The sequence below is a fragment of the Paucibacter sp. XJ19-41 genome, assembly GCF_028462495.1.
Lineage (GTDB): Bacteria > Pseudomonadota > Gammaproteobacteria > Burkholderiales > Burkholderiaceae_C > Roseateles_E.
The window spans coordinates 1-56,899 of the sequence record NZ_JAQOWX010000015.1; the positions used below are offsets into that span (position 1 = coordinate 1).

Annotated in this window: 48 protein-coding genes and 1 pseudogene (1 of these 49 cut by a window edge); 24 read left to right on the forward strand and 25 right to left on the reverse strand. The window is 67.2% G+C overall.

The window, feature by feature from the left end; genetic code table 11:
- Positions 1–782: NmrA family NAD(P)-binding protein (locus PO768_RS05830; protein ID WP_272645295.1), on the forward strand; the 782-nt coding region annotated here is incomplete at its 5' end.
- A gap of 11 nt (positions 783–793) precedes the next feature.
- Here the strand turns inward: PO768_RS05830 and PO768_RS05835 are convergent.
- The 6 genes from PO768_RS05835 to PO768_RS05860 are packed head-to-tail and all read right to left on the reverse strand — an operon-like array spanning position 794 to position 7,983.
- Entirely contained in the window at positions 794–2,587 is a 1,794-nt protein-coding gene (locus PO768_RS05835; protein WP_272645296.1) for an MFS transporter, read from the reverse strand.
- Complete coding sequence (gene nagA / locus PO768_RS05840; protein WP_272645297.1) at positions 2,584–3,711, reverse strand: N-acetylglucosamine-6-phosphate deacetylase; 1,128 nt, start codon at positions 3,709–3,711, stop codon at positions 2,584–2,586. The genes PO768_RS05835 and nagA overlap by 4 nt, the downstream gene beginning before the upstream one ends.
- Positions 3,708–4,481, reverse strand: coding sequence for a DeoR family transcriptional regulator (locus PO768_RS05845; RefSeq protein WP_442953184.1), 774 nt, complete (start codon positions 4,479–4,481; stop codon positions 3,708–3,710). Before PO768_RS05845 ends, nagA begins: the two co-directional genes overlap by 4 nt.
- Before the next feature lie 48 nt (positions 4,482–4,529).
- Positions 4,530–5,873 carry a D-tagatose-bisphosphate aldolase, class II, non-catalytic subunit gene (locus PO768_RS05850; RefSeq protein ID WP_272645298.1) on the reverse strand — a complete coding sequence of 448 codons (1,344 nt, stop codon included), beginning with the start codon at positions 5,871–5,873 and terminating at the stop codon, positions 4,530–4,532.
- A gap of 36 nt (positions 5,874–5,909) precedes the next feature.
- Positions 5,910–6,845, reverse strand: coding sequence for an ROK family protein (locus tag PO768_RS05855; protein WP_272645299.1), 936 nt, complete (start codon positions 6,843–6,845; stop codon positions 5,910–5,912).
- The gene (locus tag PO768_RS05860; RefSeq protein WP_272645300.1) at positions 6,829–7,983 is read right to left on the reverse strand and encodes an SIS domain-containing protein; all 1,155 of its coding nucleotides are present in this window, start codon (positions 7,981–7,983) and stop codon (positions 6,829–6,831) included. The genes PO768_RS05855 and PO768_RS05860 overlap by 17 nt, the downstream gene beginning before the upstream one ends.
- Positions 7,984–8,367: 384 nt before the next feature.
- Between PO768_RS05860 and PO768_RS05865 the strand changes: the two genes are divergently transcribed.
- From PO768_RS05865 to PO768_RS05885, 5 genes are all read left to right on the forward strand, one after another.
- On the forward strand, positions 8,368–11,721 hold the full coding sequence (locus PO768_RS05865) for a TIM-barrel domain-containing protein (RefSeq protein WP_272645301.1): 3,354 nt from the start codon (positions 8,368–8,370) through the stop codon (positions 11,719–11,721).
- Between the two features lie 137 nt (positions 11,722–11,858).
- Positions 11,859–14,831, forward strand: coding sequence for a TonB-dependent receptor domain-containing protein (locus tag PO768_RS05870; protein WP_272645302.1), 2,973 nt, complete (start codon positions 11,859–11,861; stop codon positions 14,829–14,831).
- 14 nt (positions 14,832–14,845) lie between these two features.
- On the forward strand, positions 14,846–16,201 hold the full coding sequence (locus PO768_RS05875) for a DUF3472 domain-containing protein (protein ID WP_272645303.1): 1,356 nt from the start codon (positions 14,846–14,848) through the stop codon (positions 16,199–16,201).
- Between the two features lie 8 nt (positions 16,202–16,209).
- Complete coding sequence (locus PO768_RS05880; RefSeq protein WP_272645304.1) at positions 16,210–16,788, forward strand: PEP-CTERM sorting domain-containing protein; 579 nt, start codon at positions 16,210–16,212, stop codon at positions 16,786–16,788.
- 8 nt (positions 16,789–16,796) lie between these two features.
- Positions 16,797–18,149, forward strand: a complete 1,353-nt coding sequence (locus PO768_RS05885) for a Gfo/Idh/MocA family protein (RefSeq protein WP_272645305.1) — start codon at positions 16,797–16,799, stop codon at positions 18,147–18,149.
- Here PO768_RS05885 and PO768_RS05890 read toward each other — a convergent pair.
- Positions 18,143–18,976 (reverse strand): phosphatase PAP2 family protein, encoded by an 834-nt coding sequence (locus tag PO768_RS05890; RefSeq protein WP_272645306.1) that lies wholly within the window; start codon positions 18,974–18,976, stop codon positions 18,143–18,145. The genes PO768_RS05885 and PO768_RS05890 overlap by 7 nt on opposite strands.
- Positions 18,977–19,142: 166 nt before the next feature.
- On the opposite strand from PO768_RS05890, the gene PO768_RS05895 reads away from it, so the two are divergent.
- Together PO768_RS05895 and PO768_RS05900 are read left to right on the forward strand one after the other, a co-directional pair.
- Positions 19,143–19,595, forward strand: a complete 453-nt coding sequence (locus tag PO768_RS05895; RefSeq protein ID WP_272645307.1) for a DUF4148 domain-containing protein — start codon at positions 19,143–19,145, stop codon at positions 19,593–19,595.
- A gap of 154 nt (positions 19,596–19,749) precedes the next feature.
- Complete coding sequence (locus tag PO768_RS05900; protein WP_272645308.1) at positions 19,750–19,998, forward strand: hypothetical protein; 249 nt, start codon at positions 19,750–19,752, stop codon at positions 19,996–19,998.
- 53 nt (positions 19,999–20,051) lie between these two features.
- On the opposite strand, the gene PO768_RS05905 is transcribed toward PO768_RS05900, so the two are convergent.
- Both PO768_RS05905 and PO768_RS05910 read right to left on the reverse strand, forming a co-directional pair.
- Positions 20,052–20,837 (reverse strand): aldolase, encoded by a 786-nt coding sequence (locus tag PO768_RS05905; RefSeq protein WP_272645309.1) that lies wholly within the window; start codon positions 20,835–20,837, stop codon positions 20,052–20,054.
- Between the two features lie 17 nt (positions 20,838–20,854).
- Complete coding sequence (locus tag PO768_RS05910) at positions 20,855–21,559, reverse strand: haloacid dehalogenase type II (protein WP_272645310.1); 705 nt, start codon at positions 21,557–21,559, stop codon at positions 20,855–20,857.
- A 104-nt stretch (positions 21,560–21,663) separates the two neighbouring features.
- Between PO768_RS05910 and PO768_RS05915 the strand changes: the two genes are divergently transcribed.
- The 3 genes from PO768_RS05915 (at position 21,664) to PO768_RS05925 (ending at position 23,583) form a co-directional block, all read left to right on the forward strand.
- On the forward strand, positions 21,664–22,509 hold the full coding sequence (locus PO768_RS05915) for a LysR substrate-binding domain-containing protein (RefSeq protein WP_272645311.1): 846 nt from the start codon (positions 21,664–21,666) through the stop codon (positions 22,507–22,509).
- A gap of 136 nt (positions 22,510–22,645) precedes the next feature.
- Positions 22,646–23,035, forward strand: a complete 390-nt coding sequence (locus PO768_RS05920; RefSeq protein WP_272645312.1) for a DUF4148 domain-containing protein — start codon at positions 22,646–22,648, stop codon at positions 23,033–23,035.
- 299 nt (positions 23,036–23,334) lie between these two features.
- Positions 23,335–23,583: a hypothetical protein gene (locus tag PO768_RS05925; RefSeq protein WP_272645313.1), complete on the forward strand. Its 249-nt coding sequence runs from the start codon at positions 23,335–23,337 to the stop codon at positions 23,581–23,583.
- A 72-nt stretch (positions 23,584–23,655) separates the two neighbouring features.
- Here the strand turns inward: PO768_RS05925 and PO768_RS05930 are convergent, their stop codons facing one another.
- The gene (locus PO768_RS05930; protein WP_272645314.1) at positions 23,656–24,036 is read right to left on the reverse strand and encodes a hypothetical protein; all 381 of its coding nucleotides are present in this window, start codon (positions 24,034–24,036) and stop codon (positions 23,656–23,658) included.
- A gap of 786 nt (positions 24,037–24,822) precedes the next feature.
- On the opposite strand from PO768_RS05930, the gene PO768_RS05935 reads away from it, so the two are divergent.
- Both PO768_RS05935 and PO768_RS05940 read left to right on the forward strand, forming a co-directional pair.
- Positions 24,823–25,203 carry a DUF4148 domain-containing protein gene (locus PO768_RS05935; RefSeq protein ID WP_272645315.1) on the forward strand — a complete coding sequence of 127 codons (381 nt, stop codon included), beginning with the start codon at positions 24,823–24,825 and terminating at the stop codon, positions 25,201–25,203.
- Positions 25,204–25,454: 251 nt separating this feature from the next.
- Positions 25,455–25,733, forward strand: coding sequence for a hypothetical protein (locus tag PO768_RS05940; RefSeq protein ID WP_272645316.1), 279 nt, complete (start codon positions 25,455–25,457; stop codon positions 25,731–25,733).
- Between the two features lie 61 nt (positions 25,734–25,794).
- Here PO768_RS05940 and PO768_RS05945 read toward each other — a convergent pair whose 3' ends face one another.
- Positions 25,795–26,685 (reverse strand): LysR family transcriptional regulator, encoded by an 891-nt coding sequence (locus PO768_RS05945; RefSeq protein WP_272645317.1) that lies wholly within the window; start codon positions 26,683–26,685, stop codon positions 25,795–25,797.
- A gap of 42 nt (positions 26,686–26,727) precedes the next feature.
- A complete protein-coding gene (locus tag PO768_RS05950) occupies positions 26,728–27,738 on the reverse strand; it encodes a cyclase family protein (RefSeq protein WP_272645318.1) in 1,011 nt (336 codons plus the stop codon).
- A gap of 239 nt (positions 27,739–27,977) precedes the next feature.
- On the opposite strand from PO768_RS05950, the gene PO768_RS05955 reads away from it, so the two are divergent.
- The 3 genes from PO768_RS05955 to PO768_RS05965 are packed head-to-tail and all read left to right on the forward strand — an operon-like array spanning position 27,978 to position 31,061.
- Positions 27,978–28,712, forward strand: coding sequence for an AraC family transcriptional regulator (locus PO768_RS05955; RefSeq protein ID WP_272645319.1), 735 nt, complete (start codon positions 27,978–27,980; stop codon positions 28,710–28,712).
- Positions 28,709–29,866, forward strand: a complete 1,158-nt coding sequence (locus tag PO768_RS05960) for a hypothetical protein (RefSeq protein WP_272645320.1) — start codon at positions 28,709–28,711, stop codon at positions 29,864–29,866. The genes PO768_RS05955 and PO768_RS05960 overlap by 4 nt, the downstream gene beginning before the upstream one ends.
- Before the next feature lie 34 nt (positions 29,867–29,900).
- The gene (locus PO768_RS05965) at positions 29,901–31,061 is read left to right on the forward strand and encodes a M23 family metallopeptidase (RefSeq protein WP_272645321.1); all 1,161 of its coding nucleotides are present in this window, start codon (positions 29,901–29,903) and stop codon (positions 31,059–31,061) included.
- 48 nt (positions 31,062–31,109) lie between these two features.
- Here PO768_RS05965 and PO768_RS05970 read toward each other — a convergent pair whose 3' ends face one another.
- Together PO768_RS05970 and PO768_RS05975 are read right to left on the reverse strand one after the other, a co-directional pair.
- A complete protein-coding gene (locus PO768_RS05970; RefSeq protein WP_272645322.1) occupies positions 31,110–31,493 on the reverse strand; it encodes a hypothetical protein in 384 nt (127 codons plus the stop codon).
- A 25-nt stretch (positions 31,494–31,518) separates the two neighbouring features.
- Entirely contained in the window at positions 31,519–32,157 is a 639-nt protein-coding gene (locus PO768_RS05975) for a transcriptional regulator (protein WP_272645323.1), read from the reverse strand.
- Between the two features lie 138 nt (positions 32,158–32,295).
- Between PO768_RS05975 and PO768_RS05980 the strand changes: the two genes are divergently transcribed.
- Positions 32,296–33,240 (forward strand): nuclease-related domain-containing protein, encoded by a 945-nt coding sequence (locus tag PO768_RS05980; protein WP_272645324.1) that lies wholly within the window; start codon positions 32,296–32,298, stop codon positions 33,238–33,240.
- A gap of 5 nt (positions 33,241–33,245) precedes the next feature.
- On the opposite strand, the gene PO768_RS05985 is transcribed toward PO768_RS05980, so the two are convergent.
- The 7 genes and pseudogenes from PO768_RS05985 to dnaA form a co-directional block, all read right to left on the reverse strand.
- The gene (locus PO768_RS05985) at positions 33,246–34,769 is read right to left on the reverse strand and encodes a class I SAM-dependent DNA methyltransferase (protein ID WP_272645325.1); all 1,524 of its coding nucleotides are present in this window, start codon (positions 34,767–34,769) and stop codon (positions 33,246–33,248) included.
- A gap of 367 nt (positions 34,770–35,136) precedes the next feature.
- Positions 35,137–37,119 carry an RNA-binding domain-containing protein gene (locus tag PO768_RS05990; RefSeq protein ID WP_272645348.1) on the reverse strand — a complete coding sequence of 661 codons (1,983 nt, stop codon included), beginning with the start codon at positions 37,117–37,119 and terminating at the stop codon, positions 35,137–35,139.
- 2 nt (positions 37,120–37,121) lie between these two features.
- The gene (locus tag PO768_RS05995) at positions 37,122–38,693 is read right to left on the reverse strand and encodes a restriction endonuclease subunit S (RefSeq protein ID WP_272645326.1); all 1,572 of its coding nucleotides are present in this window, start codon (positions 38,691–38,693) and stop codon (positions 37,122–37,124) included.
- Entirely contained in the window at positions 38,690–41,470 is a 2,781-nt protein-coding gene (locus PO768_RS06000) for a type I restriction endonuclease subunit R (RefSeq protein WP_272645327.1), read from the reverse strand. The genes PO768_RS05995 and PO768_RS06000 overlap by 4 nt, the downstream gene beginning before the upstream one ends.
- Before the next feature lie 48 nt (positions 41,471–41,518).
- A pseudogene (gyrB, locus tag PO768_RS06005) lies at positions 41,519–43,978 on the reverse strand (DNA topoisomerase (ATP-hydrolyzing) subunit B); the annotation flags it as partial.
- 188 nt (positions 43,979–44,166) lie between these two features.
- Complete coding sequence (gene dnaN / locus PO768_RS06010) at positions 44,167–45,291, reverse strand: DNA polymerase III subunit beta (RefSeq protein ID WP_272645328.1); 1,125 nt, start codon at positions 45,289–45,291, stop codon at positions 44,167–44,169.
- Between the two features lie 100 nt (positions 45,292–45,391).
- A complete protein-coding gene (dnaA, locus tag PO768_RS06015; RefSeq protein WP_269839524.1) occupies positions 45,392–46,870 on the reverse strand; it encodes a chromosomal replication initiator protein DnaA in 1,479 nt (492 codons plus the stop codon).
- 455 nt (positions 46,871–47,325) lie between these two features.
- On the opposite strand from dnaA, the gene rpmH reads away from it, so the two are divergent.
- The 7 genes from rpmH to PO768_RS06050 all read left to right on the forward strand — a co-directional run bounded on the left by rpmH (position 47,326) and on the right by PO768_RS06050 (position 54,750).
- On the forward strand, positions 47,326–47,460 hold the full coding sequence (rpmH, locus tag PO768_RS06020; protein WP_054021782.1) for a 50S ribosomal protein L34: 135 nt from the start codon (positions 47,326–47,328) through the stop codon (positions 47,458–47,460).
- 16 nt (positions 47,461–47,476) lie between these two features.
- A complete protein-coding gene (locus PO768_RS06025) occupies positions 47,477–47,986 on the forward strand; it encodes a ribonuclease P protein component (protein ID WP_336297750.1) in 510 nt (169 codons plus the stop codon).
- Between the two features lie 5 nt (positions 47,987–47,991).
- Positions 47,992–48,306 (forward strand): membrane protein insertion efficiency factor YidD, encoded by a 315-nt coding sequence (gene yidD, locus PO768_RS06030; protein WP_272645329.1) that lies wholly within the window; start codon positions 47,992–47,994, stop codon positions 48,304–48,306.
- Positions 48,303–49,961, forward strand: coding sequence for a membrane protein insertase YidC (yidC, locus tag PO768_RS06035; protein ID WP_272645330.1), 1,659 nt, complete (start codon positions 48,303–48,305; stop codon positions 49,959–49,961). The genes yidD and yidC overlap by 4 nt, the downstream gene beginning before the upstream one ends.
- 273 nt (positions 49,962–50,234) lie before the next feature.
- A complete protein-coding gene (mnmE, locus tag PO768_RS06040) occupies positions 50,235–51,611 on the forward strand; it encodes a tRNA uridine-5-carboxymethylaminomethyl(34) synthesis GTPase MnmE (protein WP_272645331.1) in 1,377 nt (458 codons plus the stop codon).
- A gap of 196 nt (positions 51,612–51,807) precedes the next feature.
- Positions 51,808–53,019, forward strand: coding sequence for a tyrosine-type recombinase/integrase (locus tag PO768_RS06045; protein WP_272645332.1), 1,212 nt, complete (start codon positions 51,808–51,810; stop codon positions 53,017–53,019).
- A gap of 66 nt (positions 53,020–53,085) precedes the next feature.
- Positions 53,086–54,750, forward strand: coding sequence for an ATP-binding protein (locus tag PO768_RS06050; RefSeq protein ID WP_272645333.1), 1,665 nt, complete (start codon positions 53,086–53,088; stop codon positions 54,748–54,750).
- 278 nt (positions 54,751–55,028) lie between these two features.
- Here PO768_RS06050 and PO768_RS06055 read toward each other — a convergent pair whose 3' ends face one another.
- The 4 genes in view from PO768_RS06055 to PO768_RS06070 are tightly spaced (at most 16 nt apart) and all read right to left on the reverse strand, a layout consistent with a single transcriptional unit that may run on beyond the window.
- On the reverse strand, positions 55,029–55,391 hold the full coding sequence (locus PO768_RS06055) for a DUF2237 family protein (protein ID WP_272645334.1): 363 nt from the start codon (positions 55,389–55,391) through the stop codon (positions 55,029–55,031).
- Positions 55,391–55,624: a DUF2805 domain-containing protein gene (locus PO768_RS06060; RefSeq protein ID WP_137944920.1), complete on the reverse strand. Its 234-nt coding sequence runs from the start codon at positions 55,622–55,624 to the stop codon at positions 55,391–55,393. Before PO768_RS06060 ends, PO768_RS06055 begins: the two co-directional genes overlap by 1 nt.
- Before the next feature lie 13 nt (positions 55,625–55,637).
- A complete protein-coding gene (locus PO768_RS06065; RefSeq protein ID WP_272645335.1) occupies positions 55,638–56,183 on the reverse strand; it encodes an adenine phosphoribosyltransferase in 546 nt (181 codons plus the stop codon).
- Between the two features lie 16 nt (positions 56,184–56,199).
- Positions 56,200–56,899, reverse strand: partial view of a GGDEF domain-containing protein gene (locus PO768_RS06070; protein WP_272645336.1) — the 3' end only. Its footprint extends 794 nt past the window's final position; 700 of the gene's 1,494 nt are visible here — the last part of the coding sequence; its start codon lies beyond the right edge, outside the window — the gene reads right to left on this strand; its stop codon occupies positions 56,200–56,202.

Sequence of the window (56,899 nt, forward strand, 5' to 3'; positions counted from 1 at the left end):
GCCGTTCGGCCGAGGGCCTGGCGGCGCTGGCTGCGGCCGGCGCCGAGCCGCAGATCGGCCGGCTGCAGGATGCGGCCTATCTGCGCGCGGCCTTCGAGGGCGCCGATGCCGCCTATGTGATGCTGCCGCATGAGCTGGACCGGCCCGGCTTCCTGCAGCGCCAGCGCGAGGATGCCGAGGCGATCGCGGCGGCGCTGCACGGCGCCGGCGTGCCCCATGTGGTGGCGCTGAGCAGCCTGGGCGCCGAGCAGACCGAGGGCACTGGGGTGATCCTGGGCTTGCATGCGCTGGAGCTCAGCCTCGGCGGGCTGCCCGGCCTGCGCCTGCTGCGCCCCGGCGCCTTCTTCGAGAACCTGCTGGAACAGCTGCCGGGCCTGAGCGCCGGCGCCCCGCTGGTCGATGCGCTGCGTCCCGATCTGGCCGTGCCCATGCTTGCCACCCGTGACATCGGCGACGCGGCCGCCGCGGCCCTGCTGGCGCGCGACTGGCAGGGCCTGTCGGTGCAGGAGCTGCTGGGCCCTTGCGACCTCAGCGGCGAGCAGCTGGCGTGCCAGCTGGCCCTGCAGCTGGGCCGCCCGGCACTGGTCTACCAGCAGCTGCCCTACGAGGTGATGGCGGCCGAGCTGCACGAGGCCGGGCTGGCGGCCGACGCCGCAGCGCTGATGATGGACATGGCCCGCGCGCTCAACGAAGGTCGCATCCGCTCGCTGCAGGGCCGCAACGATGGCAACAGCACGCCGACCGGGTTCGCGCAGTTTCTGCGCGAGAAGCTGGCGCCCTGAGGACGTCTCGCTCAGCGCCGGCGCGCGAAAGAGGCCTCGATCTCTTCCAGGCTCTTGCCCTTGGTTTCGGGCAGCAGCAGGGCCGCAGCGAGAAAGTACACCGCGCTGCAGCCGGCCCAGAAATAGAACATCGCCGCATAGCCATGGTGGCCGACAGTGGGCAGGAAGACGGCGGCGATCACGGTGGAAACGAACTGGTTGATCAGCAGCGCGATGCTCATGCCGTTGGAGCGGATGCGGGTCGGCATCAGCTCGGACAGCGCCAGCCAGACGCAGACGCCGGGGCCGACCGCGAAGAAGGCCACGAAGGCCAGGATGCAGCCCGCGACCAGCCAGCCATGGGTGGTGCCGGGCACCGGGCCGAGCCGTGCCTGGTCGATCCGCAGCGGCGCTCGGGCGGCGTCCGCCGGGTCGGCGAAGGGGTTCAGGTGCAGGCGGCGGAAGAAGCCGCCGATCACGCCGTCGGCTTGTACCGTGTCGGCCCGGCTGATGCGCAGCAAGACGGGCGCGCCGCCATCGTTGCGCAGGGTCTGCACATTGCTGAAGGCGCCGTAGGAGTAGGACAGGGTCAGCTGCTGGCTGCCGTCCATCGCCGTGCCGCCGCGCAGCGCGGCCCAGGCCTCGGCGTCCAGGCGCAGCTCCAGCGCATCGCCGGCAACCCGGGCCTGCAGCGGCGCGCCGACATCCTGGCGGCCGCGCTCGGAGCTCTGGAACAGCAGGCCCGCGGCCACCAGGGACAGCATGATGCCGCCGCTGCCCAGCATCAGCAGGAACTTGCGGCCCCTGCGGTCGACCAGGAACACGGCCAGCAGTGTCATCGCGGCGTTCAGCAGCTTGATCGCGACATCGGCCCAGTTCGCGGCCGAGCCCGGCAGGCCGGCCTGGTTCAGGATGTTGACCGCGTAGGCCAGGATGGAGTTGATGCCGGTGGCCTGGGTGCAGGCCAGGATCAGGCAGGCCAGCAGGAAGGGCACCAGGTAGCGGCGGCTCAGCAGGCTGTCGCGCGGGGCGGCGCCGTCCGGGCCGGTGGCCGGGGTCTGCTGCATCTCGCGCAGCGCGGCCTCGGCCTGCTGCGTATCAAGCCCGCGCCGCAGCGCCGCTTCGGCCTCGGCGACGCGCCCGCGCCGCAGCAGCAGCCAGCGCGGCGACTCGCTCAGCAGCAGGCCGCCGGCGGTGAACACCAGGCCGGGGGTCAGGCACATCCAGAAGATGCTGCGCCAGGCATGGTCCTTGGCCGCGTAGAGGGCCTCGGGCTGCAGGCTGGCTGCGGCGGCCTCGACCGCCTGGGTCTGGTACAGGCCGATCAGCGCGGCCACCACCAGGCCGATGGTCAGCAGCAGCTGGAACATCGCGGTGCCGCGGCCGCGCATGGCCGGGCTCAGGCATTCGGCCAGGTAGAGCGGCACGACCACGCCGATCAGCCCGCCGCTGATGCCCTGCAGCAGCCGGCCCAGCAGCAGCGGCGTGTAGCCCTCGGCCAGCGCGATCACCGGGATGCTCAGCGTGAACAGGGCTCCGCTCAGCACCATGGCCCAGCGGCGGCCGATCGCATCGGCCAGCGCGCCAGCGAACAGCGAGGACAGCACGCTGCCCAGCAGCACCGCCGCGACGATGAAGCCCAGCTGCTGGGTGCTGAGCTTCCAGGCCTGCGAGGCGGTGGCCTCCAGGTACGGCAGGGCGCCGGCGATGATGCCCAGGTCGATGCCGTAGAGCAGCCCGCCCATGCCGGCGATGAAGAGCAGGTAGCGCGTGTACCAGCTTGGGCGTGCGGGCGCGGCTGCGGCCGTCAGGGCGGGAGCATTCATGTGGCGGGGTTCCTTGCAGAAAAGGACAGCGGAGTCAGTGGAATCGCCTGGCCCTCGACGAAGACCTGCTGCAGCTGCAGCGCCTCGTCCAGCACCACCAGATCGGCCCAGGCGCCGGGCCTCAGCCGGCCACGGTCGGCGAGGCCCAGGTAGTCGGCCGGGAACTGCGAGAGCCGGCGCGAGGCGTCGTCCAGGTCCAGCCCCAGCTCGACCAGATTGCGCAGCGCCTGGTCCATGGTCAGCGCGCTGCCGGCCAGCGAGCCGCCGGCCAGACGCACGCAGCCCAGGCATTTGTAGACCCGCTGCGGGCCCAGCGCGTACTCGCCGTCGGGCATGCCGGTGGCGGCGGTCGCGTCGGTGATGCAGAAGAGCTTGGGGATGGCACGCAGCGCCACTCGCATCGCGCCCGGGTGCACATGCTGCAGGTCGGGGATCAGCTCGGCGTACTCGGCATGGGCCAGGGCCGCGCCGACGATGCCGGGCTCGTAATGGTTCAGCGCAGTCATGCCGTTGAACAGATGGGTGAAGCCGGCCGCGCCGGCCCTCAGTGCCGCCACGCCGTCCTCGTAGCTGCCGGCGCTGTGGCCCAGCTGCACGCGAATGTCCATCGCCGCCAGCAGAGGGATCAGGGCCAGGTGGCCCTCGATCTCGGGCGCCAGGGTCAGCACCTTGATCGGCGCCAGCGCATGGAACTGCTGCACCTTGGCCAGGGTGGCCTGCAGCACCAGCGGCGGTTGGGCACCGAGACGCTTGTGGCTCAGGAAAGGCCCTTCCAGATGCACACCCAGCAGTCGGGCGCCGTCCGGCGCGCGTTCGGCGATGGCCGGGGCCAGGCCACGCAGCGCGCGCAGGATCTCGGGCTCATGGGCCGTCATCGTCGTGCCCAGCATCGCGGTCGTGCCATGGCGGGCATGGGCGCGCGCGACGGTCACGGCGGCCGAGCCGCCCTGCATGATGTCGACGCCGGCGGCGCCATGCACATGCAGATCGATGAAGCCCGGCAGGATGTAGCGCTGCGCCGGCGCACCGGCGTCGGCCTCCAGGTGCTGGATGCGCGCGTCGTGCCGCAGCCGGCCGGTGACCCAGCCCTCGGGTGTCAGGATCCGGCCGGCCAGCTCGTTCATGGTGCTCCGGCGATGATCAGTTCGATGCCCAGGCGCTGTAAGCCGTCGCGGTATTCGGCGCTGATGCCGGCGTCGGTGATCACGGTATGCACCTTGTCCAGCAGCGCGATGCGGTGCAGGCTGACGCGGCCGAACTTGGAGGCATCGGCCAGCACGATGACCTTCTTGGCCCGCTCCACCATGCGGTGGTTCAGGCTGGCCTCGGCCTCATGGTGGGTGGTCAGGCCGAACTGCAGGTCCAGGCCGTCGACGCCAAGGAAGAGCTTGTCGAAGTTGTAGGCGTTCAGGCAGGCTTCGGCCTGCGCCCCCTGGATCGACAGGGCCTGCTTGCGCAGCAGGCCGCCGGTCAGCATCAGCTCCACGCCCTCGGCGCGCGACAGCTCCCAAGCGATATTCAGGCCGTTGGTCATCACGGTGACGCCGCGCGCGTCGCGCAGGTGGCGGGCCAGCGGCATCGTCGTGCTGCCGGAGTCGAGGATGATGTTGTCGCCGGGCTGGACCAGGCGGGACGCGCAGGCGCCGATGTCTTCCTTGAGCAGGGCATTCAGGCCGTCCTTGGCCTGGATGTCCTGCTCGGCCGGCGGGGTGCGGGTCAGTACCGCGCCACCATGGTTGCGCGTCGCCAGGCCCTGGCTCTCCAGGGTGGCCAGGTCGGCGCGTATGGTCACCGAGGACACACCCAGCTGGGCCACCAGATCGGCCACCTGCACCGATCCGTTCTTGACCAGGATCTGCAGAATTTGTTCGCGTCGCTGGCTGGTGTTTCGCATGACGGGCTCCGTTCTTTCTTTCGCTTGCTCGGGATTGATAGCGAAAGCTTAACGGTACGAAAGAACTGCGGAAGAATCACTTTCGATTTGCGGCGCCTGATTGCGACTGCAGGCGCGTGCATAGCGGGCCAGCACCAGGCCTACCTTGTGCTGGGCCAGCGCGGTGGCACACAGCGCCAGCCGGCCCAGCAGCACATCCTCGACCTGCTCGGGCAGGTACTGGCTGATCAGCGGCAGCGGCAGGGCGATGCCGTCCAGGTTGGCGATCAGGCGCTGCAGGGCCTGCTGCACCGCCGGCTCGCCCCAGTAGTAGCGGCTGCGGTCGCTGAAGGCGTAGCGGCGCGCCAGGCGCTGCTGGGCCGGGCTGCCGTCGTAATGCTTGCGCCAGTGGCGCGGCTGCTCCAGCATGCTGTGCTCCAGCACCTCGACCAGATTCGAACCCTGCTCGGCCGGCAGCAGTTCGCGCTCGATCGAGGCCAGCGCGAACCAGGCCTCGCGCAGCGCATGGGTAGCGCCCGGGCCGACCTTCAGGATCGCGAAATGGTCGCGCACCAGCGCATGCAGCGCGGCCTCGGTCTGGTAGTCGGTCGAATGGGCCTCGAACACCAGGCCGGGCCGCAGGTCCTGCGCCTCGACAAAGGCCGACAGCTCGGCTGCGGCGGCCGGCTCGTAATGCTGGACCTGGCTGTGGTCGAAATCGACACCGGGCTGCACCACCAGCGCGATCACCCGCTGCCAGGCCGCGCGCAGCGCCGGGGTCGCTTCGAAGGCCCGGGCATGCACCGCCAGGGTCGCGCGAGCGGCCTCGGGCCGGGTCACCGCGACGCCGTCCTGCAGCGAGGCCTCGCCGCCGGGAATCGGCACCTCGGTGCCGATCACATAGAGCGGCGCCGGCAGGCCGGCCGCGGCGGCGGCAGCCTCGGATACTTCGGCCAGCTCGGCCGAGCGCTGCGCCACCGTGGCGTCGGGCAGGCGCTGCGGGTCATCGGCGCAGGCCATGCTGCAGTCCAGGTGGATCTTTTGGAAGCCGGCGCTGACATAGCTGCGTATCAGCTCGCGGGCATGGGCCATCGCCTCGGCGGCGGGCAGATCCTGCCAGGCATTGGGGCCCAGATGGTCGCCGCCCAGCACCAGGCGCTCGGCCGCAAAGCCCTGGCGATGGGCCAGTGCCAGCACATAGTCGCGGAACTGCGGCGGCGTCATGCCCGTATAGCCGCCGAACTGGTCCACCTGGTTGGAGGTGGCCTCGATCAGCAGCGGCGTCTCATAGCGCTGGGCCACCTGCATCGCGGCCAGCAGCACCTGCTCATTGCTGCAGCAGACGCTGTAGAGGCCGACCGCTTGGCCTCGGCCGTGATGTTCTTGCAGAAGGGTTTGCAGCAGGGAAGCCATCGGATCGGTCCGGAAAAGAAGGGGGAAGGAAGCGGGTCAGTCCGTGCCGAGCTGGCGCACCAGCAGGGCCGCGCCGCGCGCGCCGCCAGCGTCGCCGAACCGCGGTGGCAGGATGGGTGGCACCTGGGCGCCCTTGAACAGATGGCGGCCCACGGCAGCGGGCAGCTCGGCATAGAGGTGGTCCAGCTTGGACAGGCCGCCGCCCAGCACGATGGCATGGGGGTCCAGGGCCAGCACCAGGCTCGCCAGGCCGTGGCCCAGCAGGTCCAGATGCACGGCCAGGCAACGCTGGGCACCGACCTCGCCGGCAGCGGCGCGCGCCGCGATCGCGGCGACGTCCAGCGCCGGGCCGCCGAGCTGGCGGTACAGCAGGGCCAGGCCGGGACCGGAGACATAGCGTTCCAGGCAGCCCTGCAGCCCGCAGGGGCAGTCCAGCAGCGGCAGGCGGTGGCGCGCCAGCAGGCCGGCCGGCAGGCTCCAATGCCCCCATTCGCCGGCCAGGCCGTTATAGCCGCGGATCAGCCGGCCGCCGACGCAATAGCCACCGCCGGCCCCGGTGCCGAGGATGGCGCCGAACATGCTGGCCCGGCCCTCGGCCGCGCCACCCTGGGCCTCGGAGAGCGCGAAGCACTGGCAGTCATTGCCCAGCACTACCGGCCGGGCCAGCCGCTGCTGCAGCGCCGGCAACAGGCGCCGGCCGTTCAGCGCCGGCACATTGGAGCTGAGCTGCTCGCCGTTGCGTGGGTCGGTGACGCCGGGCATGCCCAGGCCCACCGGGGCCGGCGCGCCGCCGAGCTGACGGTCGGCCTCCAGCACCAGCCCGTAGACGGCGTCCAGGAAGGCCTCATAGTCGCGGCCGGGCGTATCGATGCGCTGGCGGTGGCGGATCGCCAGTGCCGCATCGCAGCTCACCAGCTCGATCTTGCTGCCGCCGATGTCGATGCCGTGGAAGAACTCAGGCTTGCTGCTCATGGCGATAGATCGTGACGCCCTGCACCACGCGGTTGACCGTGCCGTCGGGAAAGGGGTTGTCCGGGGTCAGGCCCAGCGCGGCCGACCTGTGTAGCGCGAACAGCTGGGCCAGCAGCAGCGGCAGCGGCGCGGCCCAGGCGTCGGGCAGGTCCAGCGCCGGCGCATCCAAGGTCTCGCCCGGGCCGACGGCCAGCACCCGGCCGGCCACCTGATCACGGCGCAGCTCGTCCAGCAGGTCCTGCTCGTAGCGCCGCGCAGTCGCGTCGCCGCTGCGCAGCAGCAGCACCAGGGTCTGCGGGTTCAGCGCCGACTTCGGGCCATGGCGGAAGCCCAGCGGCGTATTGGCCAGTGCCAGCGCGCGGCCGCTGGTCAGCTCCAGCACCTTCAGCGCGGCCTCCTTGGCCAGCGCTTCCAGCGGGCCGCTGCCCAGGTAGACGATGCGCTCGAAGGGTTCGCGGGCCAGCTCGGCGGCAACCGGGCCCCAGGCGGCCAGCGCGCCAGCGGCCGCCTCGGCCAGCTGTTCGATGCGTTGCAGCCGCTGGGCCCAGGGCGCTTCGCCCAGCGCGGCCAGCGCCGCCAGCAGCATGCTGCTGAAGCTGCTGGTCATCGCGAAACCGCGGTCGCAGCTGCCTGCCGGCATCAGCAGGTTCAAGGTGTCGGCGCGGCCCTCGCTGTCCCGCATCAGGCCGCCTGCGGCATTGCAGGTGATGTTCAGGAAGCGGGCGCCGGGAACGCGCTGGCGCAGCAGCTCCACGGCGGCCAGGCTCTCCGGGCTGCTGCCGCTGCGCGCGAAGGACACCAGCAGGGTGGGCCGTGCGGGGTCCAGGTAGAGGGTCGGATGGGTCAGCAGGCTGGTGCTGGGGATGGCCTGGATCTGGGCCGGCCAGGCAGCGTTCAACGCCTCGGCGGCGATCTCGCCGACATAGGCCGAGCTGCCGGCACCGGTCAGTATCACGCGGTGCCCGGGCCGGCTCAGCCAGTCGTCCAGGAAGGTGTCGATCCGGGTCTGCTGCTCTTGCACCTGCCGGGCCCGGGCCAGCCACAGCTGGGGCTGGTGCCGGATTTCCTCGGCGGGGTGCTGGCCGCCGAGCCGGCACCAGGCCTCGTGATCGTCGAGATGAAGGTGGTGCTGAGTCATTACAGGAACTGAAGTCTGCGGCAACGATAACTTTTAACTTTCGAAGTGTCAAACAAAGAAAGAAAATAGGAAGATAAATCGAAAGAAATGTGCGAAATGAGTGCTCGGAGTAGCGTGCAATTGGCTCTTTGCCAACGAAAGATTCGATTTCCATACGGCTTGTATTGCCGCTGTACATTGAAAAGAAAGAAAATCCGCGAAAACTCATTGATTCGAAAGATTGTTCGCCACTGATTGCTAGGGAATTTCCCTTGCATTGTCACTTTTTCTTAGCAATTCACTTTCGATTTCGTTGACTCATTTCGATTGTCTGCATAGAGTTTGCGCAAATGATTTCGAACGGGCTTTCGATGCCCCGTCGATCCGGCCACAAGGACTAGAGGAATGGACGCTGGGAATTTGCGCAAGACCGGAGCCCGTATCGCGGCCCTGCTGCTGGCTGGCCTGCCGCTGGCGGCGCTGGCCGCGCCGGTGGGCAATCTGCGCGAGATCAAGCCGCTGCCGGCCGAGGCCGGCCAGGGCAGCCGCTGGGAGCTGCAGACCGATGCCCGGGTCAAGCTGCAGATCAGCCTGCTGCGCCCCGACCTGCTGCGCATCTGGGCCGGCAGGGGCCTGAGCCTAGAGGGCGCTGGTGACCAGGCCGCGCCCATCGTGCTGCCGCAGTCCTATGAGGCTGTGCCCTTCACGCTGGACGAGCGACCCGACCATCTGCTGCTGAAGACCCACTCGCTGGCGCTGCGCATCTACCGCAAGCCGCTGCGCTTCGAGCTGGACCGGATCGACGGTGCCGGCCCGGCCCAGGCGCTGTGGCGTGAGCTGCAGCCGCTGGACCTGGCGCCCGAGCGCAGCGTGCAGACGCTGAGCAGCGACGCGGCCGAGCGCTTCTTCGGCGGCGGCCAGCAGAACGGCCGCTACGAGTTCAAGGGCCGGCAGCTGGAGGTGTCCTATTCCGGCGGCTGGGAGGAGGGCCACCGGCCCAGCCCGGCGCCCTTTCTGATGAGCTCGCGCGGCTGGGGCATGTTGCGCAACACCTGGAGCGATGGCAGCTACGACCTGCGGCAGCCCGAGCAGCTGGCGCTTGAGCACAAGGAGGGGCGCTTCGATGCCTATTACTTCGTCGGCACCAGCCTGCGCGAGGTGCTGGCCCGCTATACCGAGCTGACCGGCCGCGCCCGCCTGCTGCCGCGCTGGGCGCTCGAGTACGGCGACGCCGACTGCTACAACGACGGCGACAACATCAAGAAGCCAGGCACCGTGCCCAAGGGCTGGAGCGACGGTCCGAGCGGCAAGACGCCCGACGTGATCGAGTCGGTGGCCAAGAAATACCGCGAGCACGACATGCCCGGCGGCTGGATCCTGCCCAACGACGGCTATGGCTGTGGCTATACCGAGCTGCCCGCAGTGGTGCGGGGCCTGCGCGAGCAGGGCTTCCGCACCGGGCTGTGGACCGAGAACGGTGTCGACAAGATCGCCTGGGAGGTCGGCCAGGCCGGCAGCCGGGCGCAGAAGCTGGACGTGGCCTGGACCGGCAAGGGCTACCAGTTCGCGATGGACGCGAACAAATCGGCCTATGACGGCATCCTGAACAACGCCGACGCCCGCCCCTTTCTGTGGACCGTGATGGGCTGGGCCGGCATCCAGCGCTATGCGGTGACCTGGACCGGCGACCAGAGCGCCAGCTGGGACTACATCCGCTGGCATGTGCCGACCCTGATCGGCTCCGGCCTGTCCGGCCAGGCCTATGCGACCGGCGATGTGGATGCGATCTTCGGCGGCAGCGCCGAGACCTACACCCGCGACCTGCAGTGGAAGAGCTTCACGCCGGTGCTGATGGGCATGTCCGGCTGGGCCGCAGCGGCGCGCAAGCATCCCTGGTGGTTCGACGAGCCCTACCGCAGCATCAACCGCCGCTACCTGAAGCTGAAGCTGCGCCTGACGCCCTATATGTATGGACTCACGCGCGAGGCCGAGCAAAGCGGCGCGCCGCCGGTGCGCGGCCTGATGTGGGACTACGCCCATGACCCGCAGGCCCATACCGAGGCGCACAAATACCAGTTCCTGCTCGGCCGCGAACTGCTGGTGGCGCCCGTCTACCGCAGCCAGGCCGCCAGCCAGGGCTGGCGCCAGGGCATCCATCTGCCGCATCTGCCCGATGGGGGCCGCTGGATCGACTACTGGGACGGCCGCCAGCTGAGCGCCGGCGCGGCCGGCCGCCAGATCGACCTGCAGGTGAGCCTGGACAAGCTGCCGGTGTTCGTGCGCGCCGGCGCCATCCTGCCGATGTACCCGGAGATGCTGTACGACGGCCACAAGCCCAAGGACGAGCTGACCCTGGACCTCTACCCGCATGGCGAGTCGAGCTACGCGCTCTACGAGGACGATGGCGAGACCCGCCAGTACGCTGCAGGAAAGTTCAGCGAGCAGTTGATCCGCATGGCAGCGCCCGGCGCGGCCGGCGGCGAGCTGCGCGTGGCGATCAGCGCCGTCGTCGGCAGCTATGCCGGCCAGGAGCCGCAGCGCCGCTACGCGCTGCGCCTGCTGAGCCGCCAGCGGCCGGAGCGCGTCGCGCTGCAGGGTCAGGCCTTGCCCGAGTTGCGTGAGCGTGCCGCCTTCGACGCGGCCGCTCAGGGCTGGTTCTTTGATCCGGCGGACCGCCTGGGTACGGTGCATGTGAAGACTGCCACGCTGGACATCCGTCAGCCGCTGGACTTTGCGCTGCGCCTGCCGGCCGCCGCCGCACCCGAGGACGAGTTTCCCGCCGCGCCGGCGGTGGGTCGCGAGCTGCCGGCCGATGCGCTGAGCGTGGTCAACCGCCCGACCGAGGAGCCCGGCCATCCGCTGGAGCAGGCCTTCGACGCCCTGCCCGAGACCTGGTTCCGCAGCACCCGCAACCAGGCCCTGAAGCATGGCGCGCATGAATGGACCCTGGGCTTCGGCGAGCGCCGCCTGATCGACGGCATCGAGATCGCGCCGCGCACCGACCAGCATTGGAAGCATGGCCAGGTGCGCGACTACGAGGTCTATATGGCCGACAGCAATGGCGACTGGGGCGCGCCCATCCACAAGGGCCGGCTGGCGCTGCAGCAGGAGCCGCAGCAGATTTCCTTTGAGCCCACGGCCGGCCGCCTGCTGCGCTTTCGCGTGCTGAGCACCCACAACCCGGATGGCCAGGCGCCGGCCGACAAGGCGGCGCAGGGCACGGCCCGCGCGCTGGACGCCAGCCTGCCGGCCGAGGTCGGGCCCGTCACTCTGTCGCGCTTCCGCGTGCTGGAGCATCGCAGCGCCGAGCGCCCGGAGCTGCTGCGCTATCTGTCGGACCTCGCCGCCGTGCCCCGCAGCGTGGCGCGCGACCAGGCGCCGGGCGCCCAGGCCCCGATGCGCATGAACGGCCTGCTGTTCCGCAAGGGCCTGGGCGTCGGCGCGAGCAGCCGCATCGAGCTGGCGCTGGAGGGCGACTGGCGCCTGCTGCGCGCCGACCTGGGCGTCGACGACAGCTGCCGCGCCCATGGCGGGCTGCAGTTCCAGGTCTGGGGTGATGGCCGCCTGCTGTATGACAGCGGGCTGGTCAAGGCACCGGGCGTGGTCAAGCCCGAGATCGATGTGCGCGGCCTGCGCCGGCTGAGCCTGCGCACCCTGGGCGCCATCGGTGCCAGACCCGCCGCCGTCTGCGGCAACTGGGCCAATGCCGCCCTGCTGGGCATGGAGGGGGACAGCGCCGCCTTCTCGAACACACCCTAGCCCACCTTCACCCCCGCACTGCTTCACCGACCGCACGCCGCCGGGCGTGCCGGCGGAGCGCTGCCCGCCTGCCCCCGTCATCAGATCGCAAGGCCGAGACAAGCCAAGCAAGCTCCAACCGATAAGGAAACACGACGATGCTGAACCGAAACCAGACCCTCCGCCCCCATGCCCGGGCCCGCGCCATCGCCACCCTGTTGTGCGCCGGGCCCTTGATGGCGGTCGCCCAGACCGAGGCCAGGACCGAACCGGCGCAGATCGAACGCGTGGAGGTGACCGGCTCCAGCATCCGCCGCGTCAATGCCGAGACCGCCTCGCCGGTGCAGGTAATCAGCGCCAAGCAGATCGAGAACATGGGCGCGCGCACCCTGCTGCAGGTACTGGACAATCTGCCGGCGGCCCGCCCGGGGCAGCAGGACTTCCGCTCGATGTTCACCGGCTCGGACGGCGCCTCGCAGGCCAATCTGCGCGGCCTGGGCGCGCATGGCACGCTGGTGCTGCTGAACGGCCGCCGCCTGTCCTTCTACGGCGCGCCCGAAGGCTTCCAGCGCCAGTTCGTCAATATCGATTCGATCCCTGCCGCCGCGATCGAGCGCATGGAGGTGCTGACCGACGGGGCCTCGGCGATCTACGGCTCCGATGCGGTGGCCGGCGTGATCAATGTGATCACCAAGAAGAGCTTCCAGGGCCTGCAGCTGAGCGCCAGCACCGACTGGTCGGACCAAGTCAGCAGTTTCGGCGAGAAGCAGGCTAGCCTGCTCTATGGCTTCGGCGACCTGGACCGCGACCGCTTCAGCCTCTACGGCTCGCTGAACGTCTACAAGCGCGACCGCATCGCGCTGGCCGACACCTATGACAAGCGCCCCGATCACTTCTATGTGAACCGCCCCACCTTTCTCTCGGACTTCCGCATCGGCAGCGGCAGCGAGCCGGGTGTCGTCAACCCCGGCACCTTTTTCGCCTTCGACCCGACCAAGGGCAATGCGCGCTCGCAGGAACCGGCGCCGGGCTGCAAGAACACCTTGCAGCAGGCCGCTGGCCAGCGCTGTATCTGGAACTCGCTACCCAACGCGCTCGACACCGGCCCCACGTCCGAGCGTGCGACGCTCTACCTGAACGGCCGCGCCAAGTTCAGCGACACCTTGGAGGGCTTCAGCGAGCTGGCCTACACCCGTATCGAGCTGCAGGGCCGCAACGGCCCGGCCGCCCTGAACAGTGGCAGCACCACCAGCTGGTACTCGCGCAACACCGGCACCACGCTGAACACCTTCACCCAGCCCTTTCTGGGCCCCAACAACATCTACAACAAGGCCAGCCCCGAGCTGCGCGCCAAGATGGGTGGCGTGGTGGGTCTGAACTACCTGTTGCCGGACGCGATCGGCCATTTCGGCCAGCGCAATACCGACAACAGCTACCGCTGGCTGGCAGGCTTGCGCGGCGCCATCGGCAGCTGGGACTTCGAGACCGCGTTGGCGGTGGCGGGCAGCGAGTCGACCCTGTACCAGACCGTCAATGTCAACCGCAAGGGTTTCGAGAAGGCCTTCGGCCCCTTCACCACCGACGCCGCCGGCCGCCTGCTGATGGCCGACAAGCCGGCCTATGAGTTCGGTGTGATCAGCGAGAAGAATGCCGCGCTGCTGCGCGAGGCCTACCCGACCTTCGACATCCAGTCCAGCACCCGGTTGATCACCTATGACGCCAAGGTCGAGGGTACGGTCTACACGCTGCCGGCCGGCGAGGTGCGCACCGCCTTCGGCATCAACCTGATGCGCGAGAGCTTCAAGACTCCCGGCAACACCGACGCAGCCAATGGCCTGATCACCCAGCAGGGTGGCTCCTGGTTCGATGGCGAGCGCACCGTCGGCGCGCTGTTCGGCGAGGCCATCGTGCCGCTGGCCAAGGACCTGGAGCTCAATGCCGCGCTGCGCCTGGACAAGTACCCGAACTTCGACGCCAACCTGGCGCCCAAGCTTGGACTGAAGTACAAGCCCATGCCAGAGTTGCTGCTGCGCGGCACCTATTCCGAGGGCTTCCGCGCGCCCGGCCTGGCCGAGTCCGGCAATGGCGGCGTCTATGCCCAGCACGGCGGCCTGCGCGACAAGGTGCGCTGCGACCAGACCAATGCGATCGCCAACCTGCTGCTGAAGTCGGTCAGCGCCACCGACAAGGAGCTGGGCAAGCAGCTCTTGAACTCCAACTGCAGCACCACGATCGGCGGCCTGACCCCGCCCAACAAGGCCCTCAAGCCCGAGAAGGCCAAGATCGCGACCTTGGGAATGGTGCTGCAGCCGACCAAGGATCTGGACGTTTCGTTGGACTATTGGTTTGTCTACCGCCGCGACGAGATCCAGCGCGGTGACTTCAATATGCTGTACGACGCCATGGTCGAGCAGTACGGGCCCGCGCTCGTTGGCGCGCCCGGCGCGACCCGTGTGCCGATCTCCGATGCCGACCGCGGCAATGCCGCCGCCGCCGCCGCGATGTGCCAGAACCCGGCCAATGCCGCCGCCTGCGCCGCCGGCCTGCCCGGCTACACGGTGGGCAATCTGGCCGGCCTGGTGAACAGCTATAGCAACCGCGGTCGCACCCTGATCGACGGCTTCGACATCGATGCGCGGGGCCGCGTCGCGCTGGGCGACTACGGCCGTCTGAACCTGGGCGCGGCCGCTACCATCGCGCGGCGCAACAAGGCTGACTACAGCGGTACCGGCTTCGAATACGAGTACGTCGGCTACTACAACAACCCGCGCCTGCGCGCCACCCTGAGCGCCGACTGGGCCTACCAGAACTACAACGCCGGCCTGTTCCTGAACTACAGCGGCAGCAGCAAATGGGCCTATGACAACACCGACAAGGACAACGCGCCCGGCACCTGCAAGGGCGCCCACCTGACTCTGCCTGAGAAGCTGTGCAAGGGTCAGCCCGCCCACTACACGGTCAATCTGAGCCTGGGCTGGAGCCCGGTGAAGGACATGCGCCTGGGCCTGACGGTCAAGAACCTGTTCGACCGCAAGCCCTACTACGACCCCTATGGCTGGGAGGGCTACAACCACGGCCTGAACCTGTTCGGCCGGGTCTACAGCCTGTCGGCCAGCTACAAGTTCAACTGACGCGAGGGACAGCCATGATCACCAGACTCCCTGCCATGACCGCGCTGCTGGCGACGGCCGCCCTGCTCGCCGCCTGCGGCGGCGGTGCCGAAGCGGAACCGATGTCGCTGGCCCAGGCCGCCGGCCCGAGCTCGCGGACGCTCGCGGCCGCCAAGGGCGACACCGCGACAAGCCCGAAGCTGCAGCCGGCCCGTGTCGAGCTGGCCGGCAATGCCTTCATCACGAAGGCTGCCGCCGACGCTCCCGAGTGGATCTCCTACGACGAGGGACTGAAGGACTGGAGCGATCCGCGCACGGTCATCAGCAGCTATGTGCGGGTGGCCCAGCCGGGCCGCTTCAATATCGCGCTGAAAGGCCTGGTGCCGGCCGGTGGCATCAGCACCGTCAAGGTCACGGCGCTCGGCAAGAGCTTCACGCTGCGCATGACGCCGACCTCGGCCGTGGCGACCGGGCTGGCCGTGATCGACGTGCCGAACGCCGGCTACCTGAAGATCGATCTGCAAGGTCTCACGCGCAGCGGCCCCGAGTTCGCGCAGCTGCAGGCCATCGAGCTCAGCGGTACGGCGGCCAGCGGCCTGCAGTATGCCAACCAGGCGGCCGACTCCGGCTACTACTGGTCGCGTCGCGGCCCCTCGGTCCATATGAGCTACACGGCGCCGGCCAATGTCGAGTACTTCTACAACGAGCTGACGATTCCGGTCGGCGAGGACAGTGTCGGCTCCTTCTTCATGGCCAACGGCTTCGGTGAAGGCTATATGGGCATCCAGGTCAAGGAGCGCGAGCGCTGGGTGCTGTTCTCGGTCTGGGATCCGGCCGTCGGCAAGACGACGCTGGTCAAGAAGGGCCCCGAGGTTGTCACCAATGACTTTGGCGGCGAGGGCACGGGCGGCCAGAGCCGGCTGACCTACGACTGGCGTGCCGGCACGACCTACCCCTTCATCACCCGCGTGCGACCCGACGGCCAGGGCGGCAGCCTCTACTCGGCCTGGTTCTATGCCGTCGAGGAGCAGCGCTGGCGTTTCATCGCGACCTGGCTGCGGCCGAACACCCATACCTGGCTGGTGCGTCCGCATTCCTTCCTCGAGAACTTCATCGATACCAAGGGCTATCAGGGCCGCAAGCTGCTGATGGGCCAGCAGTGGGCGGTGAACAATGCCGGCGTCTGGACCGAGCTCAATCGCGGCCGCTTCACCGTCGATGCGACCGGCGCGGCCAGGCAGCGGCTCGACTTTGCCGGCGGTCTCGATGCCAGCGGCCGCTTCTATCTGCGCAACGGCGGTTTCTTCGACGAGACCGTGGCCGCCAACCAAAACTTCATACGCCCGCTGACCGGCCAACAGCCGGCGGTGGACCTCAACACCCTGCCATGAGAACAGCCATGCCCCGTTTCCTGTTGAAGTCCCTGGCCGCGGTCCTGTGCCTGGGCCTCGGTGCCGGCGCCCATGCCGCGACACGCGATATTCCCCTCAGCAGCATCGCCAGCAGCGGTCTGCTCGGCGCGGCTGGCAATACCGTGCTGAGCTTCCAGCTCGGCGCCGGCGCCCATGTGACCGCAATGCGCTGGGAACTCGACATCGAGGCCTTTGCGCCGAGCTGGCTGTCCGAGCTCCGCCTTGCTGTCAGCGGCAGCGATATCACCACCGGCGGCCTGCTGTTCGCGCCGGGCGAGGGCCGCGACGCCGCCGGCACGCTGCGGGCCGCGGGTGAGCTCGACCTGCTGGAGTCAGGGCTCGACTTCCATCTCGGCACCGACGGCATCCTGCGCCTCGAGTTTCACGAGGCTGCAGGCGATGGCCTGCAGCCCGATGGCATCTGGCGCTCGGGCCGCCTGAGCTTTGACAGCGCCGCCGCGCCGGTACCCGAGCCGGCCAGCCTAACGATGATGGTGGCCGGCGGCCTCCTGATCGCTGCAGCCCGGCGCCGCCGCCTGCGCCACACTCCCACCTCGAACCCATGAACCGAACCATGCTCCGTCGACAATTTTTGCTCTCTTCCGCCGCCGCCCTCGCGGCGAGTGGCATCTCTTCCCTTGCACACGCCGCCGCACGTCCGCGCCTGCGCCTGGCGATGATAGGCACCGGCATGCGGGGTCAGGTCTTGCTGCGCGAGCTGCTGCGCCGCGAGGATGTGGACCTGGTGGCGCTGTGCGATATCGAGCCCATCATGCTCACGCGCGCGCTGGCCATGGTCGAGGGCGCCGGCCAGCCCGCGCCCAGGACCTATGGCGAGAGCGGTGACACCCAGGCCTGGCGCCGGCTGCTGGAGCTGCCGGGCCTGGACGGCGTGATCATCGCCACACCCTGGGAATGGCATGCCGAGATGGCTATCGCCGCGATGCAGGCCAAGGTGGCGGTGGGCTGCGAGGTGGTGGCCGGCGTCACGCTGCAGGACCACTGGGATGTGCTGAACACCCAGCTGAAGACCGGCACGCCCTATATGCTGCTGGAGAACGTCTGCTACCGGCGCGACGTGATGGCGGCGCTGCAGATGGTGCGTGCCGGCCTGTTCGGCGAGCTGGTGCATCTGCAGGGCGGCTACCAGCATGATCTGCGCGCGGTCAAGTTCAACAGCGGCGACCCGGCCAGGCCCTATGGCGGCGGCGTCGAGTTCGGTGCCAAGGGCTGGAGCGAGGCGCGCTGGCGCACCGAGCACTCGGTGCAGCGCAATGGCGAACTCTATCCCAGCCACGGCATCGGGCCGCTGGCCATGTATGCCAATATCCATCGCGGCAACCGCTTCACCCGCATCAATGCCTTCGCCAGCAAGGCCCGGGGCCTGCAGGACTATGTGCAGACCCAGGGCGGTGCCAAGCACCCGAATGCGGCCGTCAGGTTCAAGCTGGGCGATATCGTCACGACCACGCTGGCCTGCGAGAACGGCGAGACCATGATCCTGCAGCACGACACCTCGCTGCCGCGCCCTTACTCGCTGGGCTTCCGGGTGCAGGGCACCAAGGGCCTGTGGATGGATCTGAACCAGTCCATCCATATCGAAGGCCGCAGCAAGCCGCATGAGTGGGAGGCCTTCAAAAGCTACCAGGACCGCTACGACCATCCGCTGTGGAAGAAGTACGAGGGCGCGGCGGCCGGTGCCGGCCATGGCGGCATGGACTTCTTCGTGATCCACGCCTTTGTCGAGGCGCTGAAGGCCGATGCCCCGATGCCCATCGACATCTATGACGCGGTGGCCTGGAGCGCGATCACGCCGCTGTCCGAGCAGTCGATCGCGCAGAGCTTCCAGACCCTGGACTTCCCCGACTTCAGCGGCGGGCTGTGGAAGACGCGCAAGCCTATCTTTGGCTTCGACGAGCGCTACTGAAGGCGCTGGGTGCCGCCACGCCGGTAATAGCGCCCTAGCTCCACGCTGACGATGCAGACGCTGAGCCAGGCCAGGCCGGAGGCGAAGCCGGCGGCCACATCGGTGGCGAAGTGCACCTGCAGAAAGACGCGGCTGCAGCCGACCGTGAAGGCCAGGGCGGCGGCCGCCAGCACGGCCGGCAGATGCCAGACCGCCGGCAGGCTGCGCAGCGCCAGATAGGCCAGCATGCCGTAGGCGACCACGGCGCCCGAGCTGTGGCCGCTGGGGAAGCTCCAGCCCAGCTCGCTGACCAGGCCGTGGTCGTGCACCGGGCGGGCGCGCTCGAAAATGCGCTTGAGCAGCGGATTCAGCAGCCCGTTGCCGCCCAGCGCCAGCACCCAGCCCAGCGCCAGCGCATGGCGGCGCTTGAGGAGCAGCAGCAGCGTGACGACCACGCCCAGCAGGCTCAGGTTCAGTACATCGCCGAAACGGGTGAAGCCAGCGAAGACGCGCAGCGTCGCGGCGTCGACATGCTGGCGTATCGAGGCCGTCAGCGCCTCGTCGGCCAGCGCCAGCGTGCCGCCACGGCCCAGGTGTTCGGCGATCTCGGCGAACAGCCCGGCGCCGCCCAGCAGCAGGCCGAAGCCGGCCAGTGCGTTCAGCAGCACGAAGCCGCTGGGCGGCAGCGCGCTGCGGGCGCGCGGCAGCAGATGGCGGTCCAGCGACCACCACAGCGCCGCCGTGGCGAGCAGCAGCAGCATCAGCAGGGCCAGAAAGACCGGCAGGGCCTGAGCGCCCGTCTGGGTGGCCAGGGTGACGAGGGGGTGGTCCAGCGGCGTGGCGGTCATCGGTGCGGATCGGCAGAGAAGCGCCGCATCATGCCGGAATCAGCAACAGTGCATTGAAGCCAGCCTGGTTTTTCCGGAGCGCCCGAAGTTTCACAGTAGAGCCCATGGACACGGCGGGTGCCGGGTCCAAGCAAAACCCCCGAAGCTGAAACCCAAGGACCCCATCATGAACAAGCTGACCCTGATTGCCCTGTCCACCCTGCTGAGCGCCGGCGCCGCGATGGCCGACGGCCTGAGCCGCGATGAGGTGGTGGCCGAGCTGGTGCGTGCCCGCAATGCCGGCGAACTGACGGCGCTTCAAAGCGAGAGCTATGGCGGCTACGGCCTGAAGGTCGCGGCGAGCAGCCTCAGCCGCGAGGCGGTGACCGCCGAGCTGCGGCGCGCCCAGCAATCCGGCGAGCTGGCCCGCCAGGAGGCCGAGCGCTATGGCCCCTCGGTCGCGCCGATCGCCTCGACCAAGACGCGCGCCCAGGTGCTGGCCGAACTGCAGGCCGCCCGTGACAGCGGCGAGCTGGCCCTGCTGAATAGCAACAACCCGGGTTACACCGAGCTGCTGCAACTGGGTCAGCGCAAGGCCGCTACCGAGCTGATGGCCGGCCAGCCTGGCATCGCGCGCTGAGGGGCAGGGCCGGCGACTCCCGGGCCGCCGGCCCGCTCGTCGCGGGAATTTGCAGCTCATCCGCTGCGGCCGGCAGCCCATCGCGAGGCCATGGCAAGCCCGGCCGGCATTGCCGACACTGCAATCACTGACACAGCCACCCCAGGAGCCCACCATGAACACCCGCCGCCACCTTCAGTCTCTCGCCGTCCTCGCCACCGCAGCCGTCGCCGTTCTCGGCGCCGCGATGCTGGCCACCCACGCGCCCAGGACCGAGATCGTGCAGCTGGAGCGCGTGGTGATCGTTGGCAAGCGCGCCGAGGCGCCGGTCGTCGCGCAACTGCCGCGCGTCGTGATCACCGGCCGCAGCACGGCGGCCGAGCAGCTGGCCGAGGCCAGCCTGCTGAAGGCGAAGATGGTCTGAGCGCTGGCTTCGCTGCTGTCACCGGGCCCGCCTTGTGCGGGCCTTTTTCATTGCTAGGCCTCGAAGGGATGACCCTCGGCCCGCAGCCGGCGCAGGCCGCTGTCCAGATGGGCGCGCGCGCTTTGCGCATCGCCCTCGCGCATTTGCTCATAGGTGCGCTGCGCGATCGCCGGCGGCACCGGCTTGAGCGCCCGCCCGCTGCTCATCGCCTTGAGCTGGACCTCTGCCGCGCGCTCCAGATAGTAGAGATCGTCCCAGGCTTCAGCGATGCTGGGGCCGCCCACCATCACGCCATGGTTCTTCAGGAACAGGATGTCGGCCGTACCCATGGCTGCGGCGATGCGGTCGCCCTCGGAGGCGTCGAGCGCCAGGCCGTTGTAGTGTTCGTCTACCGCCGTGCGGCCGTAGAACTTCAGCGCGGTCTGGCCGGCCCAGAGCAGCGGTGGGCCCTCCAGCATGGCCAGCGCGGTGGCGTTGGGCATGTGCGTGTGGAAGGCGGCGCGCAGGCGCGGCTGGGCGCGGTGCAGCCGCGCGTGAATGTAGAAGGCCGTGGCCTCGGGCTGGCCCTGGCCGGCGACGACATGGCCGTCGACATGGCAGACCAGCAGCCGCGAGGCGGTGATCTCGGCGAAGGCGTAGCCGTAGGGGTTGACCAGGAAGAGCTCGTCGTGGCCGGGCAGCAGGGCCGAGAAATGGTTGCAGATGCCTTCCTCCAGCCCGTGCCGGGCGGCCAGCTGGAAGCAGGCGGCCAGCTCGATGCGGGCCTGGCGGATCGCGTCGGTTTCTTCCAGCGCGAGGTGCACAGCGGACGCGCCGCCAATCGTGATCGTATGAGCCATGGCTTGATGCCTCCCGCTCACCAGTCTAGCGAGGCGAACAGCGCTGGCACTTCGTCCAGCCGCGTCAGGGTCGCGTCGGGGCGGTAGTCGGGCAGCGGCCGGCGGCCGGTGCCGCGATCGATCCAGACGCAGCGAAAGCCGATATCGCGCGCCGCCGCGTGGTCCAGATGCGGGCTGGCGCAGATGTGGACCACCTCGTCCTTGCTGACGCCCAGCGCCTCATGTGCATGCTCGAACAGCCGGGGCGCCGGCTTGTAGGCACCCGCCTGCTGGGCCGTGATCACGCGGTCGATATGGCCGCCCAGCTGGGCCACATTGCCGGCAATGATGTCGTCGTCGGTGTTCGAGACGATGCAAAGCCGGTAGCCGGCCTGCTTGAGCCGGGCCAGCGTGTCCACCACCTCGGGAAAGGGCGGCATGCGCGAGATGCGCTCGGTCAGCACGCGGATGTCGCCGTCATCGACCGGCAGACCCAGCTCCTGCAGCGCCAGGCGCAAGCCCTGGCCGGCCACCTCGCGGAAGCTGCGGTGCGGCGGCGTCTGCTCCAGCGCATGTTCGTGGCGGTCATAGACCTCGATCAAGGTAGCCGGCTCGATATGGCCGGCCTGCTTGCGCGCCAGCAGCTCGCGCACGGCGGCCTGCAGGCCCTCGTCCCACTGGATCAACGTGCCGTAGCAGTCGAAGGTCAGCCAGCGCGGCCGCGAAGTGGTGTGAAGAGACATCGGGAGTCCTGGGTCGTTGAAGAATGGAGCGAAGCCTAGCCAGCGCCGTCGATATTTGGAAATTGGATTTGTAGTGGATGCAAATTTGAATATCTAATGTCTTCATGCTTGATCTGGAACTGCTTCACACCCTGGTCTGTGTCGTTGACGAGCGCAGCTTCACGCGCGCCGGCGAGCGGGTGCACCGCACCCAGTCCACCGTCAGCCAGCAGATCCGCAAGCTGGAGGAACGGCTGGGCCATGCCCTGCTGCTGCGCGACCGCAGCGGCAGCCAGGTGACGCCGACCGAGCAGGGCGAGCTGCTGGCCACCTATGCGCGGCGCCTGCTGGCGCTGGCCCAGGAGGCGGAAGAAGCGCTGGGCAGCAAGGGCAGCGCGCTGCTGAGCCTGCGCATCGGCGTGCCCGAGGATTTCGACGCGCGGCGCATCTCCAGCCTGCTGTCGGGCTTTGTCGCGCGGCAGCCGGGCTTGCGACTGGAAACCATCAGCGGCATGAGCAGCGAACTGCAGCGCCGGCTGGCCGGCGGCGAACTGGACATCGCGCTGGTCAAGCGGGTGCCCGGCGAGGGAGGGCTCTGCGTGGCGGCCTGGCCCGAGACCCTGGTCTGGGCCGGTGCCGGCCAGGTCTTGCCGGCCGACGAACCGATCCCGCTGGCGCTGTTTCCGCAGGGCTGTGTTTACCGGCAGCGTGCGCTGGCGGGCCTGGACCAGGCGCGGCGGCGCTGGCGCATCGCCTTCGGCAGCCACAGCCTCAGCGGCATCCAGGCGGCGCTGTCCTCGGGTCTGGGTATCTCGGTGCTGCCCACCACGGCGCTGCTGCCCGAGCACCGCCTCTGCGAGGGCCTGCCCGCGCTGCCGCCCACCGAGCTGGCCCTGCTCAGCGCGAGCACCTCGCCCAGCACCGTGCAGCGCCAGCTGCTGGACACCCTGTGCGAGGCACTTCGATCATGAAGGAAATAGCAATAGTGCGTTGAAGCGGCGCTGGTTTTTCTCTTGGAGCACAAGCTTCACAGTTGAGCCCATGGACACGGCACGCAAACAAGCCGGGTCCGAGAACCCAACGAAGCTGAACTGAAAGGACTCCATCATGAACAAGATCACTGCCATCGCCCTGACTTCCCTGCTGGCCGCCGGTGCCGCCATGGCCGATGGCGCCATCACCCGCGAGTCGCTGCGCCAGAGCCAGACTGCCGTGCAGAGCAGCACCACCCGCAGCGCCGTGATCGCTGAGTTCCAGCGCGCCCGCCAGGCTGGTGAGCTGAATGCGCTGTACCGCGAAGTCGATCTGAGCCCGGCCTCGACCGCCTCGACCACCACCCGCGCCGCCGTGCTGGCCGAGTTGCGGGCGGCCCGAGCCTCGGGCGAGCTCGCGGTGCTGAACAGCAACAACCCCAGCTATGCGCAGCTGGCCGTACTGAGTGGTGGCAAGAGCGCTGGCGGCGAGCTGCTGGCCGGCCAGCCTGCCACGGCCCGCTGACGACCGGGCGCTCCCTGGCGGGCGCCCACAAACTCAATACAAGACGACGACCGTTGACCCCGGTCTGCCAAGGGTCAGCTTCGTCTGGTGGTGCGTTGTTGTATCTACCGCCTGCCAGGCTTCGCCCGGTGGCCCGCACAGGCCATCGGGCTTTTTTACGTCCGCAGCGTCTCCATTTCGTCGCCAGCATTTGCATCTCGTCCGGCCGGGCCGCCGACTCGTCGCCAGATCGTGGCGGCGCCTGCCGCCAAGTCAGACACTGCAATCACTGACACAGCAACACGCACAAGGAACACACCATGAACACCGCCACCAAGTCTTTCGCACTCTTCGCCATCGCAGCCGTCGCCGTTGTGGGTGCTGCGATGTTGCAGAGCCCGGCCAAGCCGGCCGCCAGCGAGATCGTGCAGCTGGAGCGTGTGGTGATCGTGGGCAAGCGTGCCGAGGCCGCGGTGATCGCGCAGCTGCCCCGCGTGGTGATCATCGGTCGCAGCACGGCGGCAGGCCACACCCAGCTGGCCGCCGCCGGCACGACCCCGGCCATCTGATCGAGCGCTCCCCACGCGGCCCTGCCGTGTCCGGTACAAGCCCGCTGCATGCGGGCTTTGTCTTTTCTGCGCCTAGGCGCGCTCGGTCGGCGCGGCGATGCGCGCCAGCTGCTCGCGCAGCTGCTTGCGGCCCGCGCTGTTGCTGGACCGCCAGGCGGCCAGCGCCAGCGCCATGAAGGCCTTCTCCTTGTCGGTCGGCGCGGCGTCCAGCCGGGTCTCATCCAGCCAGCCCGGCGGCCTGCCGCAATGGCTCTCGATCTGGCGGGCCAGCTTGTCGCCGATCGGGCGTGCGGACTTGATCTGGCTCCACATGCTGGGCGAGATCTCGACGCTGGCGGCAAAGGCCTGCTCCAGTCCCTTGGGCGAGGCGCCTGCGGCCAGCGCCTGCTCGGCATAGAGCTGGAACAGCGCCAGCGCGTTCTGGCGGCGTATGAGAGTGGGGTTGGTCAGCAAGGCTGTGCGCTTCGTACAACAGGAACAACAGCGATTGTCGCTGTGGCTTGACGCGATAGTAAAGACTATTTACAGTGCGGCCAGCGCTGTGGGGGCCATCAGCCCTCGCAGTACCGACCCAACAATCACCCAGCAAGAAAGGCAGCATCGTGACCACCCGCCACCTCATCGCCAAGCTCAGCGCCCTCGCGGCCCGAGGTGCGATCGTGCGTGGACTTGGTGAGCCGAAGCGCTTTGTTGCTTGCATGCATCCGGGAGAAGGCAGCGCCTGAGGCGCCGCGCCCTCTCTCCTCTGACCCCAGAGGCCCGGATTCTGCAAAGAGTCCGGGCCTTTTGCTTTGGGTCAGTGGTTTGAACGTCCGACTTCGGCTGTGTCCTTGCACTCCGTCGCTGCATCTCGATGGTGTTGGCAGCGCGGGATGTGCGCGGGACCGATCGCATTGGGCCAGCCCCTCGTGCAGCGAGACACCACGTCCGACGGGACGCTCGCGCTTGGGCACAGCCGAAGTCGGAGGTCGTTGAACCTCCTCCTCATCAAGAAGCCTCCGTCGAGCTCACGCCTCGGGGGCGGAAATCGGCCGCAAGGATTGGGCGGCGCCGGAACCCGTGACCGGCACTCACCATGGCCCGCACCGTCATACCGAAATCAGCAACAGTGCATTCGCCTGCGCCCCGTTTTTCTACAGGGCCTGATTTCCTACATTGGAGTCCATGGACACGGCGACGGTGATGCGAAGCAAGCAGACCACAGGCGAAGTCCTCCACCCAACCGCAAAGGAAATCATCATGAAGAAGCTGACCGTCATTGCCCTGTTCTCCCTGCTGTCCACCGGCGCTGCCCTGGCCGATGGCCTGAGCCGTGAGCAAGTCGTCGCCGAACTGCAGCGTGCCCGCGCCACCGGCGAACTGGTCGCCCAGCAAGGCGAGAACCCCGATGCCATCGGCCGCGCCGTGATCGCCACCGGCTCCAGCACCAGCCGCGCTGCCGTGCTGGCCGAGCTGCAGCGCGCCCGCAGCGCCGGCGAGCTGCAAGGCCGCGATGCCGAATCGCGCAGCCTGCCCAGCATCGCCGGCTCGACGAAGAGCCGCGCCGAGGTCATCGCCGAGCTGCAGCAGGCCCGTGCCCGCGGCCAGCTGCAAAGCCAGCAGATCAACTACGGCGGCTGATCGCCGACGCCGCATCCACTCTCGAATCTCCTGGGGCACCCGCCCACCGGTCCGGCACCCCCGCCGGCCGGCCTCGTCAGGCCCGATGTGCTGCCCAGCCATCGGGCCTTCTTTTATGGGCCGACGGCCTGTCGCGCCTTCTTGCACTTGGTCGTCGGCGTGTGGCGATCCGTCGCGCGGGCCTGGCGATGGCCGCCGCTGCGGACGAAACTGCAATCACTGACACAGCCAACACCCCGCAGGAGCCCACCATGAACACCAGCCACAGCGCCAAGACCCTTGTTCTTTTCACCGTCACCGTGCTGGCCATGCTGGCGGTGATTGGCGCCGCGCTGCTGGGCAGTGGCGGCCAGCCGCCGGCCACCGAGATCGTCAAGCTGGAGCGGGTGGTGATCGTCGGCAAGCGCAGCGTCGAGACGCCGGTGCAGATCGCCCAGCTGCCGCGCGTCGTGATCACCGGCCGCAGCACCCCGGCCGCCACCGAGCCGCAGCTGGCCTCGGCCGGCTTGCTGAAGGCCAAGGCGCTCTGAGCTTCTTGCTGCCGTCAGCAACAGAGCCCGCCGAGCGCGGGCTTTTTCATGGCAGCGGCACTCAGGCCGCCAGGCTTTGCTTCAGAAAGTCCACCAGGGCGCGCACCCGGCCGCTCAGATAGCTGCGGCTGGGATAGAGCGCGAACAGGCGGCGCGGCTCGACCCGGTACTCGCCCAGCGCCGCCACCAGCTCGCCACGCGCCAGCGCCTCGCGCACCATCGGCTCGGGCACCAGGCCGATACCGACCCCGCGCCGCATCGCGTCGATCAGCAGCAGGCTGTTGTCGGCGCGGAAGCTGCCATCGACCTCGATGCTGTGCGGCTCGCCGCCGGGGCCCTCGAACAGCCAGCGCCCGGCATCCTCGCCGAGCCGGTAGGGCAGGCAGTTGAGACCGCGCAGCTGCTCCGGGTGCTCGGGCAGGCCATGGGCGGCCCAGAACGACGGGGCGGCGCACAGAACCCGCGGCAGCTGCATCAGCTGTACCGCGACCAGGCTGGAGTCGCCCAGCCGGGCCTGGCCGCGCAGTGCCAGATCCACCCCCTCGCGCACCAGATCCACCGGCCGGTCATTCAGCCGCACATCGAGCTCGATCTGCGGATGCAGGCGCTGGAAGGCATGCAGATGCTCGCCCAGAAAGGCCAGCGTCAGCGAGACCGGCGCGGAGATCACCACCCGTCCGGACAGGCCGGCGCTGTGCTCGCGCAGCTGACTCAGGGTCTGCTCGGTGTCGTCCATCACGCGGCGGCAGTAGGCGTAAAAGCGCGTGCCGGCCTCGGTCAGCTGCATGCTGCGCGTGGTGCGCGCCAGCAGCCGGCTGCCGGCCCAGTCCTCCAACTGCTGGACATATTTGCTGACCACCGCGCGCGAACAATCGAGGTCGCGCGCGGCCGCCGCCAGGCTGCCGGTCTCGACCACCCGGCAAAAACACTGCATCGCGAGATGCCTATCCATCGCTGCGTCCTCCGGGCCGCATCGTAGCCGGCGGCGCTGCGCTCAGCGGATCGGGATCGCCAGCGGGCGCATCGGCGCCCCGTCGGCGCCGCGCAGCTTCAGCGGGGCGCCGAACCAGGCGAATTGGTAGACACGGTCGGCGGCCAGCTGCTCCAGGAAGACGTTCTGCATGATGGGCACGCCGCGCTGCGACAGCATGGAGCTGTGCACCGGGATCCAGTTGCGGCTCTCCTGCGAGGGCCAGGCATCGGTGCTGATATTGTCGACACCGATCACGATGGCGCCCCGGTCGGCCAGGAAGTTGGCCGACTCGCGTGTCAGGCCCGGGGTGTTGTGCATGTATTTGTCGGCGTCCTTGAAGAGCTGCATGCGGCCGGTGCGCACCATGATCACATCGCCGTCCTCGAAGTCCACGCCCTGGGCGCGCGCCGTGCCCTGCAGGTCCGCCACCGTGATGCCATAGGACTCGGGCAGCATCTCCAGGCCCTTGTAGCGCGCCACATCCAGCAGCAGGCCGCGCGCGATGATGGGCGGGAACTTCTCGATGCCGGCCTTGCGCCAGCCGCGGTCGCCGAGCTGCTCCTCGGTCTTGAAGCCGTTGTAGATCTGGCCGTTGAGGCCGAAGTGCGACAGCGCGTCGATATGGGTGCCGGTATGGGCATACATCGAGAAGGCCGCGCCCGAGTAGGTCACCAGGCTGTTCTTCTCCTTGCCCAGGCCGTTGGGGTCGTCGACGATGGTGCCCTGCGGCGTGTGGACGTTCCAGATCTGGAAGCGCGGCTGGCCCAGGAAGTAGTAGCTGGGCATGCCCACATAGAACTCGACGCTGAGGTCATAGGTCTTGCCGCTGGCAATGCGGCGCAGCACCTTGAGCGTCGATTCGGGCGTGATCTTGTTGAGCATGCCGATCTCGTCCTGCGGGCCATAGGGGCTGATGCCGACCCGCTCGGCGGCCTCGGGCGGCGCACCGGCGGCGCAGGCCTGGCTGGCCAGCAGGGTGGCGAAGACGGCGGCGGCCAGCGCAGCGGCGACCGGAGAGAGATGGGCTTTCATATGCGTTTGAGTGGGGATGGGTTGAACATGGGCCTATGGTCGGCCGCCTGGGCCTCGCCGCCTAGGCGCCGGGCGCGGGTTCAGAGTTCACGCCGCGTGAACAATCGACGGGCTCGTCGCCGGCCCGCGCACTTCGTCACTGCCAGGCGCCAATCCGTCGCTGCGGCGTGGCGATGCTGGGCCGCGATGCCGACACTGCCGGCACCGACACAGCCAACCGCCGCACGAGGAAGCACCGCATGAACACCGCCGCGCCCGGCACCGAGTCGACGCCGCAAGCTCAGCAACACCTGACCCCCGGGTCGACCCTGGCCCGGCATCTGCATGGCCCGGCCTATCTGGCGCTGGTCGTCGAGGGCAGCTACTGGGAGGCCAATGGCGCCGGGCGCCGTCAGCTGCGCGCGGGCGATGTGGCGGTCCACGGCCCCTATGGCGCGCATTGCAACCAGGTCGGCGGCGCGGGCGCCGTGGTGCTGAACTTGGCCGTCCAGGGACCGCTGGCGGATGCCTATGGCCGCATCGACGATGTCGACAGCCTGGTCCGCGCCGCCGCCCAGCAAGGCCCCGAAGCCGGCGCGCTGGCCCTGGCCCTGTTGCTGCCGCTGCCGCCCCTCGTCAGCGACTGGCCGGATCAGCTGGCCCTCGACATGGCCGCCGACCCGCAGCTGTGCCTCGGCGACTGGGCGCTGCGGCAGGGGCTGGCGCCCGAGACGGTGTCGCGCGGATTCCGCCGCCTCTATGGCGCGACGCCCAAGCGGGTACGTTTCGAGCAGCGCACCCGCCTGGCCTTGGTCGCCCTGCTGGGCGGGGCGGGCGCGCCCCTGGTCGAGCTGGCGCTGGAGGCCGGCTTCGCGGACCAGGCCAGCATGAACCACGCCATTCGCGCGCTGACCGGCGCCTCGCCGCAGGCCCTGCGCCGGCAGTCAAGTGCTGACAAGACCGCCGGCCGGGGCGCTGCAATAGTGGCCGCATGAACAGACGCTCAGCCACCACCGCCCTGATGACCCTCCCGCTTTTCGCGAGCCTGCCTGCGGGCGCCGCCGCTGCTGCTGCGCCGCCACGCACCGCCTGGTCCTTCCGCACCTCGGAGGGCCTGGATGCGATCGCCTTTCTCGGGCCCTTGTCCGGCAAGGCCTTCTACGCGCGCTACTACGCCCAGGAGCTGCAGGACTTCAGGCCACGGATCGCGCCCGCCGCGCTGGACGCGCTAACCAGCCTGGTCGAGGCGGCCGATGCCGATGGCTATCTGCTGTGGCCGCGCCTGAGCCTGATCCTGTCCGGCGGCCGCAGCGACACGATCGACGATCTGCTGGCCAGCCTCGACGATGTGGGTCGCACGCTGCGGCCCAGGCTGGAAGCCAGCGTCTACTGGAGCGCGGCGCTATGGGGCCAGTTCGAGTCCATGGTCGAGCGTCTGCGCTTGCTGCTGCAGGGGCTCAAGGCCGCTGGGTTCGCGGCCTACCGCCGGGGCCTGATCGCGCCGGCCGAGGCCCGGGCCGAGGAGCTGCTGCGCAGCTTCGCGCCGGTCGACATCATCAGCGAGCAGGAGCGCCTGGTCGGCCGGACCCTCGAGCGCGAGATCGAGATGAATCTGCTGTGGTTCTGCCGGCCCCACGGCGTGAAGCTGCAGGGCCAGCGCTTCATCGCCGCTGTGCAGGCTTCCGATGCCACGATTGCGTTGACCGCCGCGCACGAGGTGCTGCACCCACCCTTCGATATGCGCGGCGCGGTGGCCCGGCGCTGCATCGCCCAGCTCGCGGCCGACCCGCTGCTGCAGCGCATCCTGGCCGAGAAGAGCCGCGACAGCGGCTACAACAGCATCGAGGGCATCTTCGAGGAAGACACCGTGCAGGCCCTGGACCAGATCATCCTGGAGCGCCTCGGCTACGGCCAGCCGCCGGCCCAGCGCTGGGCCGACAGCGACGAAGGCATGCATGTGTTCGCCGCAGCGCTCTACGGGATGTTGAAGGCCGATCGCTTCGATCAGCGCGGCGGCAATATCGAAGCCTGGCTGGACCGCGCCCAGGCCCGAGGCCAGCTGGCGCCGGCCGCCCTGCATGCCGCCGCTGCGGCGGTGCTGGGGCGCGCTGTCGACCGGCTGTGGACCCCATCGGCGGCGACGCGGTAGCCGTCACATTACACGAATCAAGCTTATGAGCCCCATGAACCGGCGCCAACTGCTGCTGCACAGCACCGCCACCATTCTGCTGCCATCGGCCCTGAGCGGCCTGTCGCCGCATGCCGCTGCCGCCAGCAGCGGACTGGAGATCGCCGCGCTCGACCGCTTCGCCCGGGTGCGCATGAGCCGGCAGGACTTTCTGGTCGGCGAGCTGTCAGTGCGCAACACCAGCGCCGAAGCGCTGGCATTGCGTCGATTGCTGCTGCTGGGGTCGGATGCGGCTAGCGAGGCCCGGCCGCTGGTGACCGTGGTCGGCGACGCGCTGCAGGCCTTGGCGAACGGGCCCGATGGTCGCCCGGCGCGCTTGCTGCTGCTGGGGGCCAGTGAGCAGGTCCTGCTGCATCTCTGGCAAGCTCTGCCGGCTGGCGATGACGCCGGCCTGGCACTGCGGCTGGAAGCCGTACGGGGCGACGGCTCGACAGGCATGGCCGCACTGGCCATCCCCGCCGCCGAGCCGCCGCTGCAGTTGGGCCCGCCGCTGCGAGGCGGCCCCTGGGCGGCGGTGTTCGACCCCTGGTTGGCGCAGGGGCATCGGCGCTCGGCCTTTGTGCACGAGGGTCAGCGCTTCATTCCCGCGCGGTTTGCCATCGACTGGATACGGCTCGATGCCGGTGGCCGCCCCGGGCCGGCGGGCCCGGCCGGCTACGCGCAGTGGCATGGCCTGGACAGCGAGGTGCTGGCCGTGGCCGACGGCGAGATCGTCGCGCTGCGCGACGGCCGCGAGGACCTGCTGAACGCCCAGCGCCCCGCCCGCCCCTGGAGCCACGACGATGTGGCCGGCAACTATCTGTGCCTGCAGCTCGCCGACCATCGCTATGTTTTCTATGAGCATCTGCGCCAGGACAGCATCACGCCCCAGCTCGGCCAGCGGGTCCGGGCCGGGCAGCCGCTCGCCCGCGTGGGCCGCTCCGGCATCAACTCCTCGGGCCCGCATCTGCATCTCCATATGGCCGACCGTCCGGCCCTGCTCCATGCCCAGGGCCAGCCCTTTGTGCTGAGCGCCTTCCGCCAGCTCGGAACCTACGCCAAGATGGACCAGGCCGAGTCCGGCCGGCTCTGGATCGCCGACCCGGCGGCGCCGGCCGGGCAACTCGTCAGCGGCGAGCTGCCGGCGCCGAATGCGGTGTTGCGGTTTGAGTGCTAGGAGACTTTGTGCGTCAGCAGCCTCGACGCCGCTCGCCCTCGCTGGATGCTAGGTCGAGGGCGGTCCCAAGGCATCGAGCTTGGCGGCCACAGCTGCCGCAGCGGCGATCAGATCATTGACGAGACGATCGTCGACATTCAGATCGCCCTCGTACTCACCGAGATTGCGCACCTGATGGCATTTGTCCAGCACCCGCCATACCTCCGGCCCCAGGCCCAAGGTGTGCGGCAGTAGCTGGAAGACGATGTAGCGGTTGCTGGATCGCCAGCCATGCCAGCGCGGCGCCGCCAGGCATAAGGCATGGGCCGCGTTGTAGGCCAGATCGAAGCGGCCCTCCAGCGACAGACTGTCGGTGCGGGCATCGGCCAAGCGGGCCAAACCGGACCTGCGCAGACCGGCGAACTCGTTCGCATCGGGCGCTTCGGCTTTCAACGGCTTGCCGGGTCCGCTGAGATTCTCAAACGCTGTTGTTGAGGGCGATTTCATCCTCACCTCCGATCAGCCAGATCTTGGGCTGGGCCAGTACGCGCGAGACGAAAGCATCGCCGCGTTGCTGGCGCTGCGCAAGCTCCTCAGCGGTATAGAGGGTCGGGTTCACGGTGCGGCCCAGGCTCTGGTTGAGCGCCTCCAGTGCGCCGAACAACTCCGCGTAGCTCAGCTCATCGCTGATCAGCATCAGGTCGATATCGCTGGCCGCCGTGTCCTGCCGCTTGGCCACCGAGCCATAGACGAAGGCCGCCCGGATGCGGCCCGCCAGCGGCGCCAGCGCCGCGCGCAGCGGCTCGGCCAGGCCGACGGTCTTCTGAAAGATGCTGCACAGCTCGGCGTAAATCGGCGCTGCAGGGTTGGCCTGGTAGTGCTTCTGGTTGCCGACAGCGCGCAAGGTCACCAGACCACTGGCCGCCAGCCTGGCCAACTCCCGCTGCACCGCGCCCGATCCCGCGCCGGCCAGTGCGATCAGCTCGGTGGCATAAAAGCTGCGCTCCGGCTGACCGAACAAGAGGCCCAGCACGCGCTGCTGGGTGGTGGAGAACAGCGCGTCGGCCAGGCCTGCGAAGGGCTGGGCTGGCTGTGTCGGCGATGGTTGGATACCCATTTTGGGCATTTTAATACCCAAAATGGGTATGTGGCATGGCAGGTAAGGCTACCGTGCAATCCGCCGCAAGAACTGACCCCATTGCCGCTCCTGGGCAAGTGCAGAATCAGCAGAACAAAAAGCCAGGGAGGGCGAAAAATGCTGATCAAGCATGCGGACGACAAGACCAAACGGCTGGTCTTGCTGGAGGAGCTGCAGCGATCCAGCCTGCTCGACAAGCGCCAGCGCGACTGGCTGAAGGACGAACAGCACCGGACCGTCCAGGGCATTCACGGCGAGCGCGAGGCCGCCCATTACATCGACAACTGGCTCAAGGATGGCGTCAACCATGCGGTCCTGCACGATCTGCGCATCAGCGTCGACGGCGAGACGGCGCAGATCGACCATCTCGTGATCAACCGCGCGCTGCGCATCTATCTGTTCGAGACCAAGTGCTTCAACGGCCATCTGCAGATCAATGCGCAGGGCGAGTTCACCGTGCGCTACGGCTCGGGCAAGGCCTTTGGCATCGCCTCGCCGCTGGAGCAGAGCCGCCGCCATGAGCGCGTGCTGGCCCGGCTGCTGGAGCGCCTGGGGATCACCGGTCGGGCCGGCATGAAGCCGAGCTTCCAGCACGTCGTGCTGCTGCATCCCAAGGCCATCATCAGCCGGCCGGACTCCAAGGCCTTCGACACCCGCGACATCGTCAAGGCCGACCAAATCGCCAGCTGGCACGAGCGCTATGTCGAGGAGCGTGTCGGCGTCGGCGCGACCCTGGGCATGCTGGCGAACTTCCACAGCACCGACACGCTCAAGGGCTGGGCCGAGAAGCTGGCGCGGCAACATCGGCCGCAGGATCAGCTGGCGCTGCCCGAGTTCATGGCGCCGAAGGCCGCATCAGCCCCGCCGGCTGCCGCGCTTGCTGCGCGGGAGGCTTCATCGGCGGACTATCCCGCCGCCACGGACCACCCGCTGAAACGCAAGCTGGTTTGCGTGTCCTGCATGGGCAAGATCAGTTTCGCGGAGGGCAAGTTCTGCTGGAACAACGAGGGGCGGTTTGGGGGGCTGCAGTATTGCAGGGAGCATCAGACCGGCTTTGGCTGATGGATTCAGTTCGGCCCCAGTCTTGATGCAAATGGCGGCAAGGCCGCAGCGACCTCCCTGAATGAGTTCAGGGCGGCTTCCAGATGTTCGATGATCTCCTGCTGCAGCACGTCTGGCATCGGCAGATCGTCCAGCTTGTCCAGGCTGTCGTCCTTGAGCCAGAACACATCGAGACTGGCTTTGTCGCGGGCGAGCAGGTCTTCGTATCGATAGAACTTGAAGCGCTCGCTCTCCTTGCGTTCATGCCGATTTGCCGGGTTGTAGCAGGTGATGAAGTCGCGCAGGTCCGCGAGCTTGAGCTGGCGGGTCTTCAGCGTGAAATGCTGGTTGGTGCGCAGGTCATAGAACCATACGCCCTTGGTATGCACGCGGCCGTCCTTGGGTGCGTTGTCGAAGAACACCACATTGGCCTTCACGCCCTGGGCATAAAAGAGGCCGGTGGGCAGGCGCAGGATGGTGTGCACATCGCAGGTCTCCAGCAGCTTCTTGCGGATCTTTTCGCCGGCACCGCCTTCGAACAGCACGTTGTCGGGCAGCACAACGGCCGCGCGGCCGGTCACCCTCAGCATGCTGACGATGTGCTGCAGGAAGTTCAGCTGCTTGTTCGAGGTGGTTTCCCAGAAGTCCTGCCGCTCGTAGGTCAGTGCGTCGCGGTCTTCCTCGCCGTCCTCGTTGGTGATGGTCATGCTGCTCTTCTTGCCGAAGGGCGGGTTGGCCAACACCAGGTCCACATGCAGCCGCGGCTCGGTGATCAAGGCATCGGCGCGCTCCACCGAGGGCTCCCCGACCAGATCGCCAATGCCGTGCAGCACCAGATTCATCAGGCACAGCCGCCGCGTGCCGGCCACGATCTCGTTGCCATGAAAGGTATCGTCGCGCAGGAACTTCTTCTGTGGGGCGCTGAGCTTGGGCCGCTCATGGCCCAGCCAGTCCGCGTTCTCCTTCAGCCAGGAACCGGTGCCCGTCAGCCACTCGTTCGCCGCCAGGAAGAAGCCGCCCGTGCCGCAGGCCGGATCGGCAATCGTCTGCTTGGGCTGCGGCCGCATGCAAGCCACCATGGCCTGGATCAGCGCTCGCGGCGTGAAGTACTGGCCGGCGCCGCTCTTGGTGTCTTCGGCGTTCTTCTGCAGCAGGCCTTCGTAGAGATCACCCTTGGTGTCGGCATCCATGCCGACCCAGCTCTGCTCGTCGATCATCTGCACCAGGCGGCTGAGCTTGGCCGGATCCTGGATCTTGTTCTGCGCCTTGAAGAAGATCGCGCCCAGCATGCCGCCCTGGCTGCCCAGCCGGTGCAGGGTGGACAGGTATTGCGCCTCCAGCGGCTCGCCGCTCAAGGCCCGCAGCGTGGCCCAGTCGTAGCCCCGAGGGATGCGGGTGTCGCGCTTGTAGGGTTCCTGCGCGTATTCGTGCGCCATCTTCAGGAACAGCAGATAGGTCAGCTGCTCCAGATAGTCGCCATAGCCCACGCCGTCGTCGCGCAGGGTGTGGCAGAAGTTCCAGACTTTCTGGATCAGGGTGGAGGTGTTCATCGTGTCGCTGGCTAGGTCGTGGGCTGGCAGCCTGCTAAAGCCGAGCCCCGGTGTTAAGGAGCTTAGCTCCGGTGTTTAGGCGGCGAGCTCCGGTGTTTAGACGGTATCCTGGAGTAGAGGGCCTCAATTCAGCCAGGCTCTTACATCTGGATAAGGCCCTGGGCGACTGCGTCGCTGCGCTAATCCAGGCAGATCGCAAAACGGGTGCCTAAAGGCGGTGGCGATGTCGGCGAATCCCGAGGGTCTTTTGATAAGTCATTGATTTACCTGTGATCGAGCACAAATCTAAAGGACATGCGGCTGACCCGGACCTGGATTTCAGGCTCTTTGTCCTTAAGCCGAGAACAGACGCAAGCTACCAGTCGGCCTATTCCTTCGGGCTTGTCAGATAGGCCTGCCGCGGGTCGCTCGGACTCGGAAACGCCCTCGTCAACTGGCCCTCCTGCACCAGCGGGTTCAAGATGCGCTTGCGCAGATCACTGCCATCCTTGTCCCGGCGATTGAGCAGCGAGGCCAGCACACGCAGACCCAGATAGCGCCCTCTGCATAGCGCCAGAACGGTCTCACGCATCAGGTCGGGATCCACACGCTTGCGACTACTCGCCGGTGCTGCCGTTTCCTTGAGTACGGCCAGATCCTCCTCGCTCAGTTGCCCGAGGTCGGCAATCAGGGGAGCGGTAGCACCGTCGGCGGCAAGCTCCGGTGTTAAGGGCGGCGAAAAGCCGGTGCCAGGGGCGAGCTCCGGTGTTAAGCGAGGCGCTTCAGGCCCTGACCCGCCGAGCTCCGGTGTTAATGGCACAGCCACATCCTCATCCGGAACGTCGAACAAACGCTGCACCGCGAACGCCTGGCCGGGCAAGTGGTAGACCATGCCCCGGCCAATGCCCTCCGAAACCAGCAAACCGTCGCGCACCAAACGGGCCAGCATCTTGGTAATGTCGGTTGGGTGATCCGCCGAGATTTCCCGCAAGCGAGAGTGATTGATCTGCCCCTCGGTGGCGACCGTGACCAGGGCCAGGCGCTCCTGCGGCGCCAGCACGCTAAACCGCTCTCCCAGTGAGCTTTCCAACTTGGCCACCGTCTCCGGCGGCAGCAGGCTGCTCATGCGCAGCTCCATCAGCGTTTGCTCGGGCTCCATCACCTGCTGCAGCACCGGGCGACGCCAATGCTGGCCCGCCCAGTTGCTGTAGATCTTTGGAATCCCCGAACCGGCATGGTCGCCATAGCCGACCAGTTGGAACATGGTCTGCAAGCGGCGATTGCGGCAATCGCTGTTGCCGCCGACCAGGGCCAGCTCTGGCGGGACGCGCATCAAGCCCGGATTGCGAAAGCCGAACATATCCGGCCGCTTCACCACAAGCACCGACACCCGCCCGGAGAAGTCGGCGTGAATCAAGGTATTCACCAAGGCCTCTCGCAAGGCCTCATGAACCGGGGTGTCCTCCACCCTCTGAGCATCCAGCAACTGAAACGGCACCTTGAGATCGGCCGTCAGCCGCTGATACACGCGGCGGAAGAAGTCATACACATTGCCGGACCAGCTGCCATCAGGCACCAGCCGGTCGATCCAGCGCCGCTCGGCCTTGGCCTCGGGGCGCTCCTGGTAGTCCACCATGTAATTGGGCAGCGCCTCGCGGATCACCTCGGCGCGGCCGAACATCAACAGGCCCGCCAGCCGAAGCCCGCTATAGCCCTGTTCCCGATCACGACCCACGGCGCCAATGCGCTCCAGGAAGTCCGGCACCGACAGATCGGCCCAGACATGGCCGGGCTTCACCGCCGCGAAACGGTTGCGGTAGGCCAGCACGGAGTCCATGTCCAGATCGGCGATGTCAAAGCCCTTGAGGACACGCGCATCGCGCGCGTCTTCCACCCGCTCGGCCAGCATGCGCCGCACGGTCTCCTCGTCAGCCGGATAGTCGCCCTCGTGGCGGCGCAAATAGGTGCCACCGAAGGGATTGCTGCCCAGATGCACGGGCTTGACCTGCCGGCTCGCACGCGGTACCTCGATGCGCAGCACCGTCTTGCCATCGACCCGCACGGGCTGCACCTGATGCTCGGCCAGCAGATTGGCGCTGACCTGCTTGGGGTTGTGCAGGTTGTCCCAGAGCGCCTTGCGCACACGCTCCACATCAATCAAACCGACGGCTTGGAAGTGGCCGAGCGGCTTCTCCTGAACGCCCAGCCAGATCAAGCCGCCTTCGCCATTGGCCATGGCGCTGTAGCTCTTCCAGAAATCTGCGGGCAATTCGCCGCGCCCATCACGGCCCTGCGCCGCCTTGCATTCCAGATCGCAGCGCTCGGCCAGGATGGACAGATCGTTGAGGGTCAGGTCTTGCTCGGCGGGCATGATCAAGCAGACTCCTTCAACACATTCTTTCTTTGCTTCGCGCGGACGCCGGCTGCCGGCTTGCGACCGGCTTGGGCTGCTTCGCGCTCGGCGCGGATGCGCGCCAGTAGCATGCTGGCGGGCTCATCGGCCGGGTCTTGCGGCACCAGCTGGCCGGAGAAGGCGGCGCGGAGGATGTTTTGGCGTTGGGCGGTGGATTGCTTCAACGAACGCACCACATTCCGTTCTTGGTGAGACACGCTAGACCGGAGTTCGCTCAGAGCTCGCTCGATTTCGTACTGCTCAGCCAAAGGCGGGACCGGTATCGGAAGAGCAGCTAGCTTGCTGCCATTCACATTGGCTTGCCCGACTTGCTGCGTAACAACGGCTTTGACCCAACTGCGCCCGTACGCGGAGTTGATGACAGCAGATACAAATTCAGCAGAGACGCCGAACGGGAAGCGGACTGCTATCAGATACGACGCGTAGGAGCACGGAGCAATTTGCGAACGGTAGACGGCTGATTTGCCGACAAGCTCCGGACTATTTGTACGGTTAAAGAGCAAGTCACCGTCCCGCAAGAGGAGCGAGGGGATTTCGTGATGATCCTGCGGCAAGAACTTCAGATTTGAAGTATCGAGTTCACCGTCTTGGATATTCCCCATGCGAAGAACAGGCACCCCGTCCGCATTCTGATTCGTCTTCGCCGAAGTTCCGTAACGTTGCTCGTCTGACAGCTGATCAACGCTCGCCCACACCCATCCCCTCGGCAACTCTGGCAGGCCCGCGGTCTCCGGAATTCGCGGCTCCGGATATTTGCCCTGCCACCCGCTAGGCGGCACCTTGCCCTGAGCCTCGAACTTGGCGAGCTGTTGGGCTTCCCAGCGGGCGCGGCGCTCTTGGAGGATGCGTGCCAGCAACTGGGCGCCGGTTTCCGTTGGCGTTTGGTTCTCCGGCCGGGCGCGCCATGCGGCGGTGAGCGAGCCGTCCACCGCCGCCTTGAGCAGGGACTGGCGGTATTGCTTCAGTTTCTTCTGCGCCGCCTTCAGCTCGGCCACGCCGGCATCCAGCTCGGACAGCAGTTCTTCGAGTTTCAAAACGATGCGGGTTTGCTCGGCTATGGGTGGCAGCAGTACTTTCAAGGCTAGCAAGTGCTGCTGGTTCAGATTGGCCATCGTTGAACCGACCGACGCGGCCAACAGATAGTCCACCACGGATCGGCTGGTAAGCAACCTTTGCAAATAGTCTGCGCTCAGCGCTCCCTGGTCAGGCCGAACAATCAGCGACCCTGTCCCGCAGATCCAGCCTTCTTCACGGGAGCCAGCTACCGCACAACGCCCCATCTCGCCACGGCGACCAAGCACCACATCACCTGATCGAAGCCTGTACTCGCTGAGCCTTTCCGCCATTTCTGCCGATATAGACATGCCGAGTGATGGTGCGAAACGCCCTTCGACAAGGTGCATCGGGTTAACAAGCGGCGTCCCCCCGTCGATGTAGTCTGACTGGTGCAGCGCGCTCCCGAACGGGCCAGTTTTTAAAAAGACGACTTCGCTGAGCGAGGTTGCTACCCAACCATTAGGTATACCGCTCACGCCACCAACTCCACATTCATCTCACTCATCAGTTCATCCAGTTCCGGGCCGAACACGGCCCAGGCCCGCTGCAGCCCGCCCTTGGCGGCCAGCTCGGCGTAGTCGAAATCATCGCGGCCGATCGCGCAGCTGCTGGCGATGTGATCCTTCATCAGGCGCAGCCATTCGGTCTGCTCGGGGCTGAAGGAGCTGCCGCGCTGGGCGTTGTGGCGGAAGATCCAGGCCTGGAAGCGCTTGTCCACGCTGTCGGCAAAGGGCTTCAGTTCGGTGTCCATGCCGGTGGCGAACCGCAGCAGCGAGACGATGTCGGTGAGCTGGCGGCGCAGCGTGGCGCCCTTGACCTGGTTGGCCTTCACCCGGGCATAGGCGCTCCACAGCTTGTCGGTGGTCAGCATCAGCGGCGGGCGGGCCAGTTGCTCGGTGAGTTGGTCCAGGGCCTCAAAGACCAGGGGGCGGCACTGGTAGGGCTGCTGGTAGTAGAAGCCCAGGGCGGCAATCTCGTCCTGGTGCTCGCGCAGATAGTCTTCGAAACGCTGGACGGCCTCGCGTGCCTGGGCCTCGGCCTGGGCGGCGAAGCCGGAGAAATTGACCTTGTCGAGGTTGACGTGATCGATCAGTTGCTCGCGGTCGCGGCGGGCTGTCTCGATCTCGTCGCGCAGGGCTGGTTTGTCAAACGGAGCGCAGGCGGATCGCACGCGCGCTTCGCGCGCAGCCTTCAGCTCCTCGGGCAAGAGCGTGTCTTCGCTGCGGGTGAAGCCCTGAGCTTTGGCCGAGGTGAGAGCGGCTTCCACGATGGCATCGGGGTTCAGGGCCTGGATCAGGGTCTTGCCCAGCTCGGCCACCGGGACGCCACCGCTGGCCGATTCGATGCGGGTGCGGGCCTTGTCGTCCAGCTGCTTGGCCAGCCGCACCAGGCGGTTGGCCAGCGAGAGCAGGGTGTCGTCATCGCGCTGGCCCAGGGCCACGCCTTGCAGCAGTTCCTTCAGCGGCACCTGCGGCTTCTTTTCCAGCGGGCGGCTCTCGGTCTTCAGCGACTTCTCCACGCCCACCGCGTCGATCAGGACGAAGCGGGTCTTGGCACCATCGGCACTGGCGCTGACGCGCTGCAGGCCGTCGGCATCGAGGCTGCGCACGCCGCGGCCCTTCATCTGTTCGTAATAGCCCTTGCTGCGCACATCGCGCATGAAGAGCAGCACTTCCAGCGGCTTCACATCGGTGCCGGTGGCGATCATGTCCACGGTGACGGCGATGCGCGGGTGGTACTCGTTGCGGAAGGCCTGCAGCACGCCGTCAGCGTCTTTCTCGCTGTAGGTGACCTTGCGGCAAAACGCATTGCCCTGGTCGTAGACCTCGCGCACCAGCTTGATGATGTCGTCGGCGTGGCTGTCAGTCTTGGCGAAGATCAGGGTCTTGGGCGTTTCCTGCCGGTTGGGAAAGAGCTGGGTTTCCACGGCCGTCTTCATGGCCTGGAGACACAAGCGGATCTGGCTGGTGTTGACCACCGAACGGTCCAGCTGTTTGCCGGTGTAGGCGGTGTCTTCTTCGGTTTCGGCCCAGCGCTTCTTGCGGGTCTGGCGGTCGCGGTGGTCCACCCACTCCTTGGCCTCAAGCAGGCCGCCCTTCTTCGTGACCTCGGTATCGATCTCCCAGACGTCGTAGCCGACGTTGACGCCATCGGCTACCGAGTCTTCATAGCTGTACTCGGCCACCACGTTCTCATTGAAAAAGCCAAAGGTGCGCTTGTCCGGGGTGGCGGTCAAGCCGATCAAAAAGGCGTCGAAGTAATCGAGCACCTGTTTCCACAGGTTGTAGATGCTGCGATGGCACTCGTCGATGACGATGAAGTCAAAGGCTTCGACGGGCAGCTCGGCGTTGTACTGCACCAGCTTGCCCTGCTTGCCGACGGCCTTGGCCACGTCCTCGGCCGGGATGTCCTCGGTCGACTCGTCCAGGGGTTCGCCACTGAGCGTCGCGTACATGCGCTGGATGGTGCTGATGCAGACGTGCGCGTGGCGGTCCACTCCGGCCGTGCCGACGCGCTGCACGTTGTAGAGCTCGGTGAACTTGCGGCCGTCGTCGGGCGGCGTGTAGGCCATGAATTCCTGATGCGCCTGCTTGCCGAGGTTGCGCGTGTCCACCAGGAACAGGATGCGCTTGGCGCCGCCGAACTTGAGCAGGCGGTAGATGGCCGTGATGGCGGTGAAGGTCTTGCCGGCGCCGGTGGCCATGTGGACCAGGGCGCGTGGCCGGTTGGCGCCCAGTGACTGTTCGAGGCCGATGACGGCATCGGTCTGGCAATCGCGCAGGTTCTCGCTGGGCAGGGCGGGCATGTGCTCGGCCAGGCGGCGGCGCAGGCTGTCAGGCCGGGTCGCCCATTGCTGCAATTGCTCGGGCCGAAAGAAATGGAATATCTCGCGCGAGCGCGGTGCGGGGTCCAGCGCATTGCTGAAACGGATGATCTGCCCGGTGCTCTCAAACAAAAAGGGCAAGGGCTTGTGCTCGCGCCGCCATTTGAGCTTGGCACTTGCGTAGCCCTCGGTCTGCCGCTCGGTGGCAGTCAGGTTCTCACCGGCCTCGTCACGCTTGGCTTCGATCACGCCCACCGGCTCGCGGTCCACATAGAGCAGGTAGTCGGCAGGGCCGGTGTCGGTCGGGTGCTCGCGCACGGCCACACCCAGGCCGGCGCTCAGATCGAGCGCGCGGTAGTCCTGGACCATCCATCCCGCCTGGGCCAGCTTCGTATCGATGACGAGCCGTGCCTTCTGCTCTGGCGACATGCCTTCTCCCTGCTGGTGGCTCGCCAAAACCTGCGAGCGAGGCCTCGATCACACGTCGATATTCGCCGCCCTCAGCGCATTCGTCTCAATGAAATCGCGGCGCGGCTCGACCTCGTCGCCCATCAGCATCGTGAACACCCGGTCTGCTTCGATGGCGTCGTCGATCTGCACGCGCAGCAGGCGGCGGACGTTGGGGTCCATCGTGGTTTCCCAGAGCTGCTCGGGGTTCATCTCGCCCAGACCCTTGTAGCGCTGGCGGCCGACGCTGTTTTCGGCTTGCTGCATCAGCCAGGCCATCGCACCGCGGAAGTCGCTGACCTTGCTTTCCTTGGCCTTCTCGCCTTCGCCCTTGCGGACGATGGCTTCCTCGCCGATCAGGCCCTTGAAGGTGCGGCCGGCGTCGGCCAGCACTTCGTAGTCGGCGCCGTGCATGAAGTCGGCATTGATGACGCTGGAGCGCACATTGCCGTGCTGGCGGCGGCTGATGCGCAGCAGCAGCTTGTCGGTGCGGGCGTCGTACTCGCTGCTGACTTCGGCCTGGTGCAGCGCGGCCTGCATCGCGGCAGCGGCTTCCTCGGCGGCCTCCTTGGTGTCGAGGTTGATGGCCAGGCCGCTGGACAGCACGCGCAGCGCCTCGAAGTCCATCCAGTTGGCCAGGCGGGTGATCACGCTTTCGGACAGGACGTACTTGCGCGCCAGCTGCTCCAGCGCTTCGCCGGAGAGCACCGCGCCGCCGATGCCGGTGTGCAGATGGGCGTCCTGCAGCGCCACCTTCAGCAGGAAGGCGTCCAGCTCGGTGCCGTCCTTCAGGTATTGCTCGTGCTTGCCGACCTTGACCTTGTAGAGCGGCGGCTGGGCGATGTAGATGTGGCCGCGCTCGCAGAGCTCGGGCATCTGGCGGTAGAAGAAGGTCAGCAGCAGGGTGCGGATGTGGGCGCCGTCCACGTCCGCGTCGGTCATGATGATGATGCGGTGGTAGCGCAGCTTGTCGGGGTTGAAGTCGTCGCTGCCGGCGCCGCGGCCGATGCCGGTGCCTAAAGCGGTGATCAGCGTGATGATCTCGTTGGAGGTCAGCAGCTTCTCGTAGCGCGCCTTCTCGACGTTCAGGATCTTGCCGCGCAGCGGCAGGATGGCCTGGAACTTACGGTCGCGGCCCTGCTTGGCGGAGCCGCCGGCGGAGTCACCCTCGACGATGTAGATCTCGCACAGCGAAGGATCCTTCTCCTGGCAATCGGCCAGCTTGCCGGGCAGGCCCAGGCCGTCGAGCACGCCCTTGCGGCGCGTCATCTCGCGGGCCTTGCGCGCGGCCTCGCGGGCGCGGGCGGCGTCGAGGATCTTGCCGCAGATGATCTTGGCGTCGATCGGGTTCTCGAGCAGCCAGTCGGTCAGCAGGCGGCTGACGATGTCCTCGACCGGCGCGCGCACTTCCGAGCTGACCAGCTTGTCCTTGGTCTGCGAGCTGAACTTGGGCTCGGGCACCTTCACCGAGACCACGCAGGCCAGGCCTTCGCGCATATCGTCGCCGGCCACCTCGACCTTGGCCTTCTTGGCCAGCTCGTTGTCGACGATGTATTTGTTCAGCACGCGTGTCATCGCGGCGCGCAGGCCGGTCAGATGGGTGCCGCCGTCGCGCTGCGGGATGTTGTTGGTGAAGCAGAGGACGTTCTCGTTGAAGCCGTCGTTCCACTGCATCGCCACTTCGACGCCGACATTGGTGCCCTGCTCGCTGATCTTGTCGCCCTGGGCGTGGAAGATCTTCGGGTGCAGGGTGTTCTTGCCCTTGTTGATGAACTCGACAAAGCCCTGCACGCCGCCGGCGTAGGCGAAGTTGTCTTCCTTGTTGTTGCGCTCGTCGACCAGGCGGATCTTGACGCCGTTGTTCAGGAACGAGAGCTCGCGCAGGCGCTTGGCGAGGATGTCGTAGTGGAAATCGTTGTTGGTCTGGAAGATCTCGGTGTCGGGCAGGAAGTGGACCTCGGTGCCGCGCTTGTCGGTCTCGCCGACGATGCGCATCGGGCTGGTCTCGACGCCGTCGACGATCTCGATCAGGCGGTCCTGCGGGATGCCTTGCTTGAACTCGAGCTGGTGGATCTTGCCGTCGCGGCGCACGGTCAGGCGCAGGGTCTTGGACAGGCCGTTGACGCAGGACACGCCCACGCCGTGCAGGCCGCCGGAGACCTTGTAGCTGTTCTGGTTGAACTTGCCGCCGGCATGCAGCTCGGTCAGCGCGATCTCGGCGGCGCTGCGCTTGGGCTCGTGCTTGTCGTCCATCTTGACGCCGGTGGGGATGCCGCGGCCGTTGTCGATGACGGAGATGCTGTTGTCGGTGTGGATCGTGACGATGATGTCGTCGCAATGGCCGGCCAGCGATTCATCGATGGAGTTGTCGACCACCTCGAACACCAGGTGGTGCAGGCCGGTGCCGTCCGAGGTGTCGCCGATATACATGCCGGGGCGCTTGCGCACGGCTTCCAGGCCCTCGAGGATCTGGATCGAATCCGCGCCGTAGACCGCGCCCGAAGACGCTTCTGCGGAGACCGCGTCCTTCTGCTTATCGGTCAGGCCATCGGGGTTCTGTTCGTTGCTCGGCACATCACTCATCGGGGACTCTCTCTCACTGTCGGGCAGCCACTTCGCCGCCCCTTTAAAAGCACTGAAGCGGGCCGAGGCCCGCTGTCGTCAAGTCAGTTCTCGCCTCAGATCCGCATCGGCATCACGACGTACTTGAAGCCGGTCTGCTCGGGGATCGTGATCAGCGCGCTGGCGGCGCTGTCGTTCAGATCGATGGACACCATGTCCTGGCTCATGTTCTGCAGCGCGTCCATCAGATAGGTCACGTTGAAGCCGGTCTCGATCAGGTCGCCGCCGTAGTCGATCTCGATCTCTTCCTTGGCCTCTTCCTGCTCGGCATTGCTGGAGGCGATGCTCAGGAGGCCCGGCTCGAAACTCAGGCGCACTGCCTTGAACTTCTCGCTGGTCAGGATCGCGGCGCGCTGCAGGCTGGCCAGCAGCGGCTGGCGGCCCAGCGTCACATTGAACTTGTGGTTCTTCGGGATCACGCGGTTGTAGTCGGGGAACTTGCCCTCGACCAGCTTGGTGACGAACTCCATGCCGCTGAAGGTGAACTTGGCCTGGTTGCCGGCGAAGCGCATCTCGATCGGCTGGTCGTCGGAGCCATCCTTGCCACCGTCCTTCAGCAAGCGCATCAGCTCCAGCACGGTCTTGCGCGGCAGGATGACTTCCTGCTTGGGCATATCGGCTTCCAGCGTCGCCTGGGCCAGCGCCAGGCGATGGCCGTCGGTGGCGACCAGGGTCAGGGTCTTGCCTTCGGCAACGAAGAGGATGCCGGTGAGGTAGTAGCGGATGTCATGCACCGCCAACGCGAAGTGCACCTGGTTGATCAGGCTCTTCAGCGTTTTCTGCGGCACGGCGAAGGCCGGGCCGAAGTCGGCGGCTTCCTGCACCAGCGGGAAGTCATCGGCCGGCAGGGTCTGCAAGGTGAAGCGGCTCTTGCCGCCCTGCAGCGTCAGCTTGCTGGCATTGGCGGTCAGGCTGACGGTCTGGTCGGCGGGCATCGAGCGCAGGATGTCGATCAGCTTGCGCGCGCCCACCGTGGTGCTGAAGTTGCCGGCGTCGCCGTCCAGCTCGGCCGTGGTGCGGACCTGGATTTCCAGGTCGGAGGTGGTCAGCTCGAGCTGCGGGCCTTGCTTGCGTATCAGCACATTGGCCAGGATGGGCAGGGTATGGCGCCGCTCGACGATGCCGGCCACGGCCTGCAGCGCGCTCAAGACCTTGTCCTGGGTGGCTTTCAACACAATCATGGAAACCTCTCTCCGCTCTGTTTTGGCTTTGGCGCCGGGCCCGTCGGGCAACAGCGCGTATTTTCACCTACTTATAGGGCAAATTCCGCTGAGGAAAGCGCTAGCCCTTCAAGGTTTGCTCCAGCACGTGAAGCTGCTGGTTCAGCTCGGTGTTCTTCTGCCGCTCGCCGCCGATCTTGCGCACCGCATGCAGCACCGTCGTGTGGTCGCGGCCGCCGAACAGCTCGCCGATCTCGGGCAAGCTCTTCTGTGTCAGCTCCTTGGCCAGGTACATCGCGATCTGGCGCGGTCGCGCGATGCTGGCCGGGCGCTTCTTGCTGTACATATCGGCGACCTTGATCTTGTAGAAGTCGGCCACCGTCTTCTGGATGTTCTCGACCGAGATCTGCCGGTTCTGGATCGACAGCAGGTCCTTCAGCGCCTCGCGGGCCAGCTGGATATTGATGTCCTTGTGCGAGAAACGGCTGTAGGCCAGCACCTTGCGCAGCGCACCTTCGAGCTCGCGCACGTTCGCTCTGACGTTCTTCGCGATGAAGAAGGCCACATCCTCGGGCATCGGTGTCTGCTCGGCCTCGGCCTTCTTGATCAGGATGGCCACCCGCATCTCCAGCTCGGGCGGCTCGATGGCCACCGTCAGGCCGGCGTCGAAGCGGCTGGTCAGGCGCTCATCGATGTCCACCAGGCCCTTGGGATAGGTGTCCGAGGTCATGATGATGTGGGCGCGCTTGGCCAAGAGGGCCTCGAAGGCGTTGAAAAACTCCTCCTGCGTGCGGTCCTTGCCGGCGAAGAACTGCACATCATCGATCAGCAGCAGGTCCAGCGAGTGGTACTTGGCCTTGAGCTCGTCGAAGGTCTTGCGCTGGTAGTTCTTTACGACATCCGAGATGAACTGCTCGGCATGCAGATAGAGCACCCGCGCATCAGGCTTGTCGCGCAGCAAGGCGTTGCCGACCGCATGGATCAGATGGGTCTTGCCCAGACCGACGCCGCCGTAGATGAACAGCGGGTTGTACATCGCGCCCGGCGCACCGGCCACATGCAGGGCCGCGGTGCGCGCCATCTGGTTGGCGCGGCCGGGCACCAGGGTGTCGAAGGTCAGCGCGGTATTGAGGCGGTGGCGGCTGGCGCTGGGCGGCGGACCCAGGGCCGGATTGCTGTGGATGACGGGCTGTTGCGGGTCGCGCGGCGCGGCCGGGGCCGCCGGCACGGGTTCGGGCTGCGGCGGGCTGACCGGGCGCAGGCCGTTGTGCAGCACCTGGCCGACGGCGATCGGCTGGTTGGCGGGCAGGGGCTGGGCCACGCGGCCGACCGGCTCACGCGCGGCCAGGGCCAGCTCCAGGCGGGCCGGTTTGCCGGCCAGCTCGGTCAGGATGGCTTCGATGCGGCCCGCATACTGGTTGCGGATCCAGTCGAGCTTGAAGCGGTTGGGCACGCGCAACGAGACGACCACCGCGTCGGCGCCGCTGCCGTCGGCCACATCGGCCGGGGGCAGCGGGCGAATCCAGGTATTGAATTGTTGTTCGGGCAGTTCAGCAGCCAGGCGCTCACAGCCGCGCTGCCAAAGTTCTGCCCCAGACATGTCTGCGCTCATTGTGGAAAACTTGTTCTTGAGCGGCCGGATTGTACGGGTTTGACGCGGCCGAATCGCAGGTTATCCACAGATTTTTGGGCGCGGTCAAGCCCCCGATAACCCGGGATGGCGATCCCTCTTGATTGACCGGGGCGCCAAAGTTTGGTGTAATCGCGGGTTTTCCGGACGCCGGATGGTTGCGCACGGGCGGACTTGTTCTTTGCACTAGCATGTGGATTGATGGGTCTTGTCCCATGTCGGCCCCAAGGCAGGGCCGGCGCGGCGCACATCGGTGGCCGTCTGGGCCGTATCGGCCTGCTGGACCCGTCAAGGGTGTGGCAGATCGGCGCGGCTTCGGCGGCCGGGATGCCCAGCGCATCTCGTAACGATTTGCCCACAACCGCTCTCGCGGGCGAGGATTCCTCGCTGCGTTGTAGCGTCTTTAGACCTCAAGAGGTTTCATCATGAAACGCACCTACCAAGCTTCCAAGACCCGTCGCGCCCGTACCCATGGCTTCCTCGTCCGCATGAAGACCCGCGGCGGTCGCGCCGTCATCGCTGCGCGCCGCGCCAAGGGCCGCAAGCGTCTGGCTGTCTAAGTCGGGACACGACAGCGTGATCGGCCGCATCCTGCGATCGGCCGACTTTGAGCGCGTGCTGGGTTCGCCCAGCCGTGCTCGCAGCAGCCATTTCGCTGTGCACCATGTTGCGGCCAGCCCCAGCCTGCCGGGCAAGAAGTTGTCCACAGATGCGGCCAAGTTATCAACAGGCGATGCACCGGACATCCACATGCTTGTGGATGAGGGCCGCGCTCAGGCGCTGCCGCAAGGCTGCTGGCTGGGTAGCGTGGTGCCCAAACGCCATGCCCGCCGCGCCGTGACCCGTACCCTGCTGAAGCGCCAGATCCGCGCCGCCTTCGTGGCCCAGGCTGCGGCCGAAGAGCCGTTGCTGCCGGGGCTGTGGGTGGTGCGCTTGCGTGCGCCCTTCGATATCAAGCAGTTCCCCAGCGCCTCGTCCGAGGCGCTGCGCACGGCTGCGCGCGTCGAGTTGGCCCAGCTGTTCGAGCGCGCACGCGCGCCGCAGCGCGAGCAACAGCGGCCGGCCCGTGCCCGGCCGCAGGCCTGAGCGATATGGACCGCCCGTCCGCCTCGCTGCCGCAGCGCTTCATGATGGGGCTGGTGCGTGGCTATCAGCTCTTGTTCAGCCACTGGCTGCAGGCCGGCTGCCGCTATCAGCCGAGCTGTTCGGCCTACGCGATGCAGGCGCTGGCCAAGCATGGCGCGGCCGCCGGCACGTATCTGGCGGCGGCCCGCATCCTGCGCTGCAATCCTTTCTGCTTGGGCGGGCATGATGCCGTGCCCGACAATCCGCCCGGCCTGTTCACCCGTCTGGGTTGCGGGTCTGGCGTCCGTTCCTCCTCCTCCAATCCTGAAGCGTCCCAATGACTGATATACGCCGCACCGTGCTGTGGGTGGTCTTCACCATGTCGCTTGTCCTGTTGTGGGACGGCTGGCAAAAGCACAACGGTCACCCCTCGATGTTCAGCCCCGCCGCACCGAAGCCGGCGGCCGTTGCTGGCTCGGCACCCGGCGCTGCCGCGCTGCCCACCGCTGCTACTCTGCCGGGCGCGGCCGCGACACCGGGCGCCGCGCCGACCGCTGCGGCACCGAGCAGCACTGGCGAAACCGTCGTCATCAGCACCGATGTGGTCAAGGCCACCTTGGACAGCCTGGGCGGCAGCCTGGTGCGGGTGGAACTGCTCAAGCACAAGGACGAGACCGACGCCAGCGGCCATATCGTCGTGCTGGACCGCAGCGCCCAGCGCGTCTACCTGGCCCAGACCGGCCTGGTCGGCGTGGCCGGCGCGCCCAGCCATCTGACCCCGATGAGCCTGGTGCCCGGGGAGCGCAGCCTGAAGGACGGCGAGCAAAGCCTGGTCGTGCGCTTCGAGTCGCCCGAGCAGGGCGGCGTCAAGCTGGTCAAGACCTACACCTTCAAGCGTGGCGACTATGCGGTGGACGTCAAGCACGAGGTGCTGAACACCTCGGCCGCGCCGCTGACGCCCCAGCTCTATACCCAGCTGGTGCGCGACGGCAATCCGCTGCCCAATGAGTCGAGCTTCTATTTCACCTTCACCGGCCCGGCGATGTATACCGACAAGTCGAAGTTCCTGAAGCTCGACTTCAAGGACATCGAAAAGGGCAAGGCCAGCGTCGAGAAGAATGCCAGCGACGGCTGGGTCGCGATGGTCCAGCACTACTTCGCCAGCGCCTGGCTGCACAAGGGCGACAGCCCGCGCGAGTTCTACGCGAAGAAGGTCGACAACAATCTGTACTCGGTGGGCATGCTGTTCCCGCTGGCCCAGCTGGCGCCCGGCGCCAGCGTCAGCGCCGACCACCAGCTCTTCGTCGGCCCGCAGGAAGAGAACAAGCTGGCCCTGCTCGCCCCGGGCCTGGAGCTGGTGAAGGACTATGGCTGGTTCACCATCCTGTCCAAGCCGCTGTTCTGGCTGCTCGACCAGCTGCACAAGCTGCTGGGCAACTGGGGCTGGTCCATCATCGCGCTGGTGGTGCTGCTGAAGATCGCGTTCTACTGGCTCAATGCCAGCGCCTACCGCAGCATGGCCAAGATGAAGGCGGTCAACCCGCGCATCACCGAGATGCGCGAGCGCCTGAAGGACAAGCCGCAGCAGATGCAGCAGGAGATGATGAAGATCTACCGCGAGGAGAAGATCAACCCGATCGGCTCCTGCCTGCCGATCTTCCTGCAGATGCCCTTCTTCATCGCGCTGTACTGGGTGCTGCTGTCCAGCGTCGAGATGCGCCATGCACCGTGGATTCTGTGGATCACCGACCTGTCGGCCAAGGATCCGTTCTTCGTGCTGCCCATCCTGATGACGCTGTCCAGCCTGTTCCAGGTCTGGCTGAACCCGACGCCGCCGGACCCGATGCAGGCCAAGATGATGTGGATCATGCCGCTGGCCTTCAGCTTCATGTTCTTCTTCTTCCCCGCCGGTCTGGTGCTGTACTGGCTGACCAACAACATCCTGTCGATCGCCCAGCAGTGGATGATCAACCGGCAGCTCGGCGTCAATAAATAGCCGCCGGCGCCAGCATTTCACGAAGCCCCCGGGTGCCCCCGCACTTGGGGGCTTTTTTATTGGCGCCGCCAGGCCTTTAATCGATCACATGCGGGGCAGAGAGTCACCGGCCTGTCAAAGACAACAGTGCCTGGCGACAAGGCCCATCAGCGGGGCTCATGCGAGCGCCCGCTGACAGCCTCCCCCGCGCCATCCACCGCGACATCTCCCGGACGCCGACCCCAAGGTCGGCGTTTTTCGTCAGGGGTGGCCGCCATCGGTGAAAATTCGCCCATGCTGTCCCGCCACCAAGATCCCATCGTCGCCATCGCCACTGCTCCCGGACGAGGCGCGGTGGGCATCGTGCGCGTCTCGTCGGCGCAAGACCTGACCCCTATCGTGCAGGCCCTGTGCGGCAAGACCCTGAAGCCGCGCGAGGCCAGCTATCTGCCCTTCCGCGCGGCCGACGGCGAGGCCATAGACCAGGGCCTGGCCCTGCTGTTCCCGGCCCCGCATTCCTATACCGGCGAGCATGTGCTGGAGCTGCAGGCCCATGGCGGGCCGGTGGTGCTTCAGCTGCTGCTGGCGCGCTGCATGGAGGCCGGCACCGGCATGCGCATGCGCCTGGCCGAGCCCGGCGAGTTCACCCAGCGCGCCTTTCTGAACGGCAAGCTGGATCTGGCCCAGGCCGAGGCCGTCAGCGATCTGATCGATGCCAGTACCGAGGCGGCCGCGCGCAGCGCCAGCCGTGCGCTCGCTGGCGCGCTGTCCGGCGAGGTCGGCGAGCTGCGTGATGCGCTGATCAAGCTGCGCATGCTGGTCGAGGCCACGCTGGACTTCCCGGAGGAAGAGATCGACTTCCTGCAGCAGGCCGATGCGCTGGGTCAGCTGGACCGCTTGCATGCCCGGCTCGCGGCCGTGCTGGACCGCACCCAGCAGGGCGCGCTGCTGCGCGAGGGCATCAAGGTGGTGCTGGCCGGCCAGCCCAATGTGGGCAAGAGCTCGCTGCTGAACGCGCTGGCCGGTGCCGAGCTGGCCATCGTGACGCCGATACCCGGCACCACGCGCGACAAGGTCAGCCAGACCATACAGATCGAGGGGGTGCCGCTGCACATCAGCGACACCGCCGGCCTGCGCCAGACCGAGGACGAGGTCGAGCGCATCGGCGTCGCGCGCAGCTGGGATGCGATCGCCGATGCCGATGTCGTGCTGTTCCTGCACGACCTGAGCCGCATCGGCCAGCCGGACTACGAGGCCGAGGACCGCCTGATCAACGAGCGCCTGCAGGGCGTCGATGCCGGCCGCATCCTGCAGGTCTTCAACAAGGCCGACACCGCCCATGGGCAAGACCTGGCCCCAGGCGCCGTCGCGCTGTCCGCCAAGACCGGCGCCGGCCTGAGCGAGCTGCGCCAGCGCCTGCTGCAGCAGGTCGGCTGGCACGCCACGCCCGAGGGCCTGTTCATCGCCCGCGAGCGCCATGTCCAGGCACTCAAGCGCACCCGCGAGCATCTGGAGCTGGCCAAGGCCGTGGCCACCCAGCAGCCTCCCGCGCTGGATTTGCTGGCCGAAGAGCTGCGGCTCTCGCACGACGCCCTCGGCGAGATCACCGGCGCGTTCTCGGCCGACGATTTGCTCGGCGAGATATTCAGCCGGTTTTGTATCGGGAAATAAAAAGCATGTTCCAGGACGTTCCATGGCGTCCCATGCAGATCGAACTTTCCCTTTAAATTCAATGTCTTAAAGCGAATTTGAGTCCATGTTTGTTTTTTGAAGTGCGAGAAGATCCAAGGGTCTTTGAGTCCAAGTTTGAGTCCAAATAGCAACTTGGACACAATTGCTGAATCAACTTGGACTCAGCGAGGTGGTCATGGCCCTCACCGATATCGCCCTGAAGGCCTTGAAGCCCAGGGACAAGGCCTACACGGTCACAGATGATCGAGGCCTGTATGTCGAGGTCTTCCCGACCGGCGGCATCATCTGGCGCTACCGCTATCGCTTCGCTGGCAAGCAGGAGAAGCTGACCCTCGGCAAGTACCCTGCCCTCTCGCTGCGCAATGCCCGCGTGAAGCGGGATGAGGCCGCCCGTACCGTGGCGCTAGGGCACTCCCCTGCGGAGCAAAAGCAGCTGGCCAAGGTTCCGGCGCCCGACACCATCACGGTGGCCGAGTTCGGCGAGCGCTTCTTCCGGGAGGTGGTGGCCAAGGACCGGCAGGACGTGTCGAGTCCGCGCCGCTATTTCGAGAAGTCCATCGTGCCCGTGATCGGCGCCAAGCCCGTGCGGGAGGTCACCACGGAGGATGTGCGGACCATCATCTGGCGCAAGAAGGATGAGGGCTTCGATGCCGCCGCCGGCCAGTTGCGCAGTGTCCTGAAGCGGATGTTTGACTATGCGCTGACCTGTGGCCTCGCCCCGATCAATCCGGTGTTGGCGCTGCCCATGCGTCATGTTCACAAGTCCAGGTCCCGTGACCGCGCCCTGTCGCCCGATGAGATCAGGGACTTTCTGCGGGCCGCCTTCGAGTCCAACATCCGCCGGCAGTTCAAGTTGGCATTACACCTGATCCTGCTGACCATGGTGCGCAAGTCTGAGCTGCTGCTGGCGCGCTGGTCAGATGTCGACTTTGAGCAGGCCGAATGGCACATCCCCGCCGAGCACTCCAAGACCGGCAAGCCGCATATCGTGTACCTGTCGCGCCAGGCGGTCGAGCTGTTCCGGGAACTGAAGGTGTTGGCCGATACCAGCGAACTCGTGTTGCCGGGCCGTGGCAGCAGGACCAAGACCTTTGCCCACAACTCGATCAACACCGCGCTGAAAACCGCCCTGCAGGGCCAGACCATCCCTGCCTTCACCATCCACGATCTGCGCCGCACGGCCTCGACCCTGCTGCATGAGAACGGCTGGCCATCGGACGTGGTGGAGAAGGCCCTCAATCACATCATTGGTGGCGTGCGCGGCGTCTACAACCGGGCCGAGTACGCGCCGCAGCGGCGCGAGATGCTGCAGTTTTGGGCGGACTACATCGAGTCCCTGATCACGTCCGGCAAGGTCATCATGGGTCGGTTCAGCCGCCAGGCCTGAGGCATCACAGCGCATCACATGCCGCTGACTCGACAACAACGAGCGCATCCAGCCTGAAAGCAAGTCATGACTCCACCGCAGCTGCCCGCCCGTGAATCCCTGACCGTCGAGTTCAAGAGCGACCGCACGCGCCTGCCGGACCGCGACCTGATCGAAGCCATCGTCTGCCTCGCCAACGCCGAGGGCGGCGAGCTGTGGCTGGGCGTCGAGGACGACGGCGCGCCGACGGGGCTGCACATCGAGCATCAACAGCTGATGGGTATGGCCGGCCTGGTGGCCGCGCGCACCTCGCCATCGCTGGCGGTGACTGTCACGCCCGTGCAATTTGGCAATGTCGTGGTGGCCCATATCGCTGTGCCCAAGGCCCAGGGCGAGGTCGCGACCACCGGCGGCGTCTACCTGCGTCGTCGCCTGAAGGCCGATGGTGAGCCCGAGTGCGTGGCCATGCTGCCGCATGACCGCGCCAGCCGCGCGAGCAGCTTCGGCCAGATGGACGCCTCGGCACAGATCGTGGCCGGCGCCACCTTGGCGGACCTGGACCCGCTGGAGCGGGAGCGGCTGCGCCAGAGCGTGCAGCAGTATGGCGGCGACCGGGTGCTGCTGGAGCTGGACGATGAGGCGCTGGACGGCGCGCTGGGGCTGACCGGGCGTCTACCCGGCGGTCATCGCGCACCCACGCTGACGGGCCTGCTGTTGATCGGCCGCGAGCCGGCCTTGCGCGAGCTGGTGCCTACCCATGAGTTCGCCTTTCAGGTGCTGGCGCGCGAGTCGGTGCGCTTCAACGAATTCCGGCGTTTCCCGCTGCTCAAGGCGCTGGACTGGCTGGAGACCAATTTCCGGCCCTACAACCCGGAGGAAGAGCTTCAGGTGGGGCTATTCCGGGTGCCTGTGCCCTTGGTGGACCTGGGGGCGTTTCGCGAGGCGGTGGCGAATGCGCTGATCCATCGCGACTATCACCGCCTGGGGGCCGTGCATGTGCGGCTTGAAGACGGCGCCCTGGTCGTCAGCAATCCCGGCGGCCTGGTCGATGGCGTGACGCTGAGCAATCTGCTGACCATCGAGCCCCATCCGCGCAATCCGCAACTGGCGGACGCGATGAAGCGCATCGGCGTGGTCGAGCGCTCGGGGCGAGGTGTGGACAAGATTTTTCGGGGTCTGCTGAAGTTCGGCCGACCGGCGCCAGACTACAGCCGCACTTCGCGCGAGGATGTCGTGCTGCGTCTGCCGACAGACCCGGCGGATCTGGAGTTCCGGCGCCTGGTGGTGGACGCCGAGCGTGGCGGCAGCAGTGAGCTGCCGATCGACAGCCTGATTGCCCTCAGCGCGCTGCGTACCCAGAAGCGGCTGACGGCCGAAGAGCTGGCCGCCTACATCCAGCGCGACGTGGCTCAGGCGCGGCAGACGCTGGAGGCCTTGACCGAGGCCGGCCTGGTAGAGCCTCACGGCGCCACCCGAGGGCGCAGCTACATGCTGTCGGCTCAGGTGTACCGGTTGGCGGGCGGCCAAGCCGCCTACACGCGCCAGGCCGGTTTCTCGGCGATCCAGCATGAACAGATGGTGTTGAGCTACATCCGCCAGCATGGCCGGATTGTCCGGGGCGATGTGATGGAGCTGTGCCGCTTATCCAGTGACCAGGCGGCCACCTTGCTGCGGCGGCTGAAGGCCAATGGCGTACTGAAGCAGCAGGGTGAACGGCGCTGGGCCAGTTACACGCTGGCGGACGAAGGCTGAGCAGTCATGGGTGGTTCTATGGGGTTCTATGGGGTTCTATGGGGTTCTATGGGGCTGGGCTATTTGATCGGCGAACCGAATCGCTAGATCAGAAGTCGGTGCCAAGGCCAATCGCCGCGGCTCGAATGCGGCCTTGTCCTACGCGCAGCGGCGCCCCGAGTTGGTAAATTGGCCTCACTCAGGGTGCTCTTCCTCCCTCCCTCAAATGGCCCTGAGACTTGCCCGGCAGCCGTGATGGTTTGCCGGGCTTCTTTTTTGGGGCGGGAGGAGCCCCGGGCTTACACGGTCGCCGCGCGCAGCTGCTCCAGGCTGACGTATTGCAGCGCCCGCGCGTGGGTGCATTCCAGCACGACCGGCGGCGCGACGCCGGCCTCATAGGCCTGCCTCCAGCGCAGCGCGCACAGGCACCAGCGGTCGCCCGGCTTCAGGCCTCTAAAGCGCTGTTCGGGGCGGGGCGTGCCGAGGTCGTTGCCGCGCAGCGCCGAGAACTGCAGAAAGGCGGCCGTGAGCTTGGCGCAGATCACGTGGCTGCCGAGGTCATGCTGATCGGTATGGCAGCAGCCGTCGCGGAAGAAACCGGTCAGCGGGTCGTAGGAGCAGGGCACCAGCGGCGTGCCCAGCACATTGAGTGCTTGCGGCATCAGCGGCCGTGCGGCCAGGTCGACTTGGCCTTCGGTGGCTTGACGCCCTTGCCCTGGGCGGCCCAGAGCTTGTAGGCGCTGGAGGTCAGTTCGCGCTTCATCAGCTGCACCAGCTCGCCCTGCCCGATGGCGTGCTGCATCAGCACCTTGTTATAGGGCGGGGTGTCGTCCCAGGCGGTCTTGATGACAGCGTCGATCTGGTCGCGGCTGAGGCGGGGAATGGGTTTGGCCATGGTCTATTGTCCTTCAGTGGCCGTCGAAGTCGACCAGCGTGAACAGCGGCAGCCCGCTCTGCTGCAGGCGCTGGGAGCCACCGAGCTCGGGCAGGTCGACGATGGCCGCGCCCTCGACCACCAGCGCGCCGAGGCGCTGCAGCAGCTTGGCGCCGGCCATCATCGTGCCGCCGGTGGCAATCAGGTCGTCGATCAGCACGATGCGGTCGCCGGGCTTGACGGCGTCGGTGTGCATTTCCACCGTGGCGCTGCCGTACTCCAGCTCATAGGTCTCCTCCACCGTCGTGAAGGGCAGCTTGCCCTTCTTGCGGATCGGGATGAAGCCGATGTTCAGCTCATAGGCCAGCACCGAGCCGATGATGAAGCCGCGCGCGTCGAGGCCGGCGATGGCCGTCGGTTTCGCGTCGAAATAGCGGTGCACGAACTGGTCGATCAGCACGCGGAACACGCGCGGATTGGACAGCAGCGGCGTGATGTCACGGAACTGCACGCCCGTGCTGGGCCAGTCGGGCACGGTGCGGATATGGCTCTTGATGTAGTCGGCGGCGGTGGTCGGCATAGGCGCCGATGGTAAATCAGGCCACCAGCGGACTGCAGACCATGCGGGCGCGCCCGGCCTGCTTGGCCTGGTAGAGCGCCGCATCGGCCAGCTCAATCAGGTGCAGGGCCGGCAGCTGGGCCTCGGCGACGCGCGCTGCCACGCCTATGCTCAGCGAGACACTGTGGCGCACCGGCGAGGCGGCGTGCTCGATGGCGGCCAGGCGCACGCTGTCGAGGATGCGCTGGGCCACCACCTGGGCGCCGGCCAGATCGGTGTCGACCAGCAGCACCGCGAACTCCTCGCCGCCGTAGCGGCACACCGGCTCGCCGCCGCGGCCGACGCAGCTGCGCAGCAGGGTGGCGACGCGGCGCAGGCAGTCGTCGCCGGCGACATGGCCGTAGTGGTCGTTGTACTGCTTGAAATGGTCGATATCGACCAGCAGCATCGCCAGCGGCTTGCCCGAACGGGCGCTGCGCTGCCACTCGATCTGTAGCGCCTGGTCGAACAGGCGGCGGTTGCCGACGCCGGTCAGCCCGTCGGTGGTGGACTGGCGGGCCAGCAGCTCGTTGGCCTGGCGCAGCCGCATCTCCTGGCGTTTGCGCTCGCTGAAGTCGGTGATGATGCCGACGAACAGATGGGTGGTGGCGGTCTTGACCTCGGCCACCGACAGGTGCACGGCCAGCTCGCGGCCGTCGCGGTGGCGGGCGCTGAACTCCTGGCTGCCGCCGCTCAGT

Excerpts from the sequence above, each read along its gene's own strand:
- PO768_RS05860 (WP_272645300.1), bottom strand. The coding sequence starts at position 7,983 with ATGACTCAGCACCACCTTCATCTCGACGATCACGAGGCCTGGTGCCGG.
- PO768_RS05865 (WP_272645301.1), top strand. The coding sequence starts at position 8,368 with ATGGACGCTGGGAATTTGCGCAAGACCGGAGCCCGTATCGCGGCCCTG.
- PO768_RS05915 (WP_272645311.1), top strand. The coding sequence starts at position 21,664 with ATGCTTGATCTGGAACTGCTTCACACCCTGGTCTGTGTCGTTGACGAG.
- PO768_RS05985 (WP_272645325.1), bottom strand. The coding sequence starts at position 34,769 with ATGAACACCTCCACCCTGATCCAGAAAGTCTGGAACTTCTGCCACACC.
- PO768_RS05945 (WP_272645317.1), bottom strand. The coding sequence starts at position 26,685 with ATGGATAGGCATCTCGCGATGCAGTGTTTTTGCCGGGTGGTCGAGACC.
- PO768_RS06065 (WP_272645335.1), bottom strand. The coding sequence starts at position 56,183 with ATGCCGACCACCGCCGCCGACTACATCAAGAGCCATATCCGCACCGTG.
- PO768_RS05875 (WP_272645303.1), top strand. The coding sequence starts at position 14,846 with ATGATCACCAGACTCCCTGCCATGACCGCGCTGCTGGCGACGGCCGCC.
- yidD (WP_272645329.1), top strand. The coding sequence starts at position 47,992 with ATGGACCGCCCGTCCGCCTCGCTGCCGCAGCGCTTCATGATGGGGCTG.
- PO768_RS05905 (WP_272645309.1), bottom strand. The coding sequence starts at position 20,837 with ATGGCTCATACGATCACGATTGGCGGCGCGTCCGCTGTGCACCTCGCG.
- PO768_RS05910 (WP_272645310.1), bottom strand. The coding sequence starts at position 21,559 with ATGTCTCTTCACACCACTTCGCGGCCGCGCTGGCTGACCTTCGACTGC.
- PO768_RS05885 (WP_272645305.1), top strand. The coding sequence starts at position 16,797 with ATGCTCCGTCGACAATTTTTGCTCTCTTCCGCCGCCGCCCTCGCGGCG.
- PO768_RS05955 (WP_272645319.1), top strand. The coding sequence starts at position 27,978 with ATGAACACCGCCGCGCCCGGCACCGAGTCGACGCCGCAAGCTCAGCAA.
- PO768_RS06000 (WP_272645327.1), bottom strand. The coding sequence starts at position 41,470 with ATGTCGCCAGAGCAGAAGGCACGGCTCGTCATCGATACGAAGCTGGCC.
- PO768_RS05925 (WP_272645313.1), top strand. The coding sequence starts at position 23,335 with ATGAACACCGCCACCAAGTCTTTCGCACTCTTCGCCATCGCAGCCGTC.
- PO768_RS05935 (WP_272645315.1), top strand. The coding sequence starts at position 24,823 with ATGAAGAAGCTGACCGTCATTGCCCTGTTCTCCCTGCTGTCCACCGGC.
- PO768_RS05980 (WP_272645324.1), top strand. The coding sequence starts at position 32,296 with ATGCTGATCAAGCATGCGGACGACAAGACCAAACGGCTGGTCTTGCTG.
- PO768_RS06060 (WP_137944920.1), bottom strand. The coding sequence starts at position 55,624 with ATGGCCAAACCCATTCCCCGCCTCAGCCGCGACCAGATCGACGCTGTC.
- PO768_RS06050 (WP_272645333.1), top strand. The coding sequence starts at position 53,086 with ATGACTCCACCGCAGCTGCCCGCCCGTGAATCCCTGACCGTCGAGTTC.
- PO768_RS05880 (WP_272645304.1), top strand. The coding sequence starts at position 16,210 with ATGCCCCGTTTCCTGTTGAAGTCCCTGGCCGCGGTCCTGTGCCTGGGC.
- mnmE (WP_272645331.1), top strand. The coding sequence starts at position 50,235 with ATGCTGTCCCGCCACCAAGATCCCATCGTCGCCATCGCCACTGCTCCC.
- PO768_RS05870 (WP_272645302.1), top strand. The coding sequence starts at position 11,859 with ATGCTGAACCGAAACCAGACCCTCCGCCCCCATGCCCGGGCCCGCGCC.
- PO768_RS05900 (WP_272645308.1), top strand. The coding sequence starts at position 19,750 with ATGAACACCCGCCGCCACCTTCAGTCTCTCGCCGTCCTCGCCACCGCA.
- PO768_RS05950 (WP_272645318.1), bottom strand. The coding sequence starts at position 27,738 with ATGAAAGCCCATCTCTCTCCGGTCGCCGCTGCGCTGGCCGCCGCCGTC.
- PO768_RS06045 (WP_272645332.1), top strand. The coding sequence starts at position 51,808 with ATGGCCCTCACCGATATCGCCCTGAAGGCCTTGAAGCCCAGGGACAAG.
- nagA (WP_272645297.1), bottom strand. The coding sequence starts at position 3,711 with ATGAACGAGCTGGCCGGCCGGATCCTGACACCCGAGGGCTGGGTCACC.
- PO768_RS05835 (WP_272645296.1), bottom strand. The coding sequence starts at position 2,587 with ATGAATGCTCCCGCCCTGACGGCCGCAGCCGCGCCCGCACGCCCAAGC.
- PO768_RS06055 (WP_272645334.1), bottom strand. The coding sequence starts at position 55,391 with ATGCCGCAAGCACTCAATGTGCTGGGCACGCCGCTGGTGCCCTGCTCC.
- yidC (WP_272645330.1), top strand. The coding sequence starts at position 48,303 with ATGACTGATATACGCCGCACCGTGCTGTGGGTGGTCTTCACCATGTCG.
- PO768_RS05855 (WP_272645299.1), bottom strand. The coding sequence starts at position 6,845 with ATGAGCAGCAAGCCTGAGTTCTTCCACGGCATCGACATCGGCGGCAGC.
- PO768_RS05850 (WP_272645298.1), bottom strand. The coding sequence starts at position 5,873 with ATGGCTTCCCTGCTGCAAACCCTTCTGCAAGAACATCACGGCCGAGGC.
- PO768_RS05990 (WP_272645348.1), bottom strand. The coding sequence starts at position 37,119 with ATGCCCGCCGAGCAAGACCTGACCCTCAACGATCTGTCCATCCTGGCC.
- PO768_RS05890 (WP_272645306.1), bottom strand. The coding sequence starts at position 18,976 with ATGACCGCCACGCCGCTGGACCACCCCCTCGTCACCCTGGCCACCCAG.
- dnaN (WP_272645328.1), bottom strand. The coding sequence starts at position 45,291 with ATGATTGTGTTGAAAGCCACCCAGGACAAGGTCTTGAGCGCGCTGCAG.
- PO768_RS05845 (WP_442953184.1), bottom strand. The coding sequence starts at position 4,481 with ATGCGAAACACCAGCCAGCGACGCGAACAAATTCTGCAGATCCTGGTC.
- PO768_RS05920 (WP_272645312.1), top strand. The coding sequence starts at position 22,646 with ATGAACAAGATCACTGCCATCGCCCTGACTTCCCTGCTGGCCGCCGGT.
- PO768_RS05895 (WP_272645307.1), top strand. The coding sequence starts at position 19,143 with ATGAACAAGCTGACCCTGATTGCCCTGTCCACCCTGCTGAGCGCCGGC.
- PO768_RS05940 (WP_272645316.1), top strand. The coding sequence starts at position 25,455 with ATGAACACCAGCCACAGCGCCAAGACCCTTGTTCTTTTCACCGTCACC.
- PO768_RS05960 (WP_272645320.1), top strand. The coding sequence starts at position 28,709 with ATGAACAGACGCTCAGCCACCACCGCCCTGATGACCCTCCCGCTTTTC.
- rpmH (WP_054021782.1), top strand. The coding sequence starts at position 47,326 with ATGAAACGCACCTACCAAGCTTCCAAGACCCGTCGCGCCCGTACCCAT.
- PO768_RS05975 (WP_272645323.1), bottom strand. The coding sequence starts at position 32,157 with ATGGGTATCCAACCATCGCCGACACAGCCAGCCCAGCCCTTCGCAGGC.
- PO768_RS05965 (WP_272645321.1), top strand. The coding sequence starts at position 29,901 with ATGAACCGGCGCCAACTGCTGCTGCACAGCACCGCCACCATTCTGCTG.
- dnaA (WP_269839524.1), bottom strand. The coding sequence starts at position 46,870 with ATGTCTGGGGCAGAACTTTGGCAGCGCGGCTGTGAGCGCCTGGCTGCT.